Annotated in this window: 44 protein-coding genes and 1 pseudogene (1 of these 45 running past the window's edge); 19 read left to right on the top strand and 26 right to left on the bottom strand. The window is 66.0% G+C overall.

The genetic code is table 11. From position 1 onward, the window contains the following. Together ACT53M_RS18630 and ACT53M_RS18625 are read left to right on the top strand one after the other, a co-directional pair. Positions 1 to 150, top strand: the 3' end of a protein-coding gene (locus ACT53M_RS18630; RefSeq protein ID WP_476235318.1) for a TraB/TrbI/VirB10 family type IV secretion system protein. It extends 1,059 nt beyond the left edge of the window; the window shows 150 of its 1,209 coding nt (coding positions 1,060–1,209); its start codon lies off the left edge, out of view; its stop codon occupies positions 148 to 150. A 9-nt stretch (positions 151 to 159) separates the two neighbouring features. Then, positions 160 to 378 (top strand): DUF2274 domain-containing protein, encoded by a 219-nt coding sequence (locus ACT53M_RS18625; protein ID WP_476235316.1) that lies wholly within the window; start codon positions 160 to 162, stop codon positions 376 to 378. Between the two features lie 286 nt (positions 379 to 664). Here the strand turns inward: ACT53M_RS18625 and ACT53M_RS18620 are convergent, their stop codons facing one another. Genes ACT53M_RS18620 through ACT53M_RS18610 form a run of 3 tightly spaced genes read right to left on the bottom strand, consistent with a single transcriptional unit; the run spans position 665 to position 3,980 of the window. Continuing rightward, on the bottom strand, positions 665 to 1,570 hold the full coding sequence (locus ACT53M_RS18620) for a plasmid partitioning protein RepB C-terminal domain-containing protein (RefSeq protein WP_476235315.1): 906 nt from the start codon (positions 1,568 to 1,570) through the stop codon (positions 665 to 667). Further along, on the bottom strand, positions 1,567 to 2,466 hold the full coding sequence (locus tag ACT53M_RS18615; RefSeq protein ID WP_476235314.1) for a plasmid partitioning protein RepB C-terminal domain-containing protein: 900 nt from the start codon (positions 2,464 to 2,466) through the stop codon (positions 1,567 to 1,569). Before ACT53M_RS18615 ends, ACT53M_RS18620 begins: the two co-directional genes overlap by 4 nt. After that, a complete protein-coding gene (locus ACT53M_RS18610; RefSeq protein WP_476235312.1) occupies positions 2,463 to 3,980 on the bottom strand; it encodes a recombinase family protein in 1,518 nt (505 codons plus the stop codon). The genes ACT53M_RS18615 and ACT53M_RS18610 overlap by 4 nt, the downstream gene beginning before the upstream one ends. A gap of 162 nt (positions 3,981 to 4,142) precedes the next feature. Between ACT53M_RS18610 and ACT53M_RS18605 the strand changes: the two genes are divergently transcribed. Continuing rightward, entirely contained in the window at positions 4,143 to 4,481 is a 339-nt protein-coding gene (locus ACT53M_RS18605) for a hypothetical protein (protein WP_198162130.1), read from the top strand. Between the two features lie 246 nt (positions 4,482 to 4,727). On the opposite strand, the gene ACT53M_RS18600 is transcribed toward ACT53M_RS18605, so the two are convergent. The 4 genes from ACT53M_RS18600 to ACT53M_RS18585 all read right to left on the bottom strand — a co-directional run bounded on the left by ACT53M_RS18600 (position 4,728) and on the right by ACT53M_RS18585 (position 11,643). Next, on the bottom strand, positions 4,728 to 7,151 hold the full coding sequence (locus ACT53M_RS18600) for an FtsX-like permease family protein (protein ID WP_476235309.1): 2,424 nt from the start codon (positions 7,149 to 7,151) through the stop codon (positions 4,728 to 4,730). A 12-nt stretch (positions 7,152 to 7,163) separates the two neighbouring features. Beyond that, positions 7,164 to 9,575, bottom strand: a complete 2,412-nt coding sequence (locus ACT53M_RS18595; RefSeq protein WP_476235308.1) for an FtsX-like permease family protein — start codon at positions 9,573 to 9,575, stop codon at positions 7,164 to 7,166. 94 nt (positions 9,576 to 9,669) lie between these two features. Then, positions 9,670 to 10,350 carry an ABC transporter ATP-binding protein gene (locus tag ACT53M_RS18590; RefSeq protein WP_476235307.1) on the bottom strand — a complete coding sequence of 227 codons (681 nt, stop codon included), beginning with the start codon at positions 10,348 to 10,350 and terminating at the stop codon, positions 9,670 to 9,672. A gap of 9 nt (positions 10,351 to 10,359) precedes the next feature. Further along, positions 10,360 to 11,643, bottom strand: a complete 1,284-nt coding sequence (locus tag ACT53M_RS18585; RefSeq protein WP_476235306.1) for an efflux RND transporter periplasmic adaptor subunit — start codon at positions 11,641 to 11,643, stop codon at positions 10,360 to 10,362. Positions 11,644 to 11,781: 138 nt separating this feature from the next. On the opposite strand from ACT53M_RS18585, the gene ACT53M_RS18580 reads away from it, so the two are divergent. Together ACT53M_RS18580 and ACT53M_RS18575 are read left to right on the top strand one after the other, a co-directional pair. Continuing rightward, entirely contained in the window at positions 11,782 to 13,026 is a 1,245-nt protein-coding gene (locus tag ACT53M_RS18580; RefSeq protein ID WP_476235305.1) for a sigma-54-dependent transcriptional regulator, read from the top strand. Next, positions 13,016 to 14,188, top strand: a complete 1,173-nt coding sequence (locus ACT53M_RS18575; RefSeq protein ID WP_476235303.1) for a sensor histidine kinase — start codon at positions 13,016 to 13,018, stop codon at positions 14,186 to 14,188. The genes ACT53M_RS18580 and ACT53M_RS18575 overlap by 11 nt, the downstream gene beginning before the upstream one ends. An 8-nt stretch (positions 14,189 to 14,196) precedes the next feature. On the opposite strand, the gene ACT53M_RS18570 is transcribed toward ACT53M_RS18575, so the two are convergent. Then, entirely contained in the window at positions 14,197 to 14,589 is a 393-nt protein-coding gene (locus ACT53M_RS18570) for a GNAT family N-acetyltransferase (protein ID WP_476235342.1), read from the bottom strand. A 319-nt stretch (positions 14,590 to 14,908) separates the two neighbouring features. Between ACT53M_RS18570 and ACT53M_RS18565 the strand changes: the two genes are divergently transcribed. Further along, on the top strand, positions 14,909 to 15,145 hold the full coding sequence (locus tag ACT53M_RS18565) for a DUF6916 family protein (protein ID WP_476235302.1): 237 nt from the start codon (positions 14,909 to 14,911) through the stop codon (positions 15,143 to 15,145). Positions 15,146 to 15,168: 23 nt separating this feature from the next. Here the strand turns inward: ACT53M_RS18565 and ACT53M_RS18560 are convergent, their stop codons facing one another. Beyond that, positions 15,169 to 15,798, bottom strand: a complete 630-nt coding sequence (locus ACT53M_RS18560) for a phage tail protein (protein ID WP_476235300.1) — start codon at positions 15,796 to 15,798, stop codon at positions 15,169 to 15,171. A gap of 824 nt (positions 15,799 to 16,622) precedes the next feature. Between ACT53M_RS18560 and ACT53M_RS18555 the strand changes: the two genes are divergently transcribed. Then, positions 16,623 to 22,070 carry an autotransporter domain-containing protein gene (locus ACT53M_RS18555; protein ID WP_476235298.1) on the top strand — a complete coding sequence of 1,816 codons (5,448 nt, stop codon included), beginning with the start codon at positions 16,623 to 16,625 and terminating at the stop codon, positions 22,068 to 22,070. Between the two features lie 108 nt (positions 22,071 to 22,178). Here ACT53M_RS18555 and ACT53M_RS18550 read toward each other — a convergent pair whose 3' ends face one another. Together ACT53M_RS18550 and ACT53M_RS18545 are read right to left on the bottom strand one after the other, a co-directional pair. Continuing rightward, positions 22,179 to 23,540, bottom strand: coding sequence for a sensor histidine kinase (locus tag ACT53M_RS18550; protein WP_476235296.1), 1,362 nt, complete (start codon positions 23,538 to 23,540; stop codon positions 22,179 to 22,181). 51 nt (positions 23,541 to 23,591) lie between these two features. Further along, entirely contained in the window at positions 23,592 to 24,290 is a 699-nt protein-coding gene (locus ACT53M_RS18545; protein ID WP_476235294.1) for a response regulator transcription factor, read from the bottom strand. 99 nt (positions 24,291 to 24,389) lie between these two features. Here ACT53M_RS18545 and ACT53M_RS18540 point away from each other — a divergent pair, with 99 nt between their 5' ends. The 3 genes from ACT53M_RS18540 to ACT53M_RS18530 are packed head-to-tail and all read left to right on the top strand — an operon-like array spanning position 24,390 to position 30,246. Then, positions 24,390 to 25,637, top strand: coding sequence for an efflux RND transporter periplasmic adaptor subunit (locus ACT53M_RS18540; protein WP_476235292.1), 1,248 nt, complete (start codon positions 24,390 to 24,392; stop codon positions 25,635 to 25,637). Beyond that, positions 25,634 to 28,804 (top strand): efflux RND transporter permease subunit, encoded by a 3,171-nt coding sequence (locus ACT53M_RS18535; protein ID WP_476235291.1) that lies wholly within the window; start codon positions 25,634 to 25,636, stop codon positions 28,802 to 28,804. The genes ACT53M_RS18540 and ACT53M_RS18535 overlap by 4 nt, the downstream gene beginning before the upstream one ends. Continuing rightward, on the top strand, positions 28,801 to 30,246 hold the full coding sequence (locus tag ACT53M_RS18530; protein ID WP_476235290.1) for an efflux transporter outer membrane subunit: 1,446 nt from the start codon (positions 28,801 to 28,803) through the stop codon (positions 30,244 to 30,246). Before ACT53M_RS18535 ends, ACT53M_RS18530 begins: the two co-directional genes overlap by 4 nt. 35 nt (positions 30,247 to 30,281) lie before the next feature. Here ACT53M_RS18530 and ACT53M_RS18525 read toward each other — a convergent pair whose 3' ends face one another. From ACT53M_RS18525 to ACT53M_RS18495, 7 genes are all read right to left on the bottom strand, one after another. Further along, positions 30,282 to 32,675 (bottom strand): TonB-dependent receptor, encoded by a 2,394-nt coding sequence (locus tag ACT53M_RS18525; protein ID WP_476235288.1) that lies wholly within the window; start codon positions 32,673 to 32,675, stop codon positions 30,282 to 30,284. Beyond that, positions 32,629 to 33,603, bottom strand: a complete 975-nt coding sequence (locus tag ACT53M_RS18520; protein ID WP_476235287.1) for a FecR family protein — start codon at positions 33,601 to 33,603, stop codon at positions 32,629 to 32,631. Before ACT53M_RS18520 ends, ACT53M_RS18525 begins: the two co-directional genes overlap by 47 nt. Before the next feature lie 13 nt (positions 33,604 to 33,616). Further along, entirely contained in the window at positions 33,617 to 34,096 is a 480-nt protein-coding gene (locus tag ACT53M_RS18515; RefSeq protein WP_476235286.1) for an RNA polymerase sigma factor, read from the bottom strand. 69 nt (positions 34,097 to 34,165) lie between these two features. Next, a complete protein-coding gene (locus ACT53M_RS18510; RefSeq protein ID WP_476235284.1) occupies positions 34,166 to 34,969 on the bottom strand; it encodes a ChbG/HpnK family deacetylase in 804 nt (267 codons plus the stop codon). Continuing rightward, the gene (locus ACT53M_RS18505) at positions 34,944 to 35,807 is read right to left on the bottom strand and encodes a glycosyltransferase family 2 protein (RefSeq protein ID WP_476235282.1); all 864 of its coding nucleotides are present in this window, start codon (positions 35,805 to 35,807) and stop codon (positions 34,944 to 34,946) included. The genes ACT53M_RS18510 and ACT53M_RS18505 overlap by 26 nt, the downstream gene beginning before the upstream one ends. A gap of 232 nt (positions 35,808 to 36,039) precedes the next feature. Further along, entirely contained in the window at positions 36,040 to 36,900 is an 861-nt protein-coding gene (locus ACT53M_RS18500) for a hypothetical protein (RefSeq protein WP_476235280.1), read from the bottom strand. A 128-nt stretch (positions 36,901 to 37,028) separates the two neighbouring features. Further along, on the bottom strand, positions 37,029 to 37,931 hold the full coding sequence (locus ACT53M_RS18495; RefSeq protein ID WP_476235278.1) for a LysR family transcriptional regulator: 903 nt from the start codon (positions 37,929 to 37,931) through the stop codon (positions 37,029 to 37,031). 100 nt (positions 37,932 to 38,031) lie between these two features. Here ACT53M_RS18495 and ACT53M_RS18490 point away from each other — a divergent pair, with 100 nt between their 5' ends. The 3 genes from ACT53M_RS18490 to ACT53M_RS18480 are packed head-to-tail and all read left to right on the top strand — an operon-like array spanning position 38,032 to position 42,218. Next, positions 38,032 to 39,585, top strand: a complete 1,554-nt coding sequence (locus ACT53M_RS18490) for an NADH-quinone oxidoreductase subunit L (protein ID WP_476235277.1) — start codon at positions 38,032 to 38,034, stop codon at positions 39,583 to 39,585. A 3-nt stretch (positions 39,586 to 39,588) separates the two neighbouring features. Beyond that, complete coding sequence (locus tag ACT53M_RS18485) at positions 39,589 to 41,979, top strand: YbcC family protein (RefSeq protein ID WP_476235275.1); 2,391 nt, start codon at positions 39,589 to 39,591, stop codon at positions 41,977 to 41,979. Then, on the top strand, positions 41,976 to 42,218 hold the full coding sequence (locus tag ACT53M_RS18480) for a hypothetical protein (protein WP_476235274.1): 243 nt from the start codon (positions 41,976 to 41,978) through the stop codon (positions 42,216 to 42,218). Before ACT53M_RS18485 ends, ACT53M_RS18480 begins: the two co-directional genes overlap by 4 nt. Before the next feature lie 6 nt (positions 42,219 to 42,224). Here ACT53M_RS18480 and ACT53M_RS18475 read toward each other — a convergent pair whose 3' ends face one another. The 6 genes from ACT53M_RS18475 to ACT53M_RS18450 form a co-directional block, all read right to left on the bottom strand. After that, on the bottom strand, positions 42,225 to 43,616 hold the full coding sequence (locus ACT53M_RS18475) for an alpha,alpha-trehalose-phosphate synthase (UDP-forming) (RefSeq protein WP_476235273.1): 1,392 nt from the start codon (positions 43,614 to 43,616) through the stop codon (positions 42,225 to 42,227). After that, positions 43,613 to 45,394, bottom strand: coding sequence for a glycoside hydrolase family 15 protein (locus ACT53M_RS18470; RefSeq protein WP_476235271.1), 1,782 nt, complete (start codon positions 45,392 to 45,394; stop codon positions 43,613 to 43,615). Before ACT53M_RS18470 ends, ACT53M_RS18475 begins: the two co-directional genes overlap by 4 nt. Then, the gene (gene otsB, locus ACT53M_RS18465) at positions 45,391 to 46,149 is read right to left on the bottom strand and encodes a trehalose-phosphatase (RefSeq protein ID WP_476235269.1); all 759 of its coding nucleotides are present in this window, start codon (positions 46,147 to 46,149) and stop codon (positions 45,391 to 45,393) included. Before otsB ends, ACT53M_RS18470 begins: the two co-directional genes overlap by 4 nt. A gap of 50 nt (positions 46,150 to 46,199) precedes the next feature. Then, the gene (locus ACT53M_RS18460; protein ID WP_476235267.1) at positions 46,200 to 47,549 is read right to left on the bottom strand and encodes a chloride channel protein; all 1,350 of its coding nucleotides are present in this window, start codon (positions 47,547 to 47,549) and stop codon (positions 46,200 to 46,202) included. A 69-nt stretch (positions 47,550 to 47,618) separates the two neighbouring features. Then, positions 47,619 to 48,395, bottom strand: a complete 777-nt coding sequence (gene map, locus ACT53M_RS18455; protein WP_476235266.1) for a type I methionyl aminopeptidase — start codon at positions 48,393 to 48,395, stop codon at positions 47,619 to 47,621. A 1-nt stretch (position 48,396) separates the two neighbouring features. Continuing rightward, positions 48,397 to 48,603, bottom strand: coding sequence for a ParD-like family protein (locus tag ACT53M_RS18450; protein WP_476228787.1), 207 nt, complete (start codon positions 48,601 to 48,603; stop codon positions 48,397 to 48,399). A 105-nt stretch (positions 48,604 to 48,708) separates the two neighbouring features. Between ACT53M_RS18450 and ACT53M_RS18445 the strand changes: the two are divergent. From ACT53M_RS18445 to ACT53M_RS18420, 6 genes and pseudogenes are all read left to right on the top strand, one after another. Then, positions 48,709 to 48,891, top strand: a pseudogene (locus ACT53M_RS18445) (SDR family NAD(P)-dependent oxidoreductase); the annotation flags it as partial. A 77-nt stretch (positions 48,892 to 48,968) separates the two neighbouring features. Beyond that, the gene (locus tag ACT53M_RS18440) at positions 48,969 to 49,808 is read left to right on the top strand and encodes an HpcH/HpaI aldolase/citrate lyase family protein (protein ID WP_476235264.1); all 840 of its coding nucleotides are present in this window, start codon (positions 48,969 to 48,971) and stop codon (positions 49,806 to 49,808) included. Positions 49,809 to 50,125: 317 nt separating this feature from the next. Beyond that, positions 50,126 to 53,266 carry a TonB-dependent receptor gene (locus ACT53M_RS18435; RefSeq protein ID WP_476235262.1) on the top strand — a complete coding sequence of 1,047 codons (3,141 nt, stop codon included), beginning with the start codon at positions 50,126 to 50,128 and terminating at the stop codon, positions 53,264 to 53,266. A gap of 166 nt (positions 53,267 to 53,432) precedes the next feature. Then, positions 53,433 to 54,152, top strand: coding sequence for a SapC family protein (locus ACT53M_RS18430; RefSeq protein ID WP_476235261.1), 720 nt, complete (start codon positions 53,433 to 53,435; stop codon positions 54,150 to 54,152). After that, entirely contained in the window at positions 54,149 to 55,189 is a 1,041-nt protein-coding gene (locus tag ACT53M_RS18425; RefSeq protein ID WP_476235259.1) for a cupin-like domain-containing protein, read from the top strand. The genes ACT53M_RS18430 and ACT53M_RS18425 overlap by 4 nt, the downstream gene beginning before the upstream one ends. A 16-nt stretch (positions 55,190 to 55,205) precedes the next feature. Beyond that, positions 55,206 to 56,717, top strand: coding sequence for a tryptophan halogenase family protein (locus ACT53M_RS18420; protein ID WP_476235258.1), 1,512 nt, complete (start codon positions 55,206 to 55,208; stop codon positions 56,715 to 56,717). 1 nt (position 56,718) lies between these two features. Here the strand turns inward: ACT53M_RS18420 and ACT53M_RS18415 are convergent, their stop codons facing one another. Continuing rightward, entirely contained in the window at positions 56,719 to 57,090 is a 372-nt protein-coding gene (locus ACT53M_RS18415) for a type II toxin-antitoxin system VapC family toxin (protein WP_476235257.1), read from the bottom strand. Next, complete coding sequence (locus ACT53M_RS18410; RefSeq protein WP_476235256.1) at positions 57,087 to 57,290, bottom strand: type II toxin-antitoxin system VapB family antitoxin; 204 nt, start codon at positions 57,288 to 57,290, stop codon at positions 57,087 to 57,089. The genes ACT53M_RS18415 and ACT53M_RS18410 overlap by 4 nt, the downstream gene beginning before the upstream one ends. Positions 57,291 to 57,671 lie beyond the last annotated feature (381 nt).

Below are 57,671 nucleotides of genomic sequence, written 5' to 3'. Positions count from 1 at the left end.
CGGCAGTCGACGCAGCAGAATGTCGCGCGTGTAGGCGACCAGGTCACCTCGCGTAATCTGAACATCCAGCCGACGCTCACAATTCGTCCCGGCACCAACGTGCTGCTCGTGGTCCACAAGGACCTGATCCTCGCGCCTTGGCGCGGATAGGAGGCCGACATGCCTGATTTGAAACTGGCAAAGCTACCGGATCGAAAGCCCGTCAAGCTCGCGATCCTGATCATGCCCAACCTACACCAGCGGCTGCAGGACTATGTTGCGTTATATGCCGAAACCTATGGACAGAAAGAGTCGGTGACCGATCTGATCCCGGCGATGCTGACATCCTTCCTCGAGAGCGATCGGGGGTTCGTGCGGGGGCGGGGAGCCAGCCGGTGACATCCGGTCCAGCCGGTGGACGGCTCGCTGCTGGCACCTTGCGATTTTCGGCGCTGCCGGAAGCGGAGCCGATCTCGCGAGAGCGTCCGATCCCATAAGAATGTTCGTCGAAAGGCGCGGAGGGGCGCGTATGGGCGCGCCCCTCCGCGTCGGCCGGCCTATGACTGCCAGCCTGGCGGGCTCCGTACGGGTTCGCCGTCATCCCCGCCACCGCCCTCGATCCGCCCCACCGTGCGGCGTCTCCGGCGGTCCCCGCGCTTATCGGGTCCGGGTCCCCATCATCCCGCTACTCCGCCGCCTCAGCTACGGGCGCGATCGTCTCGATTTCCCCGATCGTTTGGAGTTCCTTCAAGTATTCGGGCCGGTGCTGGGCGATCCACCGCACGATGCGGTCGTTCCCGAGCAGCGTGCGGACATAGGCACGCGCCACTGTAAGATGCAGCGTGTCGACGCCGTATCGATCTTCGACAGACTTGACCTGCATCTGGAGGCCGACAAGCTCTCGCTCCATTCGGGCCATCTGTTCGCTGGAAACCGACGCGGGCCGCTTTGCGGGAACGTGCACCAACTGATCTTCCGGTGTGGCCGCGAGCATTGCCTTGGCGAACACGACCGTGAAGTTCTGTTGTCCCGTCATGAGCTCCGCGGCCTCGATCTGCCGTATCGGGGACATGCGCCGCAGGACGTCGAAGACGGCTATCGGACAGGGCGCGTCTTTCAGGATGTCAATGACCTCGGTGCAGATCCCATTGAGCATCCGCGAGCGCCGATGGATCGATGCAACCTCGAGTCCAAGCGCTTCCGCGATCTTCGCTTCCGGTACGCCGCGCTCGATCGCGCGTCGGACCATGCGATGTTCCTGGATTGCCGCCAGACGATTTATTCGCTTGTTGTAGGTGTAGCTCTCATCATCCGTCGAGATGATGCAATCCACCTCGAGCACTCCAAGATCCCGCAGTGCTTCGATACGTAGATGACCGTCGAGTAGCAAGAACTGGCCGCTCTGGGTAGGGTTGGGAGCAACCACCGGCGCCTCGACAAGCCCGATCGCGCGGACCGAGCTCATAATCTGTGCGTACTTCTTGCTTTCCTTCACGCCTGGGCGGAGCGCTTTGAGCGGGATCAGGTCTGACAACAGGATCCGCTTGGTTTCGTCCTGGAAGGAAAGCTTGATCGGGTGGCGCGAGGTCATGAGAGGCTCTTCCCATATACACGTGCCGCCAAGGCCCTGGGCATCGTGTCCAATCCTTCAGCCCTCAGTAGCGTCCCGAAGCTTTCCTCGCTGACGAGATCCTTCAGTGCTTCGATGACGAACAGCAGGCGTGCCTGGGTAAAATCCGACTTCTTGACCAGGACGCGCTGCTTCTCCGCCTCCTGTTGATAGAGGCGCACCATCTCCGTCGCGGTGATGCGCCGCCGTGCGGTGCGCCTTCCCAAGCCGCTGTCGGGAACGCCCCGGCGCTGTCGCATTCGCTGGTCGAGCATTCGGCGAACGGCGCTCAACTTCTTGCCTTTCAGCTTGCCGCCTTCATAAGCTTCGAGAAGCAACCCCTGCGCATCTTCAGATTGGGCCCGGGCAATGTCGATGGCCAGGCTCACCGGGATTAAACCGGTCTCCACGGCTGCCAACAGCCGCTCCTCCCCCCGTTCCAGAAGCTGGCCTATCATGTTCGCCCAGCTCGGCGTGCAACCGATCTTCTCCGCAATCTGCACATCGTTGTACCCGCGTCGACGCAAGGACCCGATCTCGTGCATGATGTCGATCGGTCGATGCTGCCGGCGCGCAATGTTTTCGACCAGGCTCATGACCAGGCATTCGTCTTCTTCGGCGTCGATGACGACCGCCGGAATTTCCGACGCGCCGAGCATCCGCAGTGCTTCCAGTCGGCCTTCCCCGCAGATCAGATCGAACGTGTCGCCGTTACCGGTCGGATTGCGCCGGACCGTTACGGGGCGTTTAAGGCCGATCGCGTCGATATTGTCGACGATCTCGCGATGCTGCCGCCGGTTGCGGGCCCTTGGGTTGAGCACGTTGATCCGATCGATCGGTATCGATGCGATGCGCTGAGCATGTCTGGGAACGGTCATGCCGCCACCGGAAGGCGGATGCGCCTGGCGAGTTCGTAAAGGGGGTCGAGGGTCTCAAAGCGATAGGCGTCGAGCGACAGCCCATTTTCCTCAGCAAGGCGCACGTCTGCACTGGCCCTGTCGATGCGGGGGAAAAGATAAAAATCGAGGGGGCCTTCGTTGCGGGCGTCCATCCGGATCGCAACGGTGATGTCGGGTGCAACGCTCGTGTCGAAGCGGATATTCCACCGCAGCGACCCCGCCTGGGTTCGCCTGCAGCGCGCGATGAGGATCGAGACGGACATCTCGTTGTGCACCGTAAGGAGCCCGTCGGCTGAAACGCGGGACACTGGTGCTCCGACCGCTGCGAATCCATCGACGACTTCGTCGATGACCTGCGGGTGCATTCGCCTGAGGGCCTGGTTGATGGCGATGTAACGATAGTCGCGTCGCGGCCGATATCCGACCAGGCTGTATGCTCTCAGCAGGCTTCCGAACCGCGAACGATAGCTGCTGCTGGACGGCAAACCGTCAGCCTCGTCGATGATCATCCCGGACAGCAGGTTCTCGGCTTGGAACAGGCTTCGAAGGCCCTCCAGCATCTCTTCGTCGCTCAGCCGGAACGCACGTGCCCTGATGATCGCCTGCGCCGCTTCGAACAGATCCCTGTCGATCAAGGCAGGGAACGCATCTTCGGCGCGGATCCACATGGCTGGATCGTTGCGGACCCGCTTCTTCTTCAGCTTGAAGGAAACGCGGTTCCAGACATTGTTGCCGATGTACTTTTCATTGATGAGTATCTGGTGGACGGCGCCGCGGGTCCAGGGGCGGCCGAGATCCGTGACCAAGCCCCGCTCGTTCAGAGCCGCGGCGATATCGCGTTCGCTCAGCCGATCATGCACGAATGCTCGGTAGATTTCGCGGACGATCGCGGATTCTTTGTCCGGACCGGGGGCCAGCACCACGCGGTCCGTATGGATGCTTTTCTGCTCGCCACGCTCGAGTTCACCCTTGATAGCGCCCGATTGGTCGACGAGCACCCGGCGCAGCCCGAAGCCCGCTGGGCCCCCTTGCCGAAAACCGAGTTCGATCAATCTGCATTGGCCGGCGAAAACCTTGGTAGACAGTTCCCGGCTGTATTCCCCCGCCATGGCCCGCTTAACGCCTTTGACGATCGTCGAGATTGGACTTCCATCATTCTCGAACTGTTCGGCGCAATAGTGAACGGCGATCCCAGCGCGGCGGCAAATATACTCGTAATAGGCGCTCTCGTCGGCATCCTGAAAACGACCCCACCGGCTGACGTCGTAGACGAGTATTGCTTGGTAGTCTGCGATACCGGCGCTGACGTCATCGATGAGGCGTTTGAGTGCATCGCGACCATCGATGCGGAGACCGCTCTTGCCTTCATCTGCGTAGGTTCGAACGATCGAGAAGCCTCGCGCGGCGGCGTAGTGACGGATGGCCTCCGCTTGGTTTTCGGTGGAGTAGCGCTGATGGTCCGTCGACATACGGACATACTCGGCAGCCCGCATACGGGTCGGTTCGTCTGAATGCTGGGTCTGCGGGACTAGCCAACTCTCCACGCACTGGACCTCACTGTTCATCGTGCGGCGCGGTGCCTGACGATTCCCGGGTTGGTTGGACGCAGGACTGATCCCGCACGTGTGACGACATAGCGGGAAAGGAATGGAAAGGTGTTTCCGAAAACGGGCAGCAATTTACATTCCGGCAGCGACGAGGCCGATCTGGCGCTACTGATTTCGCGGGCGCTATTGGCAGAACTGGGTGCAAGCCACCGGGCAACGAAAACGGCGATGGGGTGGACAGGTGCAAGCGAGCGGACGGTCAAACACTGGCTGGCGGCTACCCACGTGCCCCAGGGGAACCACCTTGTGTCACTCGTCCGGCACTCCGATCAGGTTCTCGGCGCAATTCTTGTGGCGGCGGGTCGAGGAGATTTGCGGATTTCGCTGGAGTTGAACTTGGTGCGGGTCAAGCTTCTGGAACTTGCCGCATTGCTTGAACGCGCTTGAAGACAGAGGGGCCCCTTTCGATCAGAAAATCGAGAATCGACCGCGAATCATGCTTCAGGAAGTACCAAAATGGTTCGTGGGGCGAGGGTTCGTGTCCGGGTTTCGGACCGAAATTTTTGGTGGGCCACGAGTGGGCCACGGCATTTTGGGGATTTGAAAAGTGGCGGTTTTCTGGGGTTTCTGGAGGTAGATGTGAGTCCGGCCAGGGCACCATCTTGCGTTTGCGGCCAGCCTGGCGTCGGTCCGCTATTCGTAGCGCAGCGCGCGGGCGGGTTCGGCGCGGGCGGTGCGCCAGGACTGGCCGATGACGGTCAGCACGGCGATCAGCACGGCGAGGGCGGAGGCGAGGAGGAAATAGGCGGGGCTCAGCGCAATGCGGTCGTCGAAGGTCGACAGCCAGCGCTGCATCGCCAGCCATGCCAGCGGCCAGGCGATCAGGTTGGCGAGCAGCACCGGGCGCAGGAACTTGCCCACCAACAGCTTGAGAACATCGTCCGTGGAAGCGCCCAGCGCCTTTCGGATGCCAATTTCCTTGATCCGCCGTGTCGTGTCGAAGGCGGCCAGGCCGTACAGGCCGATACAGCCGATCAGGATCGCCAGCCCCGCGCCCATGGTGAACAATCGGGTCCGCTGCACATCGGCGCGCTGATATTGCTCGTATAGTTGCTGGTCTACCGTCACTGCCTGATAGGGCGCGTTTGGGGCGATGCGGCGCCAGATCGCTTCCAGCCGGTCAAGCACGGCCTGCCCATCGCCGGTATAACGTGCGGCAAGAACGGGGTTGGCGAGGTGACTGGAACGGGAAGTATAGACCTGCGGCTCGATCGGATCGCGCGGGCTCGTGAAGCGCAGGTCGTCGACCACGCCAATCACCGTAACACTCGCGTCGCCGTCGCGCAGGGTGCTGCCCACGGCCGCAGCTGGACTGGCAAAGCCAAGCCGCGCGACGGCGGTGCGGTTCAGCAGGACATTATACGCTGCCTTTAGGGCGCCTTCGGGCAACCCGGGCCCGACGCTGGCATCGTCAGCGGCAAAGCGTTTCATGTCGGGCCAGCGCCCCGCCAGTAGCCTGGCGCCATAGACCTGAAAGAACCCGGGGCCGATTTCATCCTGCATTGCAATCGGGTCGTGGCCGACAGCGCCTTGGCGGTGCATCGTCGCGATGCCGAAGGTTCCGTTGCCTCCTGCTGCTATCGACGACTGGGTGATGGCGGTAACGCCCGGCACACGGGCGAGCGCGGCTGCCAGGTCATGGCGCTGCGCTGCATCCAGGGCTTCGTCCCCGAACGAAGGCACCATCACCAGCCCGTCGCGCCGAAAGCCGAGATCGGCCTGTTGTAGGTGCCGAGCCTGGGCGAACAGCACTGCCGTACCGATCATCAGCGCGATCGCGATGGAGAATTGCAGCACGACCAGCGTGGTGCGCAGATTTCGGCCCGCGCGCCCGCCGCCCGTGGTTCCGGCTGCGGCCAGCACGGCGGCGGGTTGGAAGCGCGACAGTACAAAGGCGGGATAGAGGCCGGCAAACAGACCAACCACGCCAATCAGCGCCAGCGCGGGCGGGACGATCGAGTCACTGCCCCAATAGGCGATGTGCAGATTGGTACCGCCGATGCTGTTGACCAGCGGCAGCGTGATTTCCGCCAACGCCAGCCCGATCAGCGTGGCGAGTGCAGCAGTTGCGGTGGCTTCGGCAAGAAACTGCCCGATCAGCGCGGAGCGGCTGGCGCCCAATACCTTGCGGACTGCCACTTCGCGTGCGCGCAGCCCGGCGCGCGCCGTGGCAAGGTTCACATAATTGCCGATCGCGATCAGCAGCGCGAGCAGCCCCACCAGACCCAGCGCGGTTACGACCGCCCGGTCGCGGCCTTCGCGGAGGTGCAACGAGTCCAGCGGCAGCAGTTTTTGCCGCAAGCGCAACAGATCGGGCGGGCCGGTGAACTCCGGGTCGGGATGGCGGTTGTTGAAGTCCGTGATCTGCGGACGGAAGCGCTCTGCGGCTGTCTTGTCGGCCAGATGCAAAAAGGTGACGAGCCCCTTCGTCTTGCGGCCGAACAGCGGCGTGTCCGGCATCAGGCCGCGATAAATTTCGCTGCGATAGCTGAGGCTGGCCGGCAGGTCGCGGATTACCGCGCCGACGCGGACCACGCTTGTCTTGCCGTCCGTCGTCAGGGTCAACGTGCGTCCAATCGCCGGACCGCCCGGCAGATAGGTGCGCGCGATGCGCTCGGTAATGACCGCGCCGTCGGGCGTGCGCAGCGCCGGCGCGGGATCCCCCGCGACGACCGGCAACGGGAAGAAGGTGAAGTAGTTGGCGTCGACATGGCCGATCGGCTCGGCGATGCTGCCATTGCCCAGCCGGACGGCGGCCTCGCCCTGAAGCAGCCGGGTGCCCTTCAGCCCCGGATTGTCGGTCTGGAGCATCGCCAGCATTTCGCGCCGGTTGGGGATGTTGACCTCCGGCGCACCGGAAAACTGCATGCTCCGCTGGACGATCCAAGTCTTGTCCCAGCCCGGCAACGCATGGTCGAAGGTCGTTTCGTAGCGGACGAACAGATAGAGGATCAGGAATACCGCGATGCCCAGCGCCAGCCCGCCGATATTGACGAGCGTGAACAGCTTGTGGCGCGAGAACGAGCGATACAAAGCGAGCCAGGCGAGGCGATGCATGGAGGTCCGATCCTATTCGTAGCGCAGCGCACGGGCGGGTTCGGCGCGGGCGGTGCGCCAGGACTGGCCTATGACGGTCAGCACGGCGATCAGCACGGCGACGGCGGAGGCCAGCAGGAAATAGCCCGGCGACAGCGCGATCCGGTCGTCGAAGGTCGACAGCCAGCGCTGCATCGCCACCCAGGCGAGCGGCCAGGCGATCAGGTTGGCGAGCAGCACGGGGCGCAGGAACTTGCCGACCAGCAGCTTGAGCACATCGCTGGTAGAAGCGCCCAGCGCCTTGCGGATGCCGATTTCCTTGATCCGCCGTGTCGTGTCGAAGGCGGCGAGGCCATAGAGCCCGATACAGCCGATCAGGATCGCCAGCACCGCACCCATGGTGAAGATGCGCGTGCGCTGGGTGTCCTGCTCATAATAGGTCTTGTAGAGATTCTCTTCGACGGTGCGGCCTTCGAACGGCTCGGTCGGCACGATGTGCTTCCAGCTGGCCTCCACCGCGTCGGCCATCTTCTGCGGATCGCCTTTGTACCGCAGCGTTATGAATGCGTCATTCAGCGGCTTGGAGTCATAGAGATACAAGGTCCCGGCGATCGCCTCCCGCGGGCCCCGGAAGCGGAGATCGTCAACCACGCCGATGATGATCATCGTCCCGTCACCTTCGATCGATTTGCCGATCGCCGCCTGCGGACTGGCGAAGCCGAGCAAGCCTACCGCCATGCGATTGAGAACGACGTTGACGGGCGTGGTGCTGCCCTTGGCGCGAAGTGCGCGATCATCGGCCGGGCGGTCGGGATCGAACAGGCGGCCGGCGATCAGACGTGCGCCGAAGGTATCGAAATAATGCTCGCCCACGCGCAGCCACATTAGCGAAGGAGAGCGAATGCCCTGCATGCCCGGCTGATACATCGACATGAAGTTGGTGTTGCTCTGATCGCCGGGCGCGTTCTGCGCCATGGTGACGCGGCTGACGCCCGGCAGCGCGGCGAAAGCGCGGAGCAGCGCGGTCTTCTGCTCGGGCAAAATCGAGCCGTTGTTGAGCGAGCGCACGACATATAGGCCGTCGCGCCGGAAGCCGAGATCGGCATTGCGGACATGGTTGGCCTGGGCGAGCATGACGGTGGTGCCGATTGCGAAGGCGATGGCGACGGCGAACTGGACGACGACCAGCGCCGCGCGAACCCGCGCGCCGGCTCGCCCGCCGCCAGGCGCACGGGCGGCGGCGAGTACCGCGGCGGGGCGGAAGCCTGCCAGCACCGCCGCTGGGTAGAGTCCGGCGATCATACCAACCACCAGCACGAGAGGTGCGAGCGGCAGCAAAACGCTCTCGGCCCCGACATAGCTGAGGTGCAGCGACGTGCCGCCGGCGGCGTTGACCAGCGGTAGCGCGATTTCGGTTAGGGCGAGGCCGATCAGCGCCGACAGGATGACGGTCAGCATCGCTTCGGTCATAAACTGCCGGATCAACGTGCGGCGGGTGCCGCCCAGCACCTTGCGCACCGCGACTTCCCGCGCCCGCAACCCGGCACGGGCCGTGGCGAGGTTGATATAGTTCACGATCGCGATCAGTAGCGTAAGCACGCCCACCGCGCCCAGCGTGGTGACGACGGCGCGATCGGACGCCTCATAGAGGTGATTGTCGACCAGCGGCCGCAGCGACTGTTCCCACTCGCCCTTCTTGATGTCCCCGCCAAACACCCGGCGCTCGGCAAAGCGGGCCAGTTCGCCTTCGAAGCGCTTGGCAGCGGCGCGATCGGGAAAGCTTAGCAGCGTAACCAGCGAGGTGCTGCCCCAATGCTCGAACCATTCGTTGGCGAATCGGGATGCGACCAGCGGCACGAACAGTTCGGCCGTGTAGCTCTGGTCTTTACGCATATCGGCGATCACCGCGCCAACGCGATAGGCGTAGGTCGTGCCGTTGGCGACGACCGTCAGGGTGCGGCCGATCGGCGACTTCAGCCCGAAATAGCTGGTCGCGGCGCGCTGAGTGATGACGAGCCCGTCCGGATCGGCCAGCGTGCGGGTGGGGTCTCCAGCAATGACGGGGAGCCGCATCAGCGTGAAGAAATTGGGATCGACCGCCGCCATGGGCTCGCGGGTGTTCGAGGTGCCTTGTCGTACCGTCGCGTCCATCTGCGCGATCCGGAAACCCTGCAACTGCGGATAGTCCGCGCGCAGATGTAACAGCTCGTTCCCCATGGTATACGGGCTCGGCTTCTCCGGATAGCCGGGCATGTGGTAAGTTTCCTGCATGACGTAGAGCTTGTCCGCGCCCGGAATCCACCGGTCGAAGCCGGTCTCGAACCGCACGAACAGGTACAGGACCAGAAACACTGCAATTCCCAGCGCCAGTCCGCCGATATTCAGCGCGGCAAACAGCTTGTGGCGGGTCAGCGAACGATAGAAGCTGGTGAGGGCAGACGTCATGGCGTCACTCCCGGGGCGCGGGTGTTAGAGAGATGGCGGAGCAGGGCGACGGCAAGGAGCAGCAGCACCAGCACCGTCAGGGCGCGGTCGATCTTCATGCGGCGCGCCGCACCGCAGACAGAATCCGCCCGTCGAGCATGTGCACGGTCCGGCGGGCGATATCGGCATGGGCGGGCGAGTGGGTGACCATCACGATCGTCGCGCCCTCGGCGTTCAGGCGGGTGAGAATGTCCATCACCTGCGCGCCGTTTTCGGTATCGAGATTGCCGGTCGGTTCGTCCGCGAGGATCAGCTTCGGCTCGCTGACGATCGCGCGGGCGATGGCGGCGCGCTGCTGCTGGCCGCCCGATAGCTGGTGCGGATGATGGTTGCGGCGATGGGCGATGCCGACCCTGTCCATCGCGGCATCGACCCGCTCGCGCTTTTCCCGCGAAGGCATCGACCGATAGGCAAGCGCCAGCGCGACATTTTCGGCGATGGTCAGCTCGTCGATCAGGTTGAAGCTCTGGAATACGAAGCCCAGCCGGTCGCGGCGCAGCTTCGCCAATTGTGCCTCGGGCACCTTGGCGATGTCTTCGCCCTCGAACAGATAGGCGCCGCTGGTCGGCCGGTCGATCGTGCCGAGGATGTTGAGCAGCGTCGATTTGCCGCAGCCGGATGGACCCATGATCGCCAGGAATTCACCTGCCTCTACGTGCAGGTCGATTTCGGCGAGCGCGGTCGTCTCGATCTCATCGGAGCGGTAGGCGCGGTGGATGGACTTCAGTTCGATCATGGCGGGCTCCTATCGGATGAGCAGGGTCTGGTAGGGGGCGTAGGTGGCGAGCGGGCTGGTGACGATGCGGTCGCCGGGGGCGAGGCCGCTGGTCACTTCGACCTGATCGGGATTGCGACGGCCGGTGGTGATCGCCCGGCGCACCGCCCGGGAATCGCTGGCCAGCACGAAGGCAGTGGTGCCGCCGGCATCGAGCCAGCCACCGGCCGGCGCGACCACGGCGGAGTGGTCGGCGCCGAGCGTAAGGCGCACGTCGAGTGTCTGGCCTCGGTTGAGCCCGGTCGGCGGCGCGCCTGCAAAGCCGAGTTCGACGCGGAAACGCCCTTCCGTGACCTGCGGCAGTACCTTGATAACGGTGAGCGGGATCGAGCGGCCATCGAGATCGGCTACGGCGTTGAGGCCGTTGCGGACGCGGCCGAGATAGAACTGGTCGATATCGGCGGTCAGCTTCCAGGCATGTTCGGAATCGACCTGCCCCACCGTGTCGCCGGGCTTCACCATCTGCCCGGGTTGCAGCGTGAAGGCCGTGAGCCGGCCTGCAACCGGCGCGCGTACTACCAGCGCGGCGAGGCCGGCGCGGGTCATTGTAAGGCTCTCGCGAAGCTCGCCGGCAGTGGCATCCACACCCGCCGACTGAGCGGCGAGCATCTTGTCGGCTTCCTGCGCGCCCTTGGTGAGCGCGGCGAGGCGGGCGCGCTGATACGCCACTTCGTCGCGCAGCGGCGCCAGCGCGGCGGCGGTGACGATCTGCTTGTCGAACAATATCTGCTTCTGGCGCAGCAGCGCCTCGGCCTTGGCCAGCTCGTTGCGGGCGGAGGCGATGTCGCGGCCGGTCTGTTCGCGGCTCTGCTGGATCGAAAGGCGCTGGCCGCTGATCGAACTGAGCTGGCCGGCGATATTGGCCGAGCGGCTGGCGACATCGAGCGCGAGGTTGGGATTGGCCAGCCGGGCGAGCTGCGCGCCGGCCGCGACCGACTGGCCATCGGTGGCGAGCAGCGCCTCGACCTGACCGCCGCTGACCGCCGTCACATACACGGTCTGGAGCGGCGCCACCTGCGCGCGCAACGGGACGTAATCGGCAAAGGCGGCGCGCGTTACCGGGGCGATGCGGATCGTCGCGGCATCGACGGCCAGCGATCCCGACGCCGGCATCCACCACCATAGCATCGCCGCCGCCAACGCGACGGCAATACCGATCGCACCGCGCAGGATCAGCTTGCGGCGGCGCGCATGGGGGCGATCGATCCGGCGATCCATCGCTGCGCCATTGTTCGGGAGAGAGGGGGCTTCCATGTCCGCCAGCGTACAGCAAGCGCGCGCCTGCAGCTAAATCGCTGATAAAAAACTATAAAGAAGAAAGGGCTGGCGCATTGTCCGAACAGTCGGCAAGCTAGTGTCCGATTCCGAACACTTGCCAGGAGCCGTCAAGCCTTGCCGTCCGAATCACCGGTCATCCTTGTCATCGACGACGATCCCGACATCGTCCGCGCCGCGACGCTGCTGCTCGAGCGGAACGGTATGCAGGTGATCGGCGCGGCGGATCCCGATGCGGCCTGGGTGCGGCTGGCCGAACGGCCGGTGGATGCGATCCTGCTCGACCTCAATTTCGCGCGCGGGCGGACCAGCGGGGAGGAGGGGTTCCGCCTGCTCGACCGGCTGATCGCGGCCGATCGCAACGCGGTGGTGGTGGTGGTCACCGGGCATAGCGGCATCGCCGTGGCAGTGCAGGCGATGCGCGGCGGCGCGAGCGATTTCGTCATCAAGCCGTGGAGCAACGAGCGGCTGCTCGCCACCGTCGAGCGGGCGGTGGCGCTGCGCAAGGCGCGGCTGGCGGCGGCTCCGGTGGTGGCTGCCGAAGAGGCGCTGCTCTTGCTGGGCGAAGCGCCTGAAATCGAGGCTGTGCGGGGGTTGATTGCGCGCGTGGGGCCCACCGATGCGGCCGTCTTGCTGATCGGCCCGGCGGGCAGCGGCAAGACACTCGCGGCGCAGATGCTCCACCGCGCCTCCGCGCGCGCCGAACGGCCCCTGGTGACGCTGGATGCAGCGGTGGCCGATCTGGCGATGATCGAGGGGCGCGTCGCCGCCGCGGCCGAGGCGACGCTGCTGATCGAGGAAGTCGACCGGCTCGCCCCCGCGCTCCAGCCCGAACTGGCGCGGCGGCTGGCGGGCATCCGCGTGCTGGCGACCAGCCGGCTGGATCGCGGCGGCCTGCGTGCGGCGCTGATCGACGATCTGCGCTTTCGCCTCAACACGGTAGAGATTGCGCTGCCGCCGCTTTCCGGACGGGACCAGGATGCGGTGCTGCTCGCGCGGCACTTTCTGGCGCTGTTCGCGGGGCGATACGGCCAGCCGCTGCGCGGGCTGACTGACGAGGCAGCCCGTGCGATTGCCGCCGATGCATGGCCCGAAGGCGTGCACGGCCTGCGCCAGGCCATCGAGCGGGCAGTGTTGCTGGTCGGCGGCGAGGCGATCGACATCGCGGCGCTGGGCCTTGCGCTGGAGGCGGACGCGCTGGAGCCGCGCGCGATCAAGGCGGACCTGAACCTTAACCGCAGCGAGGCGGCGCTGGTCGCGGCGGCACTGAAGCGTCATGCGTTCAACGTCAGCCGGGCGGCGGCCGAATTGGGGCTGACACGGGCTGCGCTCTATCGGCGGATGGCGAAATATGGACTCTAGGCGGTGGGCGGCGCTGCTGCGCGGACTGTTGCTGGTGCTCGCTGGTGTAGCGTTGTCGATCGGCTGGCAGCGCGGGCTGTATGCGACGGCGCTGGTGGCGGTGCTGGCGATCCTCTGGGCGCTTGCGACGGCGTGGGCCGATGCGCGTGCCCCTGCGCCGCTCGTTGCCCCTGCCGCACCACCGGTGGACCGCGCCCATCGCGAGCGCCGGCTGACGGCGCTGCTCGACTTGTCGCCGGCGCCGATCGTCACGATGGATGGCGACCGGCGGCTCTATGCGATCAACCGCGCTGCGCGGCGTCTGTTCGGCGCCGAGGATCTGGTGGCGGACCCACCGGCAGTCCTGGTCGAAGCGATTGCGGGCGAACAGCCCGGCCGCGCCGCGACGGTATCACTGGGCGGCCGCAGCTACGCCCTCACCAGCAGCGATTTCGCGCTGGGCGGCGCGCAGAGCAAGCTTGCGGCGCTGATCGACATCGATGCCGAACTGAAAGCCGCGGAGGCGGCGACATTGCGCGACCTGGTGCAGGTGCTCAGCCATGAAATAGTCAATGCGCTGACGCCGATCGCATCGCTCAGCCGCACGGCGGCGGACATGCTTGAGGACGATGCGCCCGCGCTGCCGGCGATCCGCGACGCGGTGGGGACGGTGGCGCGGCGTGCGGCGGGGTTGCAGCGCTTCGGCGATGCCTATCGCTCGCTGGCCCGACTGCCGGCGCCGACGATGGGCAGCGTCGAAGCCAGCGAACTGGTCGCCGATCTCGCCCGGTTGTTCGTCACGCGCTGGCCCGGGGTGACGTTGGCCGTGGCGGCGGCGGGGCCGCATGCGCTGCAGGGCGATGCCGACCAGTTGAGCGCCGCGTTATGGGCGCTGCTGCAAAATGCGGCAGAAGCGGTCGGGGACGGCGGACGGGTGGAACTTCGCCTGATCCGCGACGCCGGCGGCACGCTGTTCTGCGTGGCGGATAACGGGCCGGGCATTGCGCCGGCAGACCGCAGCGCGATCTTCCGGCCGTTTTTCACCACCAAGGCGCAGGGCAGCGGCGTCGGCCTGGCGCTCGCGCGGCAGATATTTCTCGCCCATGGCGGCGATCTCCGGTTGGGGGACGGGCCGGGCGCCTGCTTCGAAGCCCGGGTGCCGCATGCGGAGACAGGGGGATAGGGGCGACCTCAGCCAACCGGGCTCCAGCGCAGGAAATGGTGGCTTGGAAACCGGGATTTCGCCTCCGTGAAGCCGTGGCGCAAATAGAACTGGTGCGCTCGCACATTGTCGCGTGCGACATGCAGGCCTATCGCCGCCTTTCGCATCGCGGCACATCGCTGGCTCCAGTCGATCAGCGCGCTCCCCGTGCCTTGCCCGCGTGCTTCCGGCCTCAGGCTGATTTCCATCAACCGCCATTCGCACCCGTTACGGTCGAGCGATAGCCGGCCGATGGGCTGCTTGGAGTCTGCAGCCTTGATCACCCAATAGTCCGCATGCGGGTGCTCGCGCAGATAGTGGCAATGCTGCAGCCGGAACTGGTCGGCGACGAAGGCAAGCTTTTCCGCCGACCCCCATGGCACAGCGGCAAGGTCCGGTGCGCGAAGGGCGCCATAAAGCTGAAGCAGGAAGGGCAGGTCTGCCGTGCCCGCGTGCCGGAGGCAGAGCGCCGACGGCAGCGGGGCGTCCTCGCCGGATGAGGGGCGCGGTGTGGGAAAGGGTGGAAGCTGAAGCGTGTCTGCCTGTTGCGCCATCGGGATTACATCCGTTTCCGTTCCATCGGCTTTTTCTGCCGCGGTGGTTGCGGCAAACTCGTGACGACTATTCTGCTTGGAAAAGAGGAAAACGATGCGCCTCGCAACACCCGAGGATTTCGAACCATGGGTGGGGCGTGCGGTGCGGGTGAACACCGCACCGCATCCCGTCGAACTCGTGCTTGCCGAACTGCGGCGGATGCCGCCGATCATCGGCGCCGATTTTCGCGAACCCTTTTTGCTGCTCTTCGAATCGCCGTGGGATGTCGTGTTGCTCGACGAAACCTATGAAATCGACTGTGGCCGCGGCGGTCCGCACGACATCCATTTGTCCCAGTTGCTGCCCAAGGGGCCGACACGCCGCTACCAGGCGCTCTTCACCTGATTTTCCGCGCGATCTGCGGCGCGTCAGGGCTGTTCCGGCCAGACGCCCGCCGAGGCGATGATCGTGGTAACGGCGAGGAACGGCTGCACCACCGAAATCGGCGCGCTGCTTCCCGCCGGGTTTACCGTAACCGTACCGGCGATGCCCGAAACCTGACCGGAAACGCCGTCCAGCGCCACGGGGGTGAGGCCTGACGCTTTGGCGGCGGGCACGTATAATCTGGGGGTGCCACTCGTTGCCAGCGGTATGCCCAAATACGATCCTGCGTCTGGCGTGGTGACTTCGTTCGCGTAGGTTGCGCCCGCCAGGGCAGTCAGCCGCCCGGTAAACGTCGGAGAGCCCGTCGCCGCGAATGTTGCGGTGTGGGTGTGCGCGGGAAGCTGGGCCTGGCTTAGCGAATATTGCTCGAGGCCTCCCTTGGCGCCGACAACGTGCGGTGTCAGGCCCGGGCCACTTCCGGCGCCGAGGAATACGCGCCCGCGTGCATCCGGCAGCGCATAGTCGGTGACGCCATTGCCGCCAAAACTGTTGCCGAGCAGGGCGAACAGCGCCTGATTCTGGCCGACCTTCAGTATCGTGCCGTCGCAGTTCATCCAGTTGACGGGTGCATATCTGAACCCGACTTGCATGATCTGCCCGATAAATGGATCCATCGTCATAGCCCTCCAAAAGACACGGGCGACCATAGCTCTCCTGCAGAACGGTTTGCAGGAAATGTAGAGCCGTAATGGATGTAAAATAAAAAACATCCATAAATAGCAACTTATGTTCCAATTATGCGAACGAATTGTGCTGGGCTAGTGCTTTGGCTTGTCTTGTGACGTTGAGGAAAAAACGCCGAAATGGCATGATTAAAGGGGCAAATCGGGAATGGTGACGACTTTTGGACTTTTGGGTCTGTAAGTTGTTGTCATCGTTTCGGATTGCCGGGTGTGCATATGGGGGTGAGATGCAGGTTGGGGCCTTTGTCGGTGCATATGCGGCGGTTTTCACTCGTGGCAGGCGCATGGTCAGGGCCTTGCTGGGCCCGGCGCTGGCCGTGGCACTCATGGCGCCCGCGGTAGTTCAGGCGCAGAGTACCGGTTGTGTGGCCGTAAATAATGGTCGGATGGATCTTACGGGGAGCATAGCTTCAGGAAAATTTAGCTCCAATAATGCGTCTCTTCACGATGATGCGTATTTGATGAATTTCATGCGGGCAAATTCTTCGTATGAATCTAGTCTCGGTCAGTATTATTCAATATCATATATTGGGGATTATTCATTTTATTCGGGGGACACTATAAACTATAGCGGTAATGTCAGTAATTTTTCCGGCAATTCCGATCCTGATGTTTTTTATGCTGGCGTGAGAGTGGAGAGCGATGGTCTTCCTAACCACGATGTTAATGACGCTTCGATAGCGCATATCGGACAGGACGGCCCCTTCTCAGGAAGTTACACGCTTGGCAGCGCCGTCAGTCTTCTCGGTGTCGGCGTGTACGATGGCCGCGGTGCCGGTACCGCAACCATCCAGATGACGGTGACCTGCACGCCAGCAGGCTGGACGGCCCCGTCGCTGGGCGTCTCCATGACCCATTCGGGCACGCCCTCGCAGGGCGGGACCGTGGATTATACGATCACGCCCAGCGTGAGCAGCGGCTCCTACACCATCGGCAATCTCACGCTCGCCCTCAGCATTCCCAGCGGCATGAGCTTCAACGGCGGGACGGGCACGGGCTGGAGCTGCACCTCGACCAGTTGCACCTATTCGAACAGCGTCGCGAACGGGAGCAGCGGCAATCCGCTGACGCTGCGGCTCAATGTCGCCAACAATGCTGCCGCCAGCCTGACGCCGGGCGTCACCCTGTCCGGTGGCAGGGCCAGCAATTCGCCTTCCGCCAGTGACACGACCACGGTAACCCCCCTTGCGAGCGCGCCCACGGTGACCGGGGTGGCGCCCACTTCCGGCGCGACGGCGGGCGGGACTTCGGTCGTGATTACCGGCACGAATTTTACCGGAGCGACTGCGGTGAAATTCGGCGCCACTTCGGCATCCGGCTTTACCGTCAACAGCGCAACGCAGATCACCGTGCCGTCTCCTGCCGGGGGCGCCGGGACCGTGGATGTGACCGTGACGACGCCGGGCGGCACCAGCGCGACCAGTGCGGCCGACCAGTTCACCTATGTTGCGGCGCCGGCGGTGCCGACGATCACCACCACCCCGCCTTCACTCGCCAATATCGGCAACGCGATCTTCCAGTTCGCGCTCCCCAGCGGCACTGCAGAATGCGCGATCGACGGCGGCAGTTTTGCTGCCTGCACCAGCCCCAAGACCTATACGGGGCTGGCCGATGGCACACACAGCTTTCAGGTGCGTGCGACCAACGTTGGCGGAACGAGCACTGCGGCCAGCCATAGCTGGACGGTCGATACCACTGCGCCGTCGGCGCCGGCGATATCGGCGCCTGCAAATGGATCGACCCGGCTGGTCTCGCAGCGGACGGTTTCGGGTACGGCAGAGGCATCGAGTACGGTCACCGTCTATCTCGACGGCAACGCCGACGGCACCGCCGTCGCGAACGGATCGGGCAACTGGAGCTACACCTTGTCCGCGCTCAGCGCTGGTAGCCACAGCGTGAAGGCGCGCGCGGCCGATGCTGCGGGCAATGTTTCGGTGGATTCCAGCACCAGCAGTTTCACGGCGGTCGCTGTCTTGAGCGCCACACGGAGCATAAGCGCGGTCGGACTGACGACCGGCACGGCTACGAGCGTCCAGCCGATTTCGCAAACTGGCGGCCAGGCGCCTTTCACCTACGTGATCAGCGGGGGAATTATACCAAGCGGTCTCGCTTTCAACACCAGCACCGGCTTTCTTTCCGGCACGCCGAGCACGACGCTGGGGATGACGACCTTTGTCGTCACCATCACCGACGCGCTGTCGCAGACCGCGTCGAACACTTTTACCCTGGAAGTGACCGGGCCGGTGGCTCAGTCGATCAGCTTCACCTCCACCGCGCCCGCTTCTGCAACGGTCGGGGGCGCGACTTATACGCCTGCCGCGACCGCGACGTCGGGCCTGACGGTCGCGTTCTCGGTCGACTCGTCGAGTTCGGGGGTCTGTTCGATCAGCGGCGGCGCAGTGAGCTTCACGGGCGTCGGCACGTGCCGCATCAACGCCAACCAGGCGGGCAACTCAAGTTACGATCCGGCGCCACAGGTGCAGCAGAGTTTCTCTGTCGGCATCGGCAGCCAGACCATCGCGTTCACCTCGACGGCACCTGCCGGCGCCAAGGTGGGCGGTTCCGCCTATAGCCCTGCGGCTACCGCCAGCTCCGGCCTGGCTGTCAGCTTCTCGGTCGATTCAAGCAGCAATGGAATATGCGCGTTGTCCGGCGGTAGCGTTTCGTTCACCGCGCCGGGCACTTGCCGCATAAACGCGGACCAGGCTGGCAACGCCAGCTACGCTGCCGCGACGCAGGCGCAGCAGACATTCACCGTTGCCAAGGGCGACCAGACGATTACGTTCGCGGCCTTGTCCAACGCCGCGCGGTCTGCGTCGCCACTGACGCTCACGGCTACCTCGAGCGCGGCTCTGACCGTCAGCTTTTCGAGCACTACCCCCGGCACCTGCACCGTTTCCGGCACCACCCTGACGCTTGTGGCGCTTGGGACGTGCACGGTCGCGGCCGATCAGGCGGGCAACGGCACTTGGAATGCTGCGCCGACCGTCAGCCGTAGCCTGACCGTCATGCCCGAGACGCTGGCGCTGACGTCAGGCGGCGCGACGGCCAGCAAGGTAGGGACACCCTATATTCAGACCAACGTCGCGACCGGCGGTGTAGCGCCGTACAGCTTTGTGGTGACGGCTGGAACGCTGCCACCAGGTCTCAGCCTCAACACCGCGACGGGCATTGTGAGCGGAACCCCGACTGCGGCAGGCGCATTCAGCTACACGATCACCGTATCGGATGCCGCCAGTCCGGCGGTCACTGCAACGGGCGTTGCAGTCTCGGGCACGATGGCGAAGGGCGACCAGACGCTGAACTTTACTGCGACGCCCCCGTCGCCCGCTGTCATTGGCAGCAGCTACACCGTAACCGCGACGTCCAGCGTCAACCTGCCCGCCAGTTACGCCATCGCGCCTTCGAGCAGCGGCATCTGCACGATCAGTGGCAGCAATGTCAGCTTCACGGCCGGTGGCAGTTGCGTGGTCGTCGCCAGCCAGGCGGGGGACGCCAATCACGAAGCGGCGGCGCCGATCAGCCAGACGATCACCGTCGCTGCGCCGCCCGTTGCAGCCAACCGCCCCGGGGTGGCGGTTGCCTATAACAGCTCGGGAACGGCGATCGATCTTTCCACCAGCATTACCGGCGGCGCCCACAGCGCGATTGCGGTTGCAACCGCGCCTGCGCATGGCACGACCAGCATCGCCGGCGACGTCATCACCTATGTGCCTGCCGCCGGCTATTATGGTGCCGACAGTTTCACCTTCACCGCCACGGGCGTGGGTGGCACTTCCGCCCCGGCTACGGTGTCACTGACGGTGGCGACGCCGGCTGCGCCGACTGCGGCAGCGGTGACAGCGACCGTGCCCTACAACAGTAGCGGCCAGGCGATTACGCTGCAGCCCGCCGGAGTCTATTCGAGCCTGGCGGTCGGTACGGCCCCCGCGCATGGCGTGGTGACGATCAGCGGCACAACGGCCACCTATGTGCCGACCAGCGGCTATTATGGTGCGGACAGCTTCACCTATACGGCGACGGGCCCGGGCGGTACCTCTTCGCCGGCGACGGCCTCTATCACGGTCAGCGTGCCCGCCGCCCCGGCTGCAGCGACCGTTACCGCATCGGTGCCCTATAATAGTGGCGGACAGGCGATCACGCTGCTGCCCGGCGGCGTCTACTCCAGTCTGGCGATCGGCACCGCGCCTGCGCACGGCTCCGTTACGATCAGCGGGACGACGGCGACCTATGTGCCGACCAGCGGCTATTACGGCGCCGACAGCTTCACCTATATAGCGACCGGTCCAGGCGGTAGCTCGGCACCGGCAACCGTTTCGCTAACCGTTGCCACGCCGCCGCCGCCGGAACCGAAGCCGACCAGCGCGGCCGCGACCGGCGCGATGGTCGAAGGCGGGTCGAGCGTTGATGTCAATCTGGGGGCGCTGGTTTCGGGCGTGTTCGATACGCTCGAAATCTCCACCCCGCCGGCAAATGGCTCGGTCACGCTGATCGGCCCTGGCACGTCCACCGCCAAAGGCGGACTGCGGGCCCAGGCGGTCAGCGGCTGGACGGCGACCTATCTGCCAAAGGCCGGCTTTGTCGGGGAAGACAGCTTCGAATTCGTTGCGGTTGGGCCGGGCGGCCGATCGGTGCCGGCGACGGTCACGATCACCGTCGCGGCGGTCGCGCCGGTCGCGCAGCCGAAAAAGGCGAGCGTCGGCGATGCGCAGTCGGTTTCGGTCGATCTGACTGCGGGGGCGACCGGCGGCCCGTTCAGCGGCGCGACTATCGTGAGTGTCACGCCGTCTTCGGCCGCCACCACCAGCATCGAGCAGATCGGCGATCCTCTGTCGCCAAGCTATCGATTGAATGTGACGACGAAGCCGCATTTCAACGGCACGATCCTGGTGCGCTACACGCTCACCAATCTGTTCGGCGACTCGCAGCCGGCGGACGTAACCGTCACCGTCACAGCGCGTCCTGATCCGTCGGCCGATCCGGTCGTGCGGGCGCTGTCCGATGCCCAGGCCGAGGCGGCGCGTCGCTTCGCCCGCGCGCAGGTAGCGAATTTCATGGCCCGCGCGCAGGAGCTGCATCATGGCGGCGGTGCGACCAACCCGCTGGGCGTGCGGTTCGGTCTGGTCGATCTGCTGCGTGCACGTCGCGAGCCGGACATGACCGGTCATGATGTCGAAATCGCCTTTGCCGACTGGAAGCACGGCCGCACGAGCGACCGTGGCGTCGAGAGCGGCTCGATGGGCGACATGCCCCTAAACGGTCTGCCCGGGGTGCTGCCGGGGCAGCAGGATGCCGCCGGGGGCGACGCTGCAGGTAGCGGAAACCGGTCGCGCCGTGCGCCACGTGGCGGTAGCGGTGAGGAACGCCCGGTCGGTTCGATCGCGCTGTGGTCGGGCGGTTCGGTCGAAATCGGTACGCTAGATCGGCGCAGCAACCGCGCTCGCATCAGCCTGTCGAGCGGCGGCCTGTCGGGCGGTGCCGATGTGCGGATTGCCGAATGGGGCAGTGTGGGTATCGGCGGCGGCTATGGCAGCGACATCAGTCGCATCGATGGCCAGGCAGCCCGCGTCCGCAGCGATACGAAGGTCTATGCTGGCTATGGCAGCTTCGAGCCGCTCGACGGCACCTTTGTCGACACGATGGTCGGCCATGGCACGCTCGATTTCCGCACCCGCCGCGTGATCGCGGCCGACGGAAGCATCGCTTCGGGTAGCCGCAACGGCGACATGACCTTCGGCGCCCTGTCCTTCGGCGTCGATCGGCGCGAGGGCGGGGTGCGCTGGTCTAGCTATGGCCGCGTGGAATTCCTCGACGGCACGCTCAACGCCTATACCGAGACCGGGTCGGATCGGTACGCCCTGCGCTTCGATGTGCGTCGTATCCATTCGCTCACCGGCGCATTGGGCGGGCGTGTCGAGTTCACGCGCGATCTGGGCTTTGCCAAGATCAGCCCGCGGCTGGGAGCGGAGTGGCTGCATGAATTCCGCAGCGCGAGCCTGCAGACGCTGGACTATGCCGATTATGACGGTCCATCGGTCTATGGTTTTTCGACTACCGGCTGGAAGCGCGAGCAATATCAGCTGACGGTCGGCGGGCGATTGTCCACGCTGTCGCGCTGGATGCTGGACATGGAACTCGGCATTCGCGGCGGCGTGGGCGAGCAGACCGGCCAGTTGCGGCTGCGGCTGAGCAAGACCTTCTGAGGAGGTCCCGACGGGGCTAGAGCGTTTTCGCCTTCGGTGAAGGCGCTCCTTCTTTCGGGGGACGCATTTTCGGCGGCGTCGACCCTAAACGGTCAACTTGAAAATGCTCTAGGCGCCTTCGCTCCGGCTTGCGGCGGGCGGAAAGGCAAGCGTGAAGGTCGCGCCGCGCCCCGGCGTGCTGGAAATCGCGAGCTGCCCGCCATGGACTTCCATGATGCGGCGGACAATCGACAGCCCCAGCCCGGCGCTGTCGGAACGCTGATGGTCGGCGCGCCAGTATCGCTGGATCGCCGCTTCCGGATCAGCGGCGGCGATGCCCGGGCCGGTGTCGCGCACGGCAATGCAACCGGGCGCCATCACCTCCACGGTGATTTGTGTGCCGACCGGAGTGTGGCGGCTGGCATTGGTCAGCAGGTTCGACAGGGCGATGCTGGCCAGGGTACGGTTGCCGCGGATCAGAACCGGCGCATCGGGCGCCTCCAGCGCGATGCTGTCCCCGGCTGCCAGCACGGCGGGCGCATGGTCTGCCACGAGGGCGCGCGCAAAGTCGGTGGCGTCGAACCGCTCGAACCGGTCTTCGGTGATCGTTTCGAGCGTTGCCAGATCCTGCAGCTGGGCAACGACATGCGTCAGCCGGTCGATCGAACCGCGCAGATGCGCGCGCAATGCGGCATCCTCCACCGCCTCGAGTTCGACACGGTGCGCGGCGAGCGGCGTGCGCAATTCGTGCGCGACATTGGCGATGAATTCCGACTGCTGGCGAAAGCTCGCCTGCAGCCGCACGAGCAGCGCGTTGGTCGCATGGGCAAGCGGTGCGACTTCCAGCGGCAGGCCCTCTTCCTCCAACCGCAGGTCGAGATTGCCGGGCCCGATCGTCGCTGCCCGGTTGGATGCGGCGCGTACCGCCAGCACCAGCCGCCCGATCAGCACGCTGTTGATCAGCGGTAACAGCAAGAGGATGGCGACCAGCAACGGATTGTAGCGGCGCACGAACGCGTGGACGACATCGTCGAGGATCGCGCCGGGCCCCGCCTCGTCCTGGGTAACGATGACCCAGCCGCGCGTCGTGCCGCTTTCGAACGGCATACTCACGCCGATAAATGCCCCGGCGCGGAACGGGGCAAGCTGGTTGAGACGCGGCGCCTGCTGCCACGGCACAAGTTCGACATGCGCACTGCCGGTAACGAACCGTCCCGCGGCGTCCGTCACCACATAGGCGCGGCCATCATAGGGCGAGGCATAGGCACTGGAGAGCCCGGGCCCGAGCTGCACCCGCGCTTGCCCCGAACCGTGGCGGATCGCGCCGGAGATGACCCAGGCCTGCTCGGCAAGCGTTTGTAACTGATAGCGGCTGACTTGCCGGTGGAGCAGCGAGGCCAGCAGGATCGGCAGCGCGACGGCGGCCACCAGAATCGCGCCCAGTTCCAGCACAAGGATTCGCGCGATCAGCGAGCGCGGCCACCATTTCATGGCATGGCTTTACCGGAAGCCGCAGCGCGCATCCATGCCGTTCGCATGGGGTCAGCGCCCCTCCGGCGCATTCCCCGGCCGCAAGATATAGCCCACGCCGCGGATCGTCTCGATCCGAACCGTCGCGCCGGCGCCTTCCAGCTTGCGGCGCAGGCGATGTGCCAGCACCTCCACCGCGTTGGACCCGACCGGTTCGCTCAGCCCGTACAGCTGGTCCTCGGCAAGCTGTTTGCTGACGACCTGCCCCTCGCGCCGAAGCAGCAGTCCCATCAACTGGCGTTCGCGTGCCGAAAGCAGCATCGGTCGCCCATTGACCGTGCAGTCGCCGGATTGGCTGTCGAATGCAACGTTGCCGGCCTCCAGCGCCACACCCGCCAGTCCGCCCTGTCGGCGAAGGACCGCGTGTAGGCGGGCGATCAGCTCCTCTACGTCGAACGGCTTGGTGACATAGTCGTCCGCACCGGCATTGAGCCCTTCGATCCGGTCGTCGCGACCGGTGCGCGCCGAAATGGCGAGGATTGGAATGGTGTTGCGCTCGGCGCGCAGCGTACGGAGCAGGACGAGACCGTCACTATCGGGCAGCCCCAGATCGAGCAGCATGGCGGCATAATGGACGGCGCCCAGCATCTGTCGCGCATCTGCCACCCCGGCGGCATGATCACTCTGGATGGCGCGGCGTTTCAGCGCGCGCGCCAAGGCTGCTGCAAGCGCCAGATCGTCCTCCACCACCAGCACACGCAATGCCGCCACCCCGTAAGCTGCCCGTAAGCCAAGGGCGCTACTGCCGCAGCGCACCATGAGCAAGCCATTCTATATATCCCCGCAGATGATGACCCTGGAGATCCGCGCGTGACCGGCGATACCCCTGAAAGCGCGCTGCTGCCCGAGCCGCGCCGCTTCGACCCTGCCGCCCAGTGGCGGCTTCTGGCGCTGATCGTCGGCGCGGTAATCGCGCTGCTCGTGATCGGCTTGGCGGTGAAGTCCGCGCTGACGCCGAAGCCGGCGCCCGAGGCGCCTGCCTCGCCCGATACGTTCAAGCCGACGGCCGATCAGCTTTCGCAGATCCAGTTCGCTACCGTCTCGGCAGGTGCCAATTCGGAACTGCTGCGCGCCAGCGGCTCGATCGCCGCAGACGCCGATCACAGCACGCCGATCCTGCTGCCCTTTTCGGGCCAGGTGCAGGCGGTGCTGGTCGAGCTGGGCCAGCGCGTGGAGCGTGGCCAGCCGCTGCTCCGTATCGCTTCGCCCGAACTGGTCGACGCGCGCGGTGCGCTGCTGACGTCGGGCGCGCAGGAGGCAAGCGCCGTCGAGGCGTTGCGGCTCGCCCAGGCCAATTACGAGCGGCAAAAGGCGATCTATCAGAGCGCGGGCGGCGCGCTGAAGGACTATCTGCAAGCGCAGGCCGATCTGGTCACGGCGCAGTCGAACGCGCGCACTGCGGCCTCTGCGGCACGTGCGGCGCGCGACCGCCTCGGCTTGTTCGGCAGCGCCTCGGGTGAAACGGGCGCCCAGGGCGGTACCGGCTTTGTGGTCTATCGGGCACCGGTCGCCGGCGTGGTCGCCGACCGCAGCATTGCGCCGGGCCAGTTCGTCGCTTCGGGGGGCGGTTCGCCGGTGATGACGATTACCAACCCTGCCCATGTCTGGCTGGTCGCGCAGCTCGCCGAAAGCGACGCCGCCAATATCCAGCTGGGCGACGAAGTGACGGTGACGACGCCGGCGCTGCCGGGCCGGGAATTCACGGCGAAGATCGACTATATCGCCGCCGCCCTCGATCCTGCGAGCCACCGCCTGCCGGTGCGCGCGACGATCGCCAATCCGGATGGCGCGCTGAAGCCGCAGATGTTCGCCTCCTTCGTCATTCGCCGCGCCATCGGCGGGGGGGCAGGGGTGCTCGTCCCTTCCGTGTCGATCATCCATGAAGGCGACAATTCCCGCGTCTGGGTACTCGGCAGCGACAAGGCGCTGCACAGCCGCATGGTGAAGGTTGGCGCGTCCGAGGGCGGCTTCACGCGCGTGCTGAGCGGACTGCAGACCGGCGAGCGGGTCGCCACCAAGGGCGCGCTGTTCGTGAATGAGGCGGGCCTCGAGCAATGAACCGCATCGTCGAGCTGGCACTGCGCCAGCGTATGTTGGTGCTGACGGTGCTGATCGGCCTGATCCTGGCCGGCATCCTCGGCTTCATGAACCTCAATATCGAGGCTTATCCTGATCCGGTGCCGCCGATGGTGGAGCTGGTGACGCAGAGCGATGGCATCTCCGCCGAGGAGATGGAGCGCAACGTTACCACCCCGATCGAAGTGGCGATCGCCGGGCTGCCGCATCTGACGGCGGTACGCTCGATCTCGCTGTTCGGCCTTTCGGACGTGCGCATCCAGTTCAGCTATGACGTGACGCATATGGAGGCGCAGCAGCTGGTGCTCAGCCGCCTCTCGCAGCTGGGGAATCTGCCCAACAACGCCCAGCCGCTGATTTCGCCGACCAGCCCGATCGGCGAAATCTATCGCTATCGTCTTACCGGCCCGTCCGGCTATTCGGTGATGGACCTGAAGACGATCCAGGATTGGGTGCTTCAGCGTCGCTTCAAGCGCATTCCGGGCGTGATCGACGTGACCGGCTGGGGTGGCAAGCTGCGCTCCTACGAAGTCCAGCTCGACCGCGATAAGCTGGTCGCGCATGGCGTTACCGTGCCGCAGGTTTTGCAGGCGATCGGCAAGAGCGACGCCAATGTCGGCGGCCAGACCGTCAATTTCGGCGAGCAGGCGGCGATCGTCCGCGGCGTCGGCCTGATCCAGTCGGTCGATGCGATCCGCAACGTGCTGGTCGGCACCGCCGGTACTACGCCGGTGCTGCTGCGCGATGTCGGCACGGTCAAGGTCGGCAACCTGCCCCGGCTGGGTATCGCCGGCGAAGGCCAGGACAACGACATCGTCATGGGCATCGTGCTGATGCAGCGCGGCGCCCAGTCGCTGCCGACGATCAAGGCAGTGAAGCAGGAGATCGAAACGATCAATTCCAGCGGCATCCTGCCGCCGGGCGTGAAGATCGAGCGCATCTATGACCGGTCGGACCTGATCGGCGTGACGACGCGCACGGTGATGCACAACCTTATCGAGGGCGTGCTGCTGATCTTCTTCCTGCAATGGCTGTTCCTGGGCAATCTGCGCAGTGCGCTGATCGTCGCCATCACCATTCCGTTCGCGCTGTCGGTAGCGGTGCTGATCCTGGTGATCCAGGGGGAATCGGCCAATCTGCTGTCGCTGGGCGCGCTCGACTTCGGCCTGGTGGTTGACGCGGCGGTGATCATGGTGGAGGCGATCTATCGTCGGCTTGCCGACCGCTCGCATGCGATTTCGGAAGGCCATATCCATCCCACCCATGCCAATCGCTTCTCGGCGATCCTCCATGCCTCCAGCGATGTCAGCCGTGGCATCTTCTTCGCCGCCGCCATCATCATCGCCAGCTTCCTGCCGCTGTTCACGCTGACGGGCGTGGAAGGGCATATTTTCGGCCCGATGGCGAAGACCTATGCCTATGCCATTGCCGGCGGCCTGCTGGCGGCGTTCACCGTCTCGCCGGTGCTGTCGGCGCTGCTGCTGCCGGACAAGCTGCGCGAAGTGGATACGTGGGTGGTGCGGCAACTGCGCCGCGTGCTGGACCCGGCGATTGCGTTCGCGCTGGCCAACCGCGTGCTCACTTTCGGCTTGGCCACCCTGCTGATCGTGGGTGCCTTCGCCACGGTGCGCACGCTGGGCGTCGAGTTCCTGCCGCATCTGGAAGAGGGCAACCTCTATATCCGCGCGACGCTGCCGCCCTCGATCTCGCTGGAGGCGGGCGAAGAGGCGGTGAACGGCATCCGCAAGATCATCGCCAGCTATCCCGAGGTCGATCGGGTGGTTTCCACCCATGGCCGCCCGGACGACGGCACCGACCCCACCGGCTTCTTCAACGCGGAATTCTATACGCCGCTGAAGCCGGCCGAGGACTGGCCCTCGGGTGTGACCAAGGAGAAGCTGACCGCAGAACTGCAGGCCAAGCTGGCTGCGCGCTATCCGGGTGTAGACTTCGAATTCTCGCAATATATCGAAGACAATGTCGAAGAGGCTTCGTCGGGCGTGAAGAGCGCCAATTCGCTCAAGATTTTCGGCGGCGACCTCGAGACGCTTGAGTCGATCGCGAACCAGATCAAGGCGCAGATGGCGCAGGTGAAGGGCATTGCCGATCTGGGTGTGTCGGATTCGCTCGGCCAGCCGACGGTGCGCATCGACATCGATCGCGCTGCAGCCGCGCGCTATGGGCTGACGCCGGATGACATCAACTCGACCGTTGCTGCCGCCATCGGTGGCCAGTCGACCGGCGATCTCTACGAAAAGTCGACCGACCGGCACTTCCCGATCGTGGTGCGGCTCGATCCCGCGCAGCGCAATGACATCGAGGCGATCCGCCGCATCCAGATCGGCGCGCCGTCGCCCACCGGTAACGGGCTGATGCAGGTGCCGCTGTCCGAAGTGGCGCAGGTGAAGCTCACCTCGGGTGCGTCGTTCATCTATCGCGAGCATCAGGAACGCTATGTCCCGATTAAGTTCAGCGTGCGTGGCCGCGACCTGGGCGGCGCGATCGACGAGGCCAAGGCGCGCATCGCGCGTAATGTGAAGATGCCGCCGGGCTATCACCTCGAATGGGCGGGCGAACTCGGCAACCTGACCAGCGCCGTCGCGCGGCTGGAAGTGGTGGTGCCGATCAGCCTGGCGCTGATCCTGGTGCTGCTGTTCGCCAATTTCGGCTCGGTGCGCGACACGCTGCTCTCGTTCAGCGTGATCCCGATGGCGATGGTGGGCGGCGTGCTCGCGCTGGCATTGACCGGAACGCCGTTCAGCATCTCGGCGGCGATCGGCTTCGTCGCCTTGTTCGGCATCGCGGTGATGGACGGCATTCTGGTCGTCAGCACCTTCAACCAGAACGTCAACGAAGACATGGACCACGAAAGCGCCATGGCTGTGACGGTGCGCCACTGCCTGCGCCCGGTCATCATGACGTGCCTTGCCGCCGCGATCGGCCTGTTGCCTGCCGCCGTTTCCAGCGGCATCGGCAGCCAGGTGCAGAAGCCGCTGGCGCTGGTGGTGGTGGGCGGCATGACGCTCGCCCCGCTGCTGATCCTGCTGGTGCTGCCGCCGCTGATCCTGCGCTTTTCGCGGCATCAGGGCGCGCACGGCCACACTGTCCGCCGGCACCATGCCGACGGCACCCCGATGGAGCAGGCATGATGCGTAGCCAGCCGATTTCTATCCTGACGCTGGCGCTGCTCGCCGGCTGCACGGTCGGCCCGCACAATGTGTCGACGCCGCTGCCGATGCCCCCGGCGCGCGAGGGCCAGACCATCGCGCCGGCCAGCGGACCTGGGCAGCAGCTGGTCGCCGGCGCGGCGCAGATGCCGCAATGGTGGCACAGCTTCGGCAGCGACAAGCTGGATGCGTTGGTCGCGCGCGCGCTGGCGCACAATAACGACCTCGCCACGGCCGAGGCCAATCTGCGACAGGCGCAGGAGCTGGCGCGTGCCGCCTCGGGCTCGACCGGGCCGCAGGTAGACGCCAATTATCAGGCGCAGCGCACGCGCATCTCCCGCGCGCTGTCCGGGCCGCTCGCGGACCAGAACACCTACACCTACACGCTGCATACGGCGCAGCTGACGGTCGCCTACCCGCTCGACCTGTTCGGGGCAGGGCGCAACCATGTCCGCTCGGTGCGCGCCGCCGCGGAAGTGGCCGCGCACCGGCTGACGGCGGCGCGCACCACGGCGGTTGCAAATCTGGTGCTGGCGGTGATCCAGCACGCGTCGCTGGAAGCGCAGATCGCAGCGACACAGGCTGCGATCGAAAACAACCGCCAGCTTGTTGCGCTGCTCGAACGGAGGCGCGTGCTGGGCGATATCGGTGAGGCCGATGTTTCGGCGCAGCAGACGGCGCTGGCCACGGTGGAGGCAACGCTGCCGCCGCTGCAGCGCCAGTTGCAGCACCAGGCAGGGCTGATCGCGCAGTTGCTGGGCGAGGCGCCGGGCGGGGCAGGGACGACCCTGCCCACGCTGGCCGAGCTGCACCTGCCGGCCAGCCTGCCGCTCGCACTCCCCGCCGACATCGTCGCCAACCGCCCGGACGTTCGTGCCGCGGAAGCGCAGGTACAGGGGGCCGCCGCCGATCTGGGAAGCGCGATTGCCGCGCGCCTGCCCACGGTACAGCTCACCGGCAATGCCGGCGGTTCTGCAACGCGCTTCCTCGACATGTTCAAGGACGGCAACCCCTTCTTCTCGCTGATCGGCGGGATCACCCAGCCGGTGTTCCATTCGGGCCAGTTGCTGCACGAGCAGCGTGCGGTGGAGGCGGCGCTCGACGCGGCAAAGTCCGAATATCGCGCCGCCGCGCTGCAGGCGTTCCTCGACGTCGACGACGCGATTGCCGGCCTACGTACCGATGGCGATGCGCTGGATGCGGCCGCCCGCGCCGATGCGGCGGCATCGCGTACTTTGGCGATGACGCGGCGGCAGGTGGAACTGGGCGCGCTGGGCACCCTGCAATTACTGGGTGCGGCATCTGCAGCATCGCAGGCTTCGGTGCAACTGGTGCAGGCGAAGGCCGCACGGCTGAGTGATACGGTGGCGCTGTATCTGGCTTGCGGGACCGACCCAGCCGCCTTCGCAGCCGCGGAGAAATAGGGCCGGTTACAGGTGGCCGGGCTACTCGGGCCCGGTCACATATGGGTGGTGAGGCCGATGCGGACGTTGAAGGGCCGCAGCGGCGTCGTCTGATCGCGCGACCCCAGGGTGAACGGATTGCCATAAGCGAACTGGTTCGCGTGGCTGTTGGTCAGGTTATTGGCAGTGATGCTGATTTCCGAGCGATTGAAGCTCACCGATGCCACCAGCCCGGTCGTCCAGTAATTGCCCTGGCTCACGTCGAACAAGTCGCCCGTGCCCAGCACCGAACGGCCGATATAATCGAAAGACACGCCGATGCGCGGCGCGACCTTGCCCAGCGACCATTGATAGCTGAGCCCGGCGTGCCCAGCGAATGGCGGTGTTTCCGCCAGCCGGCGGTTGTTCTTTCTCGACTGGTTGGCAATCGGGCCGATCACGTAATTGCTGGTGAACAGGAAGGAGCCTTCAGCGCGTAGCCCAAGGAACGGAATCCAGTCGACATTGCCTTCGATCGCAGTGATCCGCGCGTCGCCGATATTGGCGGTATAGGGCTGGCCGCTCTTGTTGATCAGGTCCGCCTGGATGTTGGTCCAATAGGCGGTGGATGCGCTGCCGGAAAATGCGATACCGGTCAGGCCGCGACGCAGCTTTCGTATGCCGATTTCGCCCACGGTAATGTCATCAGGCGTATAGTCCGCGACGCGCCCGACGCCGGTGGCGACGGCCAGACCGCCGGTGCGGTAGCCGGTCTGCACGCGGGCGAACACCGCGAATTGCGGGGCGATGCGCCACGACGCCGCCAGCGTCGGATCGATGCGCCGGGTGCGCTTGCCGTGAATGAAGGTCGTCGGCTTCGGCGCGGCCGAAGGATCGCCGTCGATGCGAGCGGCAGTAAGCCGGGCGCCGGCGGTAATCGAAAGATTGCGCGTCAGCGCAAAGGTGCCCTCGCCAAAGGCCGACCCGGCATTGGTGACATTGGTGACACCGATGATCGTCACGTCGTTGTTCGGCGCGCCCAGGCTGCGCACCAGCACGTCGCTGTCGCTGATGATGCTAAGGCCCACCACCCAAGACGAGCCGCTGGGCAGCGAACGTGACAGCCGCGCCTCCTGCGTGAACAGTTCCTTGTGATGATCCGGGCTGTAGATGCGCAGCGGCGTTTTAGGATTGCGCGGGCTGGCGTCGAACTGCTCTTCCGTGCGCAAACCGGTCATACCCGTTGCGGACACGAAGTGGAGGCCGCTGTCCCAGTCCTTCGTGACAACCAGCCGTCCGAACAGCAGGCGCGTATCGAAGGGCTGGTCGATGCGGGAGCGCCGCGCCAGCGGGCCTTCGATGCGCTCGGCATATTGGCCGTCCCTGGCCTCGATCCACTGGCCGAGCACGCTGGCGTCGATGCCCCAGCCATCGCCGGGCGCTATCCTTACGGCAAGGCGGCCCCCGCTGGTGTCGACGCGGTTGATGTTCGACAATTTGCGTTCATTGTCGTCGACATAGCCGCCGTCACGGGTGTGATAGGCCACCGCGCGCAACCCGAGCCGATCGGTCAGGATCGGCAGATTGGCCATGCCGGCACTGTCGAATCCCGTTTCGCCGCCTGCCGTGGCCGTCACGCCCATGCTGGTGGAAACCGCAGGCCGGGCGAGATCGGGCGCGTTGGTGGTGAGGCGGATCACCCCGCCGATCGCCCCCGAACCATATAGCGTGCCTTGCGGCCCCTCCAGCACCTCCACCCGCTGCATGTCGTACAGGCGCAGGCCGGGTTCGGGGCCGGAATAGTTCAGCTGGACGTCGTCCAGATAAACACTGGTCGGTGCCTGGGTGCTGCCGTTGAAGCTGCTATCGGCAATGCCGCGAATGAATACCTTGTTGCGCCCGTCGCCCAACTGGGTGCTTTGCAGGATCGGGACGCTTTGAGTCAGGTCGCTGATCGTGCCCGCGCTGCGGGTGCTGTTGGTGACGTCGGAAACGGTTGTCAGGCTGCCCGGATAGCGAAGCAGGGTAACGCGCTGCTTGCTCGCCGTCACGACCACTTCATTGGGCTCGGCGGGCGGGGGCGGTGGTACGCTGGCGCGCGCCATGCGCACGCGATGTGGCCGCGGTGCCGGGCGCTGCTCCCCCCGGACGATACGATAAGCGCCGCTCTGCGTTATGACCGCGCGATAGCCGCTGCCTTCCAGCAGGCGGGCCAGCGCGACGCTGACCGGCAGATTGCCTTGCACCGCCGGGGTGCGGACGTTGCGCAGGCCATGTTCGGTGCTGACGATCTCGGCGCCGCTCTGACGACCTAGGCTCGCGAGTGCGGCGTCGAGCGTCGTCGCCGGAATCGAAACGCTTATCTGCTGGGCTTGTGCTGCAACGGGGAATAGAACCGCGAATGCGGCAAGGCAATAAAGGCGTCTAGCGGCCGGCGGGCGCTTGCTCCGACAATATCCACTGCCCGCCATTGCGTCGCCACGTCGCCCCAGTCAGTTCGGCCAGATGCGGAACATCCCGATCGGCGGACCCGGAAAAATGGACCATGCCGGTGAACGGCCGGTCCGACAAATCGCCCTTCAGGACAATATCCGTGCCATAGAGCCGGCGGAGCGTTGCGGCAACCTCCCGCATCGGTTCACCGCCGAAACTCAGCGTGCCCTGGCGCCATCCGCCCACCAGCTCGGGGGCGATACGGCTGCGGACGACGGCGTCGCCGCCTTCCCGCGCGGTGAGTGTATCGCCCGGATGCAACGCTACCGCCGACTCGCCCGGCTGGAACAGTACTGCGCCTTCGGACACCGCGACAGACACCCGCCCGCTTTCATGCGCGACGTTGAACACGGTGCCCAGGTCGCGCAGCGCGACCCCGCCTGCCGTGACGGTGAAAGGATTGGCCGCATCGTGGCGAACGTGAAACACAGCCTCGCCGCGCTCCAACGTTGCGACGCGCGCATTGGTATGGTCGAGCTTCAGCGCGGTGCCGCCGCTCATCTCGATCATCGTGCCGTCGGAAAGCGTCACCACGCGCGATTCGCCCGCCGCAGTCGCAACCTGATAGGCGGAGGCGTGGGGTGCCAGAAGCGTGGGGCCGGCAAGGGCCACCACCAGCGCGGCGGCTGCACTGATGGCGCCGCCGGCATACCAGCGCCAGCGCCGGCCGGGCGCTGCAAACGGCGCATTGTCGTTTCCGGCAACCACCGGTGCTTCCGGGAAGCGGGCATCAGCGATCATCCGGTCGTCGGCAGCGACGCGGTCATAGGCCGCCGCATGGGCGGGGCTGGCCTCCAGCCATTCGATGAACGCGCCCCACGCGGCATCGTCCGCCTCTTGCAGGCGGAGGTGCCACGCGATCGCTACATCGATCGTCTCTGCCCCTTCAGATCGCACGGTTAGCATCCCTTTCGATCATCTAACGACGTGCTCCCCCGAAATCCGCACCATCTTCGTCCAATCGGTCACGAATTTTTTTATAGGCGCGTTGCAGCAGCTTCTCGACGCCGCTCACGCTAATTCCGAGCTGATCGGCGATTGCGCGCTGGGAATGCCCCTCCAGGCGGAACATGCGCAACGCTGCCGCCATGCGTTCGGGCATTTCCTCGATGGTTTCCTGCACGGTCTGCCACTCGCTCGCGGCGACCATCGCCCGCTCCGCATCGGGCAGTTCTTCGGCGCCGGGCTGACCGTCGAGCCAGACAGCGTCGCGCGTGCTGCGGCGATGCGCCGCGATGCGACGGTCGGTCGCCAGATTGGCCGCCACGCGATAAAGAAAGGCAGCGGGCTGGGCGATCGGCTGCTGCGCGAGCTGATCGATCCGCATCCACATGTCCTGCAATGCGTCTTCGGCATCGTCGCGATTGCCCAGGCGTGCGACGAGCAGCCGCAACAGCATGGGACGCTGCGCAAGAAACACCGCCTTTAACCCGGCGTCCGTCACCGAACTCTCGTCTCCCGAGGCCGGTCAGGCGGGAAATGCCAGACCTGCTGCGGCAGCCATGTCCGTGATTGGCAGCGTACGCAATAGGTTGGCCTCGCGAATTCGCGCCGATGCGATGCTATCGCGCGGGCGAAGTCCTGCACCGGGATGGCACATCACCAGATGGTGGTTGCCCGGACGCCGCAAAAAGCGGGGAAACAGCGCGGCATAGTCGCCCGCGAAATCATAATGGCCGGCAAAGCCGTCATTGGTCCGCAGCCCCAGAGCAGCGGCCGCGCGGCGCAGGCGGCGGCAATGCCATGCGCTGCCGATTGCCTTTCCCGGAAACGGCCGCCGGAGCATCGCGCCGATGCGATCGGTGCAATCGCGGATCCAGGCGTGCGGCGCGCGGTCGGCCACTTCGGTCAGCACCAAATCGCGAATGCCGGGCAGCGCATGGGCATGCTGGTGCCCGTCGACGAAATCGGGCGCGCGGCCTATCGCGGCTTCAAAGGCGTCGAATTGAGCGGAAATTTCGATGGCGATTTCGACCAGTTGCAGCTGCCAGCGGCCTGCCTTGCGCGTCAGCGGATCGATGTCGGGCAATATGTCGCCGGGCGCCGTCTCGGCCATGGCCGTGATCGGTGCTTCCCCGGTCAATGTAAGGTGCAGGCCGATTTCGACATGCGCTGGCAGGTCGGCGAGCAGGCGGCTGTCTTCCCGCCAGCCGGGCATTACCGCCATGCAACTGATCGCGTTCACCTTGCCCGCGCGCGCAAGCTCGGCGATGGTCCGGCTGATTTCGGGGGAATAGGCGAAATCGTCAGCGCACAGCGTGAGACGTGGCAAGAGCCGGGCTTTCGATGGTCTGGTATTGCCGTTCGCGGATGCGATGGCTGAGCAGGCGGCGTTGCCGCAGGCGGCCGGCCAGGAAGCGGTAGAAAAACCAGTCGCCGGCCCAGGGTGCCACGGCGCTGTACAGCAGCCGCTCGATCAGCGTCCACCGGATCGAATCGCGGTCGCGCTCGCGCAGCGAGGGCATGCACCACAGTGCCTCGGCATAGCCCATGCTGCCCTTGCGCATCATGCGGTGGATGACTTCATGGTCTTCCAGCACGAAGTTCCAGCGGGCCAGATCGAACCCGCCCGCCTCGCGCAGGCTCTTTGTGCAAAAGGCCTGGCCGGCGCCGCCCGTATGCGACTGGCGCGGCATCAACCGCGCTGCCGCGAGGATCGCCGCCGCCCGGCGCAGGCGCGCAAAGTCGCTCATCGACGGGTCGATATAATAGGCGCCCGCGACCACATGGCCCGGCCGACGCAGCACCTGCTCGGCCATCGCCAGATAATGCCGGGGGTACCAGGTGTCGGCATCGCAGGTAGCGACCCAGCGCGTGCGGACCCAGCTGAGGCCGGTACGCAGCGCCGCCACCTTGCCGATGGTCCGTTCGGTAATCAGCAGATAGTCGAGGCCATGGGCGCGGCAGGCGGCCTCGGCCACCGCCTTGCTGTCATCGGTCGAGCCATTGTCTATCAGCACCAGCGTGAAGGGCACGCTTTGCCGCGAAAGGCTTTCGATCGTGCTGGCCAGATAGTCACGCTCGTTGAAGAACGGGATCAGCACGGTCCAGTTCGGGGTGAACCGGCCATGGCCATCTCCGAAGCGATCCTCCGAAAGATCCAGATACATGCGCCCAACATCGTCCCAAAGTCATTCGATCGGGCGGGGCGTTTTAGGCAAAGCGAAGGCGTACGCGGCCGCAAGCGTGTTGCGGCCGCGCGCCTGGTCTCCGGCGCCGATTTCCCCACCCGCTACATTGACGATGCAGTCGCGCGGGAACCGCAGCGGCGGGTGCGAAAAAGTTTTCGAAAAGATTAAGGGCGGGGGCTTCGCCCGTCAGATGCCGCCCCCGCGAGGCGCGTTATCTTACGCCGAAATCATAGACCCGGGCGGTCATTGCGCCACCCGGTGCGCCGGCCAGCGAGTAGAGAAAGCCATATTGCCCCTTGCCCAGCGGCGCCTTGGGCGTGACGCGATAGACGCCCGGGCGGACCATTTCATAGCCGAAGGCGATGCGGTCCTTGTCCATAACGCCGGTCTTGGCGCCGGCGATATTGGCACTGCCGACCCGTGCTTCGCGGCGGCCCTTCTTCTCCATCAGCGCGACCAGCGAGAATTCGGCCGGGCTTTTCACGACCGACGCACTGCCCGCCAGCCAGGTCGAGGATTGCATCGCCGTGCCGGGATTGGAGTCGTCGAAGAAGAAATAGAAGACCGGGTTGCCGACCGTCGTAACGGGTGCTTCGCTGCCCGGGATAGCCGCCTTGATGCTCATCGAGGCGATGCCGCCCGTCAAGGCATAGCCGAAAATACCGCCGGTCTTGGCCTGGTTCGACACCGTCGCCTGGATCGGCATCATCTTCGCGCCCGCGCCTTCGCCGGAAAGAACATAGACGCCCGACGGGTGTGCCACCATCGGATCGGGCGAATCGAGCGACATGCTGGGTGTCGCCGTGGCGTCCGATGCGCCGACCATCGCGGCGATCACCGGGCCGGATAGCCCCTTCTGCTTCAGCGCGAGGATGGTCGCGGTCGAGGTGTCGAAGCGCGACGGCGACGTCTTGATCTTCGCGACCAGGACTTCATCGGGAAGACCCGCTGCAGTCAGTGCCAGAATCGTGTCGTTGGTCAGCACTTCCTGCGTGGCAGCAGCGGTTTGCGCCAGTGCGGCGGGCGCGGCGGCGAGCGTCAGCGCACTGGCGAGCAGTCGAATGAAATGCATGTGCAAAAATTCCCCCTGTTGCGAGCGGGACTTGCCTCACCCGAGGCAATCCGGCTCGCCATCGGCACGATTAAATGGCCCGTAGCGCGCTGTCGATACTTGGGTTGCCCCGGTTTTGATGCTTCCGTTCAGCGATCCTGCTGTGCCGATGCTTCGCCCGTAGCGGCGCGGAGCAGTTCGCCGACCAGCTTATTGGGAAAGCGCCGGTCGAGCGTGACTGCATAGAAGCTTTCCGACAATTGCGGCAGCCGCACCAGTTCCACCAGCGTTCCCGCCGCCAGCTCGTCGCGCACGACGATCGGCGGCAGCACCGCGAGCCCCACGCCTGCGCGCGCCATCAGGCGAAGCATCGCCATGTCCTCGACTTCGGCGGCGATCTGCGGCCGCACCTCCAGTCCGGCTGCGAGCGCGTCGAACCCCGTGCGCACGCTGCTGTCTGCGGTCGGCAGTACCAGCGGATGGCGGCCGAGCAGCGTCGCAAGGGAGGCATCGCCTTGCGCCATGCCGGGGCGGGCGACCAAGCTGACCGGCTGCTCCGCCAGCTTGTGGGCAAGAAAGGGCGTGATCGCATCCCGGGCCGGGGGCTGGTTGGCGAGCACCACGTCAAGCTGCAGCGCCGCCAGCGCCTGCATCAGCTCTGCCGCGCTGCCCGAACGCAGGATGAGCTCGACATCCGTGCGGTGGAGCAGCGGCTGGACGAAGCCGATCTGGAAGTTGCGCGACAGTGTCGCCAGCGCGCCGATGCGGAGCGCCTGGCGCGCGCGCCCGGTTTCGCGCAACACGTCGAGCAATTCGTCGCCGGTCGCAAAAATCGCATCGGCATGGTCGAGTGTGATCCGCCCTGCCTCGGTGAGCAGCAGCCGGCGCCCTTCGCGCTCGAACAGCGGATGCCCCAGCCGGTCCTCCAGCTTGCGGATCTGGGTCGACAGCGCCGATTGCGAGACATTTAGCCGCGCCGCCGTGCGGGTGAGGTTCCCGTCATGCGCCACCGCCCAGAAATAGCGGAGGTGGTTGTAGTTCAGCTCGCTCATTCGTTCTCTTAAACAGAACGAAAAAGCACAAACAATGAATTTTTATCACGCATTGCCGGTCGCTACCTGCGGTTTGTTGCCAGGGAGAAATGATCGCGTGATGCAGTGGATGATACTCGATGCCGGACCGCTGGCGCTGCTGGGTCCGGCCGTAGCGGCTGGGCTGGGGTGGCAGCAGCGGCCGCGCCTTACACTGGCGCTGGTTTCGGGCGCGACGCTGGTTGCCCTGGCGACAACGCTGGCGGGGCTGGTGATGCTGGTGCTGCATGGCCCGGCAACACTGCCATTGCCCGGCGGGGCTGGCAGGGTCTTCGCTGCGCGCGTCGATGCGGTGAGCGTCACCATGGCGCTGCTCGTCGCCTTTGTCGGCTGGGTCGTGGTGCGGTACGCCCGCACCTATCTGGATGGCGAGGCGCGGCAGGGCGCCTTTGCGGCATGGCTGGCGGCGACGCTGGCCAGCGTGCTTCTGCTGGTGACGGCGGGTACGCTGGTGCAACTGGTTCTGGCCTGGATCGCGACGGGACAGGGACTCCACCGGCTGCTGCTCTTCTATGCCGAGCGCCCGGCTGCACGGCGCGCTGCGCGCAAAAAGGCGCTGAGCGGCGGTATTGCCGACCTGTTCCTGATCGCCGCGGTCGTGCTGCTGTGGCAAGGCCATGGCACGGCCGACATCGCGACGATCCTCGCCGATCTGCGCGCCGGGAACGCGCCCCATGGCACCGCGCTCGCCGCCTGGGCAGTCGCCATCGCGGCGATGATCAAGTCGGCGCAATTCCCGCTCCATGGCTGGCTGACCGAAGTGATGGAGGCGCCGACGCCGGTGTCCGCGCTGCTCCATGCCGGGGTCATCAATGCCGGCGGTTTCCTGCTGATCCGCCTGGCCGATCTGGTGCTGGCGGCGCCTTCGGCGATGGCGCTGCTGGTGGTGGTGGGCGGCTTCACGGCGCTGTTCGGCAGTCTCGTGCTGCCGACCCAGCCGGCAGTGAAGACGTCGCTGGCATGGTCGACGATCGCCCAGATGGGCTTCATGGTCATGCAATGCGGGCTGGGGCTGTTCGCGCTCGCCCTGCTGCACATCGTCGCCCATTCACTCTACAAGGCGCACGCCTTCCTCGCCTCTGGCGGCGCGGTGGAACGGATCGCTGCGGCACGGCGACTGGGGCCCGTCGCCCGGCCGGACGGCATGGCCGTGCTGCTGTCGCTGCTCGGCGCGAGTGTGATCTATGGCGCGCTCGCGATCGCGTTGCAGGCGTGGAACAAGCCGCCCCAGGCGGTGGCGCTGGGTGCAGTGCTGGTGTTCGGCGTCGCCTATCTGATCGTGCAGGGCATGAGCCCCGCTGCGCCCCGGCCGCTGATGCAGCGGACGCTGGGTTTCGCCATTATCGCCACCGCCGCCTATTTCTCGCTGCACACGATCGCGGATCACATGACATCGGCAACGCTGCCGCCGGTGCCGGCGCCGGGGCCGCTCGGCTGGGTGCTGCTGGTGGGCATGCTGGTCAGCTTCGGCGGCATCGCTGTCGCCCAGGCGCTGCTGCCGCTGTGGCGCGAGCATCCGCTGGCCCGGGTGGCCCGCGTCCATCTTGCCAACGGACTTTATGTCAACGCGCTGGTCGACCGGATTACCGGCGGCCGCAAGCTTCGGAAGGCCTGATCCATGTATCGTCCCGCTTTTGCGCCCCCCGCCGAAGTCACGGCGCCCTATATCGCCCGGGTCCATGCAGCGGCCGACGCTGCCGGCCGAGCCATTCCGCCGCTCTGGCCGCTGGCCACCAGCGTCGCGGTCAACCCCTTTCTGGGCCATGGCGACCGCAGCCTCGCGGCGACATCGGCGTGGCTGACCCGCACTGGCGGTGCGGCGGCGACCATGCCGCTCGACTGGTATCGGGAGCAACTGACGAGCGGCGCGATCACCGAGGCCGATCTGCGCGCGGCATGGGAAGCGACGCCCGAGGATGCGCGGCCGGGGGCGTCCGACACGCTGATGACGATGCTCGACGTGCCGCAGGCGCCGGCGCCAGCGCTTCCCACGCTCGCCGATCTCGCCGCGAGCGAAACCGGCACCGACTGGCCCGCGATCCTCACCGATGCGATCGGCGGCTGGGCGGGCAGCTTCTTCGATGCGGGACAGGCGCTGTGGGCGTTGCCGCACGGGCAGAGCGCCTATGTGAGCTGGCGCGAAGTCGCGGCACATGACTGCACGCCCGAACTGCACGGCCTCAAGGGCTTTCGCAGCTTCGTCGCCGCGGCGCCGGCCCATGCGCAGGATGCCCTGGCCGTCAGCGCCGCCCGGCTGGGCGTGCCTGCGGAGGGGCTGCAACTCTATTTCGAGCGGCTGTTGATGGGGATGGGCGGCTGGAGCCAGCTTGCCCGCTATCGGCAGTGGCAGGCCGAACTGGCCCGCGAGCGCGAGGACGTGCTGGCCGAACTGCTTGCCGTCCGCCTGTTGTGGGAAGAGGCGCTGTGGACGCTGGGCAGCGAGGGCCTGCGCGAAGGCTGGGCGGAAGCCGTTGGCGGCTATGCTGCGCCGATCGTTCCGACGCGCGAGCAGAACCTCGCCGCGCTGCTGCAACACGCCAGCGAGCTTGCCGAGCAGCGGCGCCTTGCGGAAACGCTGGCCGCCGCGCCGGCCCGGCCCGCACCGGCCGTGCCCGGCAGCGCGCAGCTGGTATTCTGCATCGATGTGCGGTCCGAAGTGATCCGCCGCGCGGTCGAGCAGGTTGCGCCCCATGTTCGCACCAGCGGCTTTGCCGGCTTTTTCGGCCTCGGCACCGCGCATCGCCCGCACGCCGCCTGCGATGCGGAGCCGCGCCTGCCGGTGCTGTTGCAGCCGGCAGTCTCCAGTCGGGACGGCGGCGACGCGGCGGAGGAACGGCTGGCACAGGCGCTGGCGCGCGGCGACCGTGCCTGGGGACGGTTCAAGCAGGCGGCGGTTTCGTCCTTCGCCTTTGTCGAGGCGGCCGGGCTCGCCTATGCGGCCAAGCTGGTCAAGGACTCGCTGGGCTTGGCCAGGCCCGCGTCGGGCGCCGCGCCGGTGCCGCAGTTCGATCCGCCGCTGCCGCTGGGGGCGCGGGTCGATGCGGCCGAGCGCATCCTGCGTGCGATGTCGCTTACGCACGATCTTCCGGACCTGCTGGTGCTGGTGGGGCACGGGGCGGGCGTGACCAACAATCTCCACGCCAGCGCACTGCAATGCGGCGCCTGTGGCGGTCATTCGGGCGCGGTCAATGCGCGGCTGGTCGCGGGGCTGTTGGAGGACAGGGCGGTGCGGATCGGGCTTGCCGAACGCGGCATCGTGCTGCCGGCCGATCTGCTCGTGCTGGGCGCGGTGCACGACACGACCAGCGATGCTGTCCACCTGTTCACCGAAGATGTGCCGGGTGCTGCCGACGACCCGCGCGTGAATGGCTTGCAGGATGCGCTGGCGCAGGCGTCGCTGCTGGCGGGCACCGAGCGGGCAGTGCGCCTGCCGCATGCAGCCGGTGCGAGCGATCTTGCCGCGCGCGGTCGCGACTGGGCAGAGGTCCGGCCCGAATGGGGGCTCGCGGGATGCAGCGCCTTTCTGGCAGCGCCCCGCGCGCGCAGCCGGGGGCGCTCGCTGGGCGGCCGCTGCTTCCTCCATGACTATGACTGGCGGCAGGACCGCGACGGCAGCGTGCTCGAACTCATCCTCACCGCCCCGGTCGTGGTGGCGAGCTGGATCAGCCTGCAATATTATGGCTCCAGCGTCGCCCCCGCGCTGTTCGGCGCGGGCAACAAGCTGCTCCACAACGCCGTTGGCGGCGTGGGGGTGCTGGAGGGCAATGGCGGCGTGCTGCGGGGCGGGCTGCCCTGGCAATCGGTGCATGACGGCAATGCGCTGATGCACACGCCGTTGCGGCTGACCGTGTGCATCGAGGCGCCACGCGAGGCGATTGCTGCTGTCCTCGCCAGGCATGACGGCGTCCGCGCGCTGTTCGACAACCATTGGCTGCACCTGCTGGTGCTCGACGACACGGGGCGGCCGGCGTGGCGCTATGCGCGCGGCCTACAATGGGTGGCGGCGTGAAGATCCGCAGCGATCCGGACCTGTGCCCCCGCGTGGCGCGCGAGCCCGAAGTCGAGCTGGCGGCGATCGAGCGCCGGATCGACTGGCTGCTTGCGCACCCTGGGACCAGCGCCTGGCTGCGACACGCGCTCACCAGCGCAAAGGCGGAAGACCCGGTGGCCGTATCGAACGATGTCGAACTGCTGCGCCATCTGCTCGTGCCGCGGGCGGTGGCCCATGCGATCCTGGCGGCGCGCTGAAACCCCTCAGGCCGGCTCGGGCTGTTTCGCCTCCAGCACTTCGGTGAAGCGCCTGAGCCACCACATCACATCCTGTTCGTCGACGCCGGCTTTCAGCGCCTGCCAGCGCGCGATCCGTTCCTCCAGCGGCATGGTGAGCGCCTGGCAGATCGCATCTGCCAGTTCCTCGGCGCTATAGGGATTGACCAGCAGCGCCTCTTCCATCTGTGTCGCGGCGCCGGCGAATTTGGAGAGGATCAGCACGCCGGGGTCTTCGGGGTCCTGCGCCGCGACATATTCCTTAGCCACCAGGTTCATGCCGTCGCGCAGGGGCGTGACCAGCCCGATCCGCGCGGCGCGATACACGCCCGCCAGCACATCGCGCGGATAGCCCTGGTTGACATAGCGCAGCGGCACCCAGTCGAGATCGGCATGGGCGCCGTTGATCTTGCCCGATAGCCCCTCCAGCGTGTTGCGGATGCGCTGATAGCTCTCCACCGACGCGCGCGAGGGCGGCGCGATCTGGAGCAGGAACACTTCCTTGCGCTGTTCGGGATAGGTGGTGAGGAACCGCTCATAGCCCTGGAACCGCTCTTCCAGCCCCTTGGAATAGTCGAGCCGGTCGACGCCGACGATCATCGCGCGATCGCCGGCGCTGCTGCGCATCTGGGCATAGCTTTCCTGCGCCCGCTCGCTTTGCGCCAGCGCTTCGAACGCCTTCGCGTCGATGCCGATCGGGCAGGCGATCAGCTGCACGCTTTTCAGCCCGATGCGCAGCACGCCATTGGGCGCCACCACCGCTTCCATCTCGGCGCGGGCGAAGTCGATGAAGGATTCCATCCACTCCTCGGTATGGAATCCGATCACGTCATAGGCGAACAGCGTCTCGATCAGCGCGTGGGCCTGGGGCAGGCTGGAAAGCAGGCGGCGCGGCGGCCAGGGGATGTGGAGGAAGAAACCGATGCGGTTCTCCCTGCACCCGCGCCGGCGCAGCTCCTGGCCCAGCGGGAACATGTGGTAATCCTGCACCCATACCACGTCATCGGGCTCGATCAGCGGGCGCACGGTTTCGGCAAATCGTTCGTTCACCCGCTGATAGCCGCCGGCAAAGCCGCGCTCATATTCCGCAAGGTCGATCCGGTAATGGAACAGCGGCCACAGCGTGCGGTTGGCATAGCCGTTATAATATTCCTCGATATCCTGTTCCTCGAGGTCGACCGTGGCGGTAGTGACGCCTTCGCGCCGCTGCATGCTGATCTGGCCGGTGAACTGGTCGGTCTGTTCCCCCGACCAGCCGAACCAGATGCCACCGTTTTCGCGCAGCGCCGCCGCCAGCGCGACGGCCAGCCCGCCCTGCGCGCCGGAGTTGGAGCCATCGGGCGCGCTGACGCGGTTGGAAATGACGATCAGGCGGCTCAACGGATGGCACTCCAGGGTTTGCTCAGCAGGACGGCACAATTGATCATGCCCACCAGCGAATAGGTTTGCGGATAGTTTCCCCACAGCACGCCGCTGACGGGATCGATGTCCTCTGAAAGCAGGCCGGCGGCGGTGCGGCGCGTCAGCATTTCCTCGAACAATTGGCGCGCATCATCGGTGCGGCCGGTGAAGTGCAGCGCCTCGATCAGCCAGAAGGTGCAGACGTTGAACGCCGTTTCGGGCAGCCCGAAATCATCCTCGGTGTCGTAGCGCAGCATCGTCGATCCGCGCCGCAGCCCCGCCTCCACGGCGGACAGGGTGCCCAGAAAGCGCGGGTCGTCGGGCGCGAGGAAGCGCATCTCCAGCAACTGGATCAGGCTGGCGTCGAGATCGTCGCCGGAAAAGGTGGCCGAAAGCCGTTCGCTGTCCGGCCGCCAGGCGCGTTCGAGAATGGTGGCACGGATGCGGTCGGCACGGTCCTGCCAGAAGCCTCGCCGTTCCTCCAGCCCGAGCGCCTGCGCGGCATTGGCCAGCCGGTCGCACGCCGCCCAGCACATCGCCACCGAATAGGTGTGGACGCTCTGCCGCGTGCGCAGCTCCCACAGCCCGGCATCGGGCTGGTCGTGCATCGCCCAGGCGCGCTCGCCGATCCGTTCCAGCGCCTCGAAATCTTCGGTGCCGGCGACGCGGTAGAGCCGCTGGTCGAAAAAGGCCTGCACATTGGACAGGATGATCTGACCATAGGCGTCGTGCTGGACCTGCTCATAGGCCTGGTTGCCGACGCGCACCGGCCCCATGCCGCGATAGCCGGCAAGTCCCGGCGCCACGCGCTCTTCCAGCGTCGCTTCGCCCAGCACGCCGTACAGCGGCTGGATATGGCCGCCGCGCGACTGGTCGACGATGTTGCGCAGATAGCCGAGATAGGCCTCCAGCACATCGAGCGCGCCGAGCCGGTTGAGCGCCTGCACCGTGTAATAGGCGTCGCGGATCCAGCAGTAGCGATAGTCCCAGTTGCGCTGGGAATCGGCATGTTCGGGAATCGAAGTGGTCAGCGCGGCAACGATCGCGCCGGTTTCTTCATGCTGGCACAGCTTCAGTGCAATGGCCGAGCGGATCACCACTTCCTGCCATTCGAGCGGAATGGCGAGGCCGCGTACCCAATGCTGCCATTCGGCCAGCGTGTGCCGCAGCATTGCCTCGATCGTCTCGGCAACGTCGCCGCTGAAACTTTCGTCCGGCCCCAGGAAGAAGTGCAGCGGCCGTTCGACACGAAACACTCGTTCCTCGTCCACCATCCCGACGGGTGCGGTGGTGGTGAGCCGCAGCGCCAGCGGCTCGACCAGGAAGCGGAGATGGTTCGACCCGCCGATCCGCCGCGTGCAGGCATCGCCCCAGCCGCAGGTGGGGCGCAGCTTCACCCGAATGCGCGGACTGCCCGATACCGGCCGCACGATGCGCGCGAAGGCGACCGGGCGATAGACGCGGCCCATCCGCTGGAAGCGCGGGCAGAAATCGATCACTTCGATCGCATTGCCCGCGCTGTCGCTGTGGCGGCTGATGAGGACGGGGGCGTTGCGGGCATAATGCTGCTCGACCTGCGTGCCGCCTTCCAGCTCGATCGCCCAATAGCCGATCTCGGGTTCGTCGCCGCCGACCAGCGCCGAGAAGAGCGGATCGCCGTCGACACGCGGCACACAGCCCCACACGAACCGCCCGCCGCGGTCGACCAGCGCGCTCACCTGGCAATTGCCGATCGGCCACAGGTCCAGATCGCTCATGCGTCCACCCCGGCGGCCGCGGCGAGCCAGCCGAGCACCCCGCCGACGTCGTCGATCCAGTAACGGGCATGGGTGGGGCGGGGCGGGCCGACCAGCACGCCGGCACCACCCAGCGCAGCCACGGCGGCGAAGCCGGGCTCATCGGTCACGTCATCACCCAGAAAGACGGGGCGGCCGGCGGCAAAGCGCGGATCGGCCATCAGGGTGCGGATCGCGCTGCCCTTGTCGCCGCCGGGGCTGCGTACCTCGACCATCATCTTGCCGTGCTGGAGATACAGGCCATGTGCCGCCGCCAGCCGCGCGCCCAGCGCGATGGCGTCGGCTTCGTGCTCCGGCACCGTGCGATAGTGCAGGCCCGCGCCCAGCGGCTTGTCTTCCAGCAGGATGCCGGGTCGACTGGCGGCGAAGGCGGTCATTTCCGCCAGTGCCTCGGCAAGTGCGGCGGGGCGCTCGACGATCTGCCGCCGTCCGTCGGACCAGCGAAATTCCATGCCGTGGCTGCCCACCACCAGCGGCGGCCGGTCGCCGAACAGCGCCGCCAGCGGCTCGGCAGGGCGTCCGCTGACCAGCGCGACCCGGCCGTCCAGCCGTTCCTCTATCGCGCGGGTAAGCGCCACCAGCGCAGTGTCGACGACAACCGCCTCCGGGCTGTCGGCAAGCTCGACCAGGGTTCCGTCGAAGTCGAGAAACAGGCTGGCATGGTCGAGCAGGTCCGCCGGCGGCGGCATCAGCAGGTTCTGGTCCCGATCGGGCATGAATCTCCTCGCCACGGGCGCGAGAAGAAGCGTGCGCCCGGCGAGGTCCGTTACGCGCGCACGCCCGTTCCGTTCCCCGGCCCGTCGCTTTCTTGCTGCACCTGCTCAGCCGGCGGGGCGGGGGAGAAGCGCAGCGACAGGCCGTGATACAGCCGTTCCTTCGACACGAGCTGGGCCGTGAAATCGGCGATCAGCGCGGCAGCGAGCAAGGGCAGCATCAGCCCCCGGCTGCCGGTCGTCTCGGCAATGATGATGACGGCAGTCAGCGGCGCGCGGACCACGCCGGTGAAATAGGCGACCATGCCCAGCAGCACGATCGCGCCGCCGGCCGCGTGCGGGAAGAGCGGCCGTACCAGATCGCCCACGCCCGCCCCAACCGACAGCGATGGCGCGAAAATGCCGCCCGGTATGCCGGCAATGGCAGTGGAAAGCGTCGCGGCGAATTTGGCGGGGGCATACCACCAGGGGATGTCCGCCCCCGCGATTGCCATCCGCGCAGTGGTATAGCCGGTGCCCCAGGTGAGCCCCGAGGCGACGCCGAGCAACGCCACCACCAGGCCGCAGGCAGCGGCAAAGACCAGCTTGCGCCGCCGTATCGCGACCAGCGGCCGCCAGTCCGATCCGCCTGCCGCCAGCATCAGCCGCGCGAACAGCCCGCCGGTAAGGCCCCCCAGCACGCCCGCCACCGGTGCGGCCACCACCGCCTGCGCCAGCGGCAGCGTATCGCGCATCACGCCGAAATAGACATAGTCGCCGGCCAGCCCAAGGCTCGTCATGCCGGCGATCAGCACCGCGGCCATCACCAGCACGGCCATGCGCTGCTCATAGGCGGCGGCGAGTTCCTCGATGGCGAAGGCGACGCCGGCCAGCGGCGTGTTGAACGCCGCCGCCACGCCTGCCGCGCCACCGGCGATGAAGACGGAGGCGCGCAGCGGAACCCGCGTCAGCCGGTGCGCATAGCCCATGATCGCCGCCGCGACCTGCACCGTCGGCCCCTCGCGGCCGGTGGAGGCGCCCACCAGCACTGCGCCGATGGTGAGCGCGAGCTTGAGCAGCACGGTGCGCGCCGAGGTAAGGCTCGCCATCGCCCGATCGGGATCGCGCGTCGCCGCCATCACCTGCGGAATGCCCGATCCGGTCGCGTCAGGGGCGAAGCGGCGGGTCGCCCAGGCAAACAGGGCAAAACCGGCCGGTGTCAGCAACAGCGGCAGCCACCACCAGCGATGCTCGATTTCGGTGAATCGCCGCGCCGCCCAGTCGGCCGCTCCGGCAAAGGCCAGCGCCAACAGCCCGATCACGATCGCGCCGCCCATAAAGGCAACGCGGCGGCGCCATACCGGCGCAGTCGGCCCGTGGCGTCGCAGCATTGTGCGCATACGGCGGGTGGTCTGTTGGTTCATGCGCGTCCTCAGCCTGTCCCCCGGCGGCGTCTGTAGGGGTGCCGGGTCGAAAGCGCCAGCCGCTCCGGATCAGGCGGGCGCTGCCGCCCGCCGTTCGTCGCCGCGCAAGGTGAGCACTTCCACGCCGCCGGCCGTGACTGCCACCGTATGCTCGAACTGCGCCGAAAGCTTGCGGTCGTTGGTCACCACCGTCCAGCCGTCGTCGAGCGTCGTTACCTTGCGGGTGCCCTGGTTGAGCATCGGCTCGATGGTGAAGACCATGCCCTCGCGCAGCATCATGCCCGTGCGGGCGCGGCCGAAATGCAAGACCGAGGGTTCCTCGTGCATTTCGCGGCCGATGCCATGGCCGCAGAACTCGCGCACCACCGTATAGCCGTTGCGTCGGGCATGTTGCTCGATCGCATGGCCGATATCGCCCAGATAGGCGCCCGGGCGCACCTGCTCGATGCCCTTCCACATCGCTTCCTGCGTCACCCGCACCAGCCTGCGCGCGTCGGCGGACACTTCGCCGACCATATAGGTCTTGCTCGAATCGGCGATGAAACCGTTCTTTTCCAGCGTGATGTCTAGGTTGATAATGTCGCCGTCGCGGATCACTTCGTCGGCGGCGGGAACGCCATGGCACACGACATGGTTGATCGAGCAGTTGAGCACATCGCGAAAGCCATATTGCCCCTTGCTCGCGGGCCGCGCGGCAAGATCGTGGGTGATGAAGCGCTCGACCAGATCGTTGACCGCCATGGTCGACATGCCGGCCAGCGGCTGGCGATCGAGCATTTCGAACACCGAGGCGAGCAACTTGCCCGAGATACGCATCAGCGCGATCTCGTCGGGAGTCTTGACCATCTCAGGCGATCGCCAGCCGGGGCGGCAGCGTGTCGATTGCGGCGATCTGCTGGCGGACGATTTCGTGGAACGACAGGGTGGGATTGGCCTCTGCGAGCATGCCGATCTTCATCCAGAACTCGGCCTGCGCGTTGATCGAGCGGCACATTACCGCGCTCGCGCGGCGCACTTCTTCATGCAAGTCGTCGGCAATTTTGACGATGCCCAAGGCAAGTCTCCAGTGTGGATATATGGACCATATACATTCCATATATCGCTGGATCAACGGAGCCTGCGATCGACGAAGCGACCGAAAGGATGATCGAACCCCGCGGCGGACGAGAAATCCGATCCCGCCAAGGTGGCCGAGGATGGCTGGCGCGCACTGATGGCGGGCGAAGACAACAAGGTGTCCGGCATGGTCAACAAGCTTCAGGTCGCGGGCGTTGGCGTGCTGCCGCAGTCGGTGACCGCCGAGCAGCACCGCAAGCTCGCCGAGCCCGGCGGCGGCGAATAGGCAAGATTCCCCCGGCAGTTGCCAGTCCCCATGCGCAGTGCGAAGGGAACCGAAACGGGTCCGGGGGAGACGCCAGAGTGAAATTGCGGTCGCTGCTGTTCGTGCCGGGGGATCGGCCGGAGCGTTTCCTCAAGGCGGCGGCGAGCGGGGCCGATGCGCTGATCCTCGATCTGGAAGATTCGGTTGCGCCGGAACGAAAGGCGGCGGCGCGCGCCGCGATTCGCGACTGGCTGGAGGCGCCTGATCGGCCGGCGGTCAGTCTGGTGCGGGTGAATCCGTTAGACAGCGAGGCAATTGCAGCCGATCTTGATGTAATTCTCGGCGCACGCCCCGACGGGCTGGTGCTGCCCAAGGCTGCCGGTGCCGCGTCGGTGACAGCGCTTCGCGAGCGCGCGGGAGCAGAATGCCCGCCGATTCTGCCGATCGCGACCGAGACACCGGCGGCGCTGTTCCAGCTCGGCAGCTATGGGGCGGAGGCCGAGGCGCTGCTGGGCCTGACCTGGGGCGCGGAGGATCTGCCCGCCGCGATCGGCGCCTCCAGCTCGCGGAACCCGGATGGCAGCTTCACGCCGCCCTATGAAATGGTGCGCGCGCTGGCATTGTTCGGTGCGCATGCGGCTGGCGTGGCGGCGATCGAGACGGTCTATCCCGACATCGCCGACTCGGACGGGTTGGCGGCGTACGTGGCGCGCGGGCGCCGCGATGGCTTTACCGGCATGATGGCGATTCATCCCGCCCAGATTGCCGTCATCAACGCCGGTTTCACCCCCAGTGCCGCCGAAATCGCGCACGCAAAGGCGGTGGTTGCGGCCTTCGCGGCGAACCCCGGCGTCGGCGCACTGCGGCTGGACGGACGGATGATCGATCGGCCGCATCTCGCGCAGGCGCAATCCGTACTCGCCCGCGCCGCCGACTGAACCACCCGGCCGTTCGAATTTGCTGCAACTGCGAAGGCGGGAAGCATTGGCGGAACTCTGCCAATGTAACCGTTTTTAGTCTGACTGATTTTGTTGCGCCGCACAGTTGTGCAAAGGTTTTCTCTTTTGGCAAATATGGGATTTTTGCTGTTACATGGAAAACACACCTTTCCTGTAAATCAAACCTGTCCAACAGATTTTACGCTGTCCGGTTGACAACAAGTACAGTCATGGTAGCGATCACAGTGGCAGGGCAGCATTTCTGCTTGCATTGAGAACAGGCTCCAGCACGAACTGGTGCTGGCAGAGGAGGGGACATGAAAAGCTTTGGGAAATCGCAGGCGTTGGTGCGTTCGGCTTCGGTCATCGCGGTGGCTGCTTGCATGTTGGTTCCGGCTGTTGCCTTTGCGCAGACCGACAACGCTGACAGCGGTGCGCAGGACGCTTCGCAGGAAATCGTCGTCACCGGCATCCGCGCCAGCCTCGAGCGATCAATCGCGATCAAGCGCGACTCGCCGGGCATCGTCGACGCGATTTCGGCCGAAGACATCGGCAAGTTCCCCGACACCAATCTGGCGGAATCGCTGCAGCGTATTCCGGGTGTGTCGATCAATCGCACCAACGGCGAAGGCTCGCTGGTGACGGTGCGTGGCTTCGGCCCGCAATATAACATGGTCACGCTGAACGGCCGCCAGCTCGCGGCCTCGAACGTGTCGGTGGTCGGCGGCGACGAAAATGCCGACGGCGCGCAGGGTACGCAGCGTTCGTTCGACTTCTCGAACCTCGCGACCGAAGGTGTCCGCACGCTCGAAGTGTACAAGACCGGCCGCGCTGCCGTGCCGTCGGGCGGCATCGGCGCAACGATCAACGTCGTCACGCGCCGTCCGCTCGATCCGGGTGCCAAGGCCGGCTTCACCGGCAGCATCGGCGCCAAGGCTGTGTACGACACCAGCGTCGACGGCTGTCTCAATTGCGGCTCGAAGGTGACGCCGGAACTCTCGGGCGTCGTGAGCTGGACCGACGCGGACCAGCGCTTCGGCGTCGAGCTGTTCGGCAGCTACCAGAAGCGCAACTACACTTCGATCAGCGCGACGTCGAACGACTGGAACATCATTCCGTACAGCACCTTCGTGTCGGGCGGCTTTGCCCGCAACAACACGGTGTGCCCGTCGAGCCAGACGACGCTGAGCGCGAGCTGCACCATCGTCAAGAACGCGCCGAGCGATCCCAACCAGCTCGTCGCGATCCCGAACGACAGCCGCTACCACTATGCCGAAGGCACGCGCGAGCGGATCAACGGCCAGGCCGTCGTCCAGTTCAAGCCCAGCGACGCACTGACGCTGACCGCCGACGCGCTGTTCGCGCAGAACCGCCAGCGCGAAACCCGTTCGGACCTTTCCAACTGGTTCAGCCGTCCGTTCGACGAAGTGCATTTCGACGGCAACACCACCGTCGCCACGGCAACCTATCTGCACGAGACGATCAACGGCGTGAAGGACGAGGGCTTCGAGGCCCAGAGCCGCGCGCAGAAGAGCCGGCTGCAGGATTACGGCCTGAATGCCGACTGGCAGCTGGCCAGCAACCTGTCGCTGCGCCTCGACGGCCATTACTCCAAGTCGGAAAGCCTGCCGGACAACCCCAATGGCGTCAGCTCCACGCTGGTCGGCATGGGCGCCAATGTCGTCGCCGCGCACTCGGTGGATTACAGCGGCGGCATTCCGCAGCAGGACATCACCATCGGCTCGACGCCGCTGACGGTGAACGCGGTGGGCAGCCAGGTGGGCCGCACCTATCGCTCGACGCAGGACCAGTCGGTCAAGGAACTCCGTGCCGATTTCGGCTGGGATCTGGGCGGCGGCAGCAAGTTCGACTTCGGTGCGAACTATCGCAAGACCGACATGCGCCAGACCTTCGTCGGCACACAGCAGACGCTGGGCGACTGGGGCATTTCCAACCCGGGCGACGTGCAGCAGCTGGCCCCCGGCGCGCTCCAGTCCTTCTGCCTCGAATGCAAGTTCGACCAGTATAACCCCGGCAACGACCCGGATTCGAAGGTCGCCTTCCGCGGCGATGCCTCGAAAATCTATCCGATCCTGTCGTCCTATTATGCCGGCCGCGGCAATGCCGTGGGCATCACCAGCAACAACAACAACCGGGTGCGCGAAGACATTTGGGCAGCCTATGGCCAGCTGACCTGGAAGGGTGAAGTCGGCAATGCGCCGGCGCGCCTGGTTGCCGGCGTGCGCTACGAACATACCAAGTCGCGCTCGACCTCGCTGGTGGCGGTGCCGTCGGCGATCAACTGGGTTTCGGACAACGACTTCACCGTCGTGGTGTCGCTGACCAACACCACCCAGTTCGACCAGTCGCACTCCTATGACAACATCCTGCCGCAGGTCGACTTCCAGGTCGAACTGCAGCGCAACCTGCTGGCCCGACTGTCGTACAGCAAGACGATCGCGCGGCCGGATTACAGCAGCCTGTTCAGCGCCACCACGGTGGGCGGTCCGCCGCGTCCGACCAACAATGGCGGCATCCCCAGCGCTTCGACCGGCAACCCCAATCTGTCGCCGCTGATCTCGGACAATTTCGACGCTTCGCTGGAATGGTATTTCAAGCCGGACAGCTATGTGTCGGTCGCGTTCTTCGACAAGCGGGTGCACAACTTCGTCGGCACCGGCCAGTTCAACTCGCCGCTGTTCGGCCTGCGCGATCCCAGCTCGGGTGCGGCAGGGTCGCGTTCGGGCGATGCGAAGAATGCGCTGAACGGGCTGGGTGCAGACATCAGCGACGTGAACCTGTTCGTCATGTCGGCGCTGATCCAGAACCGCGGATCGGTGGCGGCGGCGACTTCCGAGTTCCAGTCGCACTATAACAACACCACCCGCTCGCTCGATGACGCCTATGTCAAGGCGATCAACAACGCCTATGACCTGAGCGGCAATTCGGCCGACCCGCTCTACAACTTCCAGGTGTCGCAGCCGATCAACAACAAGGACGCCGAAATCTATGGCGTCGAACTGGCCGGCCAGTACTTCCTGGGCAAGACCGGCTTCGGCATCGCGGCCGCCTACACGCTGGTGCGCGGCGATGTCGGGTTCAACCTGGGCGCCAGCCCGGCACAGGACCAGTTCGCGCTGCTGGGTCTCAGCGACACGTTCAGCACCACGCTGATCTACGACAAGAACGGCATCTCTGCCCGTCTCGCCTATAACTGGCGCGACAAGTTCCTGTCGGGCATCAACCGCCAGGGCTCGCGTAACCCCGAGTTCACCGCGCCCTTCGGCCAGCTCGACATGAACATCAGCTACGAGATCACGCCGCAGATTGCCGTGACGCTGGAAGGCATCAACCTGACCAAGGAGAGCGTACGGACCTATGCCCGCGCGAAGAGCGAGCTTTGGTACGCGCAGGAACTGGATCGCCGCTTCCTGCTCGGCGCGCGCTTCAAGTTCTGATGGGTTGCTAGAGGCAGGAGAGGGGGAGGGCCGTTGCCATGTGCAGCGGCCCTTTCCGCCTCCGCCAGTCGCTTCGCCGATCGCTTCCGGTTGAGGGGCGCCGGGCTTTCCGCCATGGTCGCTCCGCACGCCGCCGCAGGGGCGCGGCGGTAATGGGTGAAAGTTCATGACTAATCGGGTCGCGCTCGACAATGTAGCGCATCACGACCTCAAGGTGGCGCTGCGCCACGGCGCTGATTTTGGCGACTGCGTCAACCAGATGCTGCTGTTCCCGACCGAGTTCGTCGAGGCGCAGCGCGAATTTCCCATCCTGTTCCGCGACGATCCCGAAGAGGGGCTGCATGCCGTGGCGCTGCTTGGGCTCGACCGCGACGAAAATCTGTTCTTCGACGGGGAGCGCTGGACCAGCCGCTATGTCCCCGCGATCCAGCAGCGCGGACCGTTCTCGATCGGCGTGTCGGCCGACGGCAATACCGATGCCAGCCCGGTGATCCATATCGATCTCGACGATCCCCGCACCGGCGCGCCCGACGGCACGCCGCTGTTCCTGGAGCATGGCGGCGCCGGCCCCTATCTCGACCATATCGTCCGGGTGCTCCAGCGCATCTTCACCGGGATCGAGGACGCGAAGGCGCTATACGCCAATTTCCAGGCGCTGGGCCTGCTGGAGCCCAATGTCATCGAAGTGCGGCTGAACGACGAGGAAGCCTATCGCATCGACGGTTTCCTGATGCTCTCATCGGAGAAGCTGGCCAGCCTTTCGACGGGCGCGCTGGAGCAGCTTCACGCTGCCGGCCATCTGGGCCTCGCCTATTTCGTCGCCGGCTCGCTCGGCAATATCAGCGGGCTGATCGAGCGCAAGAACGCGCGGCGCGCCGGCCAGTGAACGCCGTGGCGGCGATCGCTACGCCCGTGCGCACGCTGGAAGGCGTGGCGCCGGATGCGATCCCGTACGACGCGCTGATGGCGGACCAGGCGCCGGTAATCCTGAAGGGCGTCGCCCACCACTGGCCGCTGGTCCGCGCCGGGATCGCCTCACCCGTCGCCGCGATGGCCGAACTGCGCCGCTTCGATGGCGGCAAGCCGGTCGTCACTTTTACTGGCGCGCCCGAAATCGGCGGCCGTTTCTTCTATGACGCGGACCTGCGCGGCCTGAATTTCGAGGGCCGGCGGATGCCGCTCGCCGCCGTACTCGACCAGATCGTGGCGCAGGGCGAGGACGAGGATGCGCCGTCACTCTATGTCGGCTCGACCGATCTCGACCAGTATCTGCCCGGTTTCCGCGCAGAGAACGACGTCGTGCTCAACCATCCGATGTTCGCCGCGCATCCGCCGCTGGCGAGCATCTGGATCGGCACCCGCACCACCGCCACCTGCCATTACGACATGTCGCACAACATGGCGGTCTGCGCGGTCGGCCGCCGCCGCTTCACGCTGTTCCCGCCCGATCAGATCGCCAATCTCTATCCCGGCCCGCTCGAGCCCACGCCCGGCGGGCAGGTGGTGAGCATGGTCGATTTCGCTGCCCCGGATTTCACGCGCTTCCCCGGCTTTCGCGACGCCATGGCGGCGGCGCAGGTGGCGGAGCTGGAAGCGGGCGACCTGCTCTTCTACCCGGCGATGTGGTGGCACCATGTCGAGGCGCTCGCCCCGTTCAACATACTGGTCAATTACTGGTGGAACACCAGCCCGGCCTTTCTCGACACGCCGCAACTGACGTTGCTCCACGCACTGCTCAGCCTGCGCGACCGGCCGGCGCCGGAAAAGGCCGCCTGGCGCGCGCTGTTCGATTATTATGTCTTCGGCCCCGCCGAGCGCGCCGGGGCGCACGTGCCGGATCATGCGAAGGGGCCGCTCGCCCCCATCGACGCCGTGCAGGCGCGGCGGCTGCGCGCGCAATTGCTCAACAGACTCAATCGATAAGACGAGGAGAGAGACAGTGCGGGACAGGCCGGTGAAGCGCGTGGTGGTCGCGGGCGGGGGCACTGCCGGCTGGATTGCGGCGGCGGCGCTCGCGCGGCTGATCGGCCCGCTGATCGAGATAAGCCTGATCGAATCCGATGAAATCGGCACGATCGGCGTCGGCGAAAGCACGATCCCGACCGCGCGCACCTTTCACCAGTTGCTCGGCATCGACGAGCAGACGTTCCTGAAGGCGACCGGCTCCAGCTTCAAGCTGGGTATCCGCTTCGAGGACTGGGCGCGCGTCGGCGACCGCTATTTCCACAGCTTCGGCCAGATCGGCCAGGGCAACTGGATGGGCGATTTCCACCATTTCTGGCTGCAGGCCCGCGCCGAAGGCTGGGGCGGCGAACTCGACGATTATTGTTTCGAATTGCAGGCCGCGCTCGCCGAAAAATTTGCGTTGCCGACCGACGGCAAGAGCCAGATCAACTATGCCTATCACCTCGATGCCGGCCTCTATGCCCGCTTCCTCCGCCAGTTTGCCGAGCCGCTGGGCGTCACCCGCATCGAGGGACGGATCGATGGCGTCGAGCAGGATGGCGAAAGCGGCTTCGTCACGGCGCTCACGCTTGCCTCGGGCCAGCGGATCGAGGGCGATCTGTTCATCGACTGCACCGGTTTTCGCGGCCTGCTGATCGAACAGACGCTCAAGGCCGGCTATGAAGACTGGCGCCACTGGCTGCCGACCGACAGCGCGCTGGCGGTGCAGACGAACTCGGTCGGCCCGGCAGTACCCTATACCAAGGCGGCGGCACATCGCGCCGGCTGGCAATGGCGCATCCCGCTGCAGCACCGGGTGGGCAACGGCCTTGTCTATGCCAGCAGCCATATGGATGACGACGAAGCCCGCGCGTTGCTCGAAAGCCGTATCGTCGGCGAAAAGCGGATCGAGCCGCGCATCATCCGGTTTCAGGCGGGCCAGCGGCGCAAGCTGTGGGACAAGAATGTCGTCGCGCTGGGGCTGTCGAGCGGTTTTGTCGAGCCGTTGGAATCGACCAGCATCCATCTGGTGATGATCGCGGTCACGCGGCTGGTGCAGCTCTTCCCGTTCGAAGGCGTGGGGGAGGGCGTGGCCGCCCGCTTCAATGCGCTGGGACAGGCGGAGATCGAGAAGATCCGCGATTTCATCATCCTCCATTATCATCTGAACCAGCGAAACGATGGCGGCTTCTGGGATCAGGTTCGCACCATGGCGATCCCCGACAGCCTGGCTGCGCGGATCGAGGCGTGGCGTGACGGCGCGATCGCCTGGCAGGCGGCCGACGATCTGTTCCGCGTCGACAGTTGGGTGCAGGTGATGTTGGGACAGCGACTGATGCCGCGCGGCCATCACCATATGGGCGCGCTGTTGCCGGAGGGGCAGTTGCGCGACGCCATGGCCGAACTGAAGCGCAAGATCGCCGCTGCCGTTGCGAGCCTGCCGTCGCACCAGGCCTTCCTCGATCGCTACGCCGCCGCGGACACGCCCGAGCCGGTCGCGGTATAGCCTATTGCCCGTGGTCTGCGGCGAGGCCGAGGTCCAGCGCGACTGCGTTCAGCCGCCGGTCGCGCGTCCATAGCCGGGCATCGGGGCTCAGCCGTGCCGATGCCAGCAGGTGCGCGTCGATATAGCCGATGCCCCGCCCATGCAGCGACTGGTACTCGATAAAGCCGAGCGTTTCGGCATCATCGGCGACAATGGCTTTGGGCAAATCGCGCAACAGGCTGATAATCTCCGCTCGCCGGCGAAGGCTGCCCAGCGCGAGTTCGCCGATGACAAAGGGATGTGAGAGCACCAGCCCCCGGTTCAGCAGGTCCGAAAGCCCGGCATCGTGGCTGCGCAGATGGTCAATCCAGACGGAGCTGTCGACCAGGATCAAGCGGCGTCACTTTCGGGGCGACGACGGGGCGGGAGCGCGGCATCCGGCTCGCTGCCGCCCAGACGCGCAAGGCGGCGCGCGCTTTCGCGTTCGATCAGGGCGTTGAGCGCTTCCCGGACCAGGGAAGACTTTTCCTTGAGGCCGGTAAATGCCTGGGCCTTGGCGACGAGCGCATCGTCTAGAGCAATTGTGGTTCGCATCGGCGTTTTCCCTCGCAGGCACGATAATGGCATCAATTGATGCATATTCCAATGCCGGTTTGTAGCATGGGGGAATAGGCGAGGCCGGCGGGGCGGCCGAGCTTTTCCGGTACCGCGCGGGCGCCCGCACACGCTTTCAGGCAGAGGCTGCACCGTTCGTCGCAAATGGGTCGGGTGCGGCTTTACGGAAATTATGATAAATCAGTGATTTACTATCATCAGTAGGCGGCCCGCCCGATTTGCGCGGCGGACTGCGGGAACACCCCTGCAGAGGGCGCGCTTTGGCCATGCCCTCGCGAAGGGCTGAAGCGCCCCGGGTTTTCCGGAGGCATTTTCATTTGAGTCATGCGGCCATATCGAGGGTCTCAATGGCTGCATAGT

It is taken from the genome of Sphingomonas sp. DMC6 (assembly GCF_056314225.1).
The sequence above is the reverse complement of the archived record's forward strand: the minus strand, read 5'-3'. Positions and strand labels throughout refer to the sequence as shown.

What these genes read in the sequence shown, in the direction of transcription:
- ACT53M_RS18530 (WP_476235290.1), top strand. Translation starts at nt 28,801, where the DNA reads ATGATGCGTAGCCAGCCGATTTCTATCCTGACGCTGGCGCTGCTCGCC.
- ACT53M_RS18600 (WP_476235309.1), bottom strand. Translation starts at nt 7,151, where the DNA reads ATGCATCGCCTCGCCTGGCTCGCTTTGTATCGCTCGTTCTCGCGCCAC.
- ACT53M_RS18535 (WP_476235291.1), top strand. Translation starts at nt 25,634, where the DNA reads ATGAACCGCATCGTCGAGCTGGCACTGCGCCAGCGTATGTTGGTGCTG.
- ACT53M_RS18515 (WP_476235286.1), bottom strand. Translation starts at nt 34,096, where the DNA reads ATGCTGTTGCGGCTGCTCGTCGCACGCCTGGGCAATCGCGACGATGCC.
- map (WP_476235266.1), bottom strand. Translation starts at nt 48,395, where the DNA reads ATGGTCAAGACTCCCGACGAGATCGCGCTGATGCGTATCTCGGGCAAG.
- ACT53M_RS18430 (WP_476235261.1), top strand. Translation starts at nt 53,433, where the DNA reads ATGACTAATCGGGTCGCGCTCGACAATGTAGCGCATCACGACCTCAAG.
- ACT53M_RS18610 (WP_476235312.1), bottom strand. Translation starts at nt 3,980, where the DNA reads ATGCGGGCTGCCGAGTATGTCCGTATGTCGACGGACCATCAGCGCTAC.
- ACT53M_RS18575 (WP_476235303.1), top strand. Translation starts at nt 13,016, where the DNA reads ATGGACTCTAGGCGGTGGGCGGCGCTGCTGCGCGGACTGTTGCTGGTG.
- ACT53M_RS18495 (WP_476235278.1), bottom strand. Translation starts at nt 37,931, where the DNA reads ATGAGCGAGCTGAACTACAACCACCTCCGCTATTTCTGGGCGGTGGCG.
- otsB (WP_476235269.1), bottom strand. Translation starts at nt 46,149, where the DNA reads ATGCCCGATCGGGACCAGAACCTGCTGATGCCGCCGCCGGCGGACCTG.
- ACT53M_RS18560 (WP_476235300.1), bottom strand. Translation starts at nt 15,798, where the DNA reads ATGGATCCATTTATCGGGCAGATCATGCAAGTCGGGTTCAGATATGCA.
- ACT53M_RS18625 (WP_476235316.1), top strand. Translation starts at nt 160, where the DNA reads ATGCCTGATTTGAAACTGGCAAAGCTACCGGATCGAAAGCCCGTCAAG.
- ACT53M_RS18595 (WP_476235308.1), bottom strand. Translation starts at nt 9,575, where the DNA reads ATGACGTCTGCCCTCACCAGCTTCTATCGTTCGCTGACCCGCCACAAG.
- ACT53M_RS18435 (WP_476235262.1), top strand. Translation starts at nt 50,126, where the DNA reads ATGAAAAGCTTTGGGAAATCGCAGGCGTTGGTGCGTTCGGCTTCGGTC.
- ACT53M_RS18520 (WP_476235287.1), bottom strand. Translation starts at nt 33,603, where the DNA reads ATGCTAACCGTGCGATCTGAAGGGGCAGAGACGATCGATGTAGCGATC.
- ACT53M_RS18460 (WP_476235267.1), bottom strand. Translation starts at nt 47,549, where the DNA reads ATGAACCAACAGACCACCCGCCGTATGCGCACAATGCTGCGACGCCAC.
- ACT53M_RS18470 (WP_476235271.1), bottom strand. Translation starts at nt 45,394, where the DNA reads ATGAGCGATCTGGACCTGTGGCCGATCGGCAATTGCCAGGTGAGCGCG.
- ACT53M_RS18410 (WP_476235256.1), bottom strand. Translation starts at nt 57,290, where the DNA reads ATGCGAACCACAATTGCTCTAGACGATGCGCTCGTCGCCAAGGCCCAG.
- ACT53M_RS18525 (WP_476235288.1), bottom strand. Translation starts at nt 32,675, where the DNA reads ATGGCGGGCAGTGGATATTGTCGGAGCAAGCGCCCGCCGGCCGCTAGA.
- ACT53M_RS18585 (WP_476235306.1), bottom strand. Translation starts at nt 11,643, where the DNA reads ATGGAAGCCCCCTCTCTCCCGAACAATGGCGCAGCGATGGATCGCCGG.
- ACT53M_RS18550 (WP_476235296.1), bottom strand. Translation starts at nt 23,540, where the DNA reads ATGAAATGGTGGCCGCGCTCGCTGATCGCGCGAATCCTTGTGCTGGAA.
- ACT53M_RS18490 (WP_476235277.1), top strand. Translation starts at nt 38,032, where the DNA reads ATGCAGTGGATGATACTCGATGCCGGACCGCTGGCGCTGCTGGGTCCG.
- ACT53M_RS18615 (WP_476235314.1), bottom strand. Translation starts at nt 2,466, where the DNA reads ATGACCGTTCCCAGACATGCTCAGCGCATCGCATCGATACCGATCGAT.
- ACT53M_RS18620 (WP_476235315.1), bottom strand. Translation starts at nt 1,570, where the DNA reads ATGACCTCGCGCCACCCGATCAAGCTTTCCTTCCAGGACGAAACCAAG.
- ACT53M_RS18485 (WP_476235275.1), top strand. Translation starts at nt 39,589, where the DNA reads ATGTATCGTCCCGCTTTTGCGCCCCCCGCCGAAGTCACGGCGCCCTAT.
- ACT53M_RS18590 (WP_476235307.1), bottom strand. Translation starts at nt 10,350, where the DNA reads ATGATCGAACTGAAGTCCATCCACCGCGCCTACCGCTCCGATGAGATC.
- ACT53M_RS18505 (WP_476235282.1), bottom strand. Translation starts at nt 35,807, where the DNA reads ATGTATCTGGATCTTTCGGAGGATCGCTTCGGAGATGGCCATGGCCGG.
- ACT53M_RS18500 (WP_476235280.1), bottom strand. Translation starts at nt 36,900, where the DNA reads ATGCATTTCATTCGACTGCTCGCCAGTGCGCTGACGCTCGCCGCCGCG.